This window comes from Roseobacter sp. TSBP12, assembly GCF_009129705.1.
Lineage (GTDB): Bacteria > Pseudomonadota > Alphaproteobacteria > Rhodobacterales > Rhodobacteraceae > Celeribacter > Celeribacter baekdonensis_A.
Genome location: NZ_PYIB01000004.1, coordinates 227,499 through 283,520, shown reverse-complemented (window position 1 = coordinate 283,520; position 56,022 = coordinate 227,499). Strand labels below are relative to the sequence as shown.

Below are 56,022 nucleotides of genomic sequence, written 5' to 3'. Positions count from 1 at the left end.
TGGAGGTGCCCTTTGCCGGGCATCCGACCATCGGCGCGGCTGTGGCGCTCTGCGAGTTGGGGCACGAGCCACGGATGCGGTTGGAATTGCCTGTTGGCGTAATCGCGGCTGAGGCCAGAGACGGCGCGGCCGCGTTCACCGCGTCGCAGCCGCTGGACATCCTCGCGGAGCCCGCCCCCGACTTGGTGGCCCGCGCTTTGGGCCTTATGGTGTCCGATCTCGCCACCGCCCCGGTGATGGCCAGCATGGGCTTGGCCTTTACCTTTGTCGAACTGACCTCACGGGAGGCGCTGTCACGCATCACCATCGACATTGCGGCCCTGCGCGACGGTCACGCCCGCCATCCGCAGGGGTTGGATTTTGCCCTGGCGCCCTATGTCCGCGATGGCGAGACGATCCACATGCGGATGTTTGCGCCACTGGACAATATTCCCGAAGATCCGGCGACCGGATCAGCGGCAGCGGCTTTAGGGCGTTTGCTCTGTGAGGTGGAGGGGCGCGATCTGGCTTTGATGATCCACCAGGGCGAAGACATGGGGCGACCGTCGCGCATCGCCGTGACTGCCACGCCAAAGGCCGTGACCATCGAAGGGCGCGCGGTCCGGATGATGCAAGGGCGGCTCTGCTTTTAGCTGCCTCGCACAGGCCGCGCGCCGCAACACGCCTTTTCAACCCGTGTGATCAAAAACTGGGCTGGACCATTCCGGCCCGTTTTCCTACCCTAGAGCCACATTGACCCGGAGGCCCGATGTCTAACACGATCCTATCTCGTTGCGAGGCCAAGGGGCTGCGCCTGACCGAACAGCGTCGGGTGATTGTCTCCGTGTTGGAGGAGGCTGAGGATCATCCCGATGTCGAGGAATTGCATCGGCGCGCTGCCGCCAAGGATCAGGGCATTTCGCTGGCCACGGTGTACCGCACGGTGAAATTGTTTGAAGAGCGCGGGATTTTGGAAAAACTGGCCTTCGGCGATGGCCGCGCCCGCTATGAGGCGGCAGATCGCGCCCATCACGATCACCTGATTGACATCGAAACCGGGCAAGTGATCGAATTTGTCGACCCTGAAATCGAAGCCCTGCAAAAACAGATCGCGGACCGGTTAGGCTATGATCTCAAGGGCCATCGCTTTGAATTATACGGCGTGCGCAAAAAGCCCTGACCCCTTTTTGCACCCCCCATCTGCGGCTTTGATCCGGGGTGCGGGCTTGCGAGACGCGCGAGAACACGGCAAGCGGGAGGGCAACACAAAGGTCCGCTCCGATGAACAATCTCAATGCCATCCTCCTCGTCGTCGCCGCCATGGCCAGTTTCACGGTCGAGGATATGTTTATCAAACGTCTCTCGGCGACCCTGCCGGTGGGCGAGATTTTGGCGTTGATCGCGATCGGGAGTTGTATCGTCTTTGGGATTATCGCCTGGATCAAGGGCAATGCGATCTTTGCCCGGCGCAATTGGCGCCCGGTGATTTTGGCCCGCGCCGGGACCGAAGCCTTTGCCGCGCTGTCTTTTGCCACGGCGCTGTCCTTGGTTGATATTTCCACCGTCGGCGCGGTGTTTCAATCCATGCCTTTGGTGGTGACCATGGGGGCGGCGTTGTTTTTGAATGAATCGGTCGGCTGGCGGCGCTGGGTGGCGATTGTCATCGGCTTCGTCGGGGTTTTGATGATCATTCGCCCCGGACTTTCCGGCTTTGAACCTGAGGCCTTGTGGGTGCTCGTGGCCGTCCTGTCCGTGGCGATCCGCGACCTGATGACCCGCGTCATGGACGCCGCCGTGCCCTCCAATGTCGTGTCGTTTCAGGCCTATCTGACGGTCGCAGCCGCATCTCTCGCAATGCTTGCGCTCACCCCCGGCACACCACCGCTGATGCCCGATGCCCCTGAGGCGCTGATGGTCCTCGCCGGGATCGTGTTTGGCACCATTGGCTATGCCTGTATCGTGGCAGGGATGCGGTTGGGCGATGCCTCCGCCGTCACCCCGTTTCGCTATACGCGCCTGGTGTTCACCATGTTGGTGGGGATCGTGGTGTTTGGCGAACGCCCCGATCTGATGACCTATCTCGGCTCCGCGCTGATCATCGCTTCCGGCCTCTACGCCTATCTGCGCGAACGCAAACTGGCGCGGCTTTCGGTGGCGACACTTGGCGAGGAAGTACAAACGCACGGGTTTTGAGCGGGGTCCTGATGAATTGAAGACATGGATGAAAGGCGTGATCTGCGACGGAAATATGCCGAGTTGATTGCGAGGATAGAAAAGACTTCGTCTATGAAATCTGCGTCAAATCCCCTGAGTATGCGCAGGACAAGCCAAAGTGAGGTCAGTCTGCATAGGGCTCAAATTCACCATTTGCCCAAACCATGACGATCTACTTACGCCAATCTCCCCACTTTGACCCAAATAAGTTACCGCTAACGCCACTTCTGTCATACAACCCTCAAAGAAGCGCACGATGTTAGCGCTCAATTGTTGACGCGCGCGTCTTGACTGGTATCAAAGCACCAACGTGACGCGCGAGGCTTGCGCCGAACACCCATGCTACCCAATCTCACAAAGGGACCTCCGCCATGAGCACCATCATCGACATCATCGGCCGCGAAATTCTTGACAGCCGTGGCAACCCCACCGTCGAAGTCGACGTCATTCTGGAAGACGGCACCATGGGCCGCGCCGCTGTGCCGTCAGGGGCCTCGACCGGCGCGCATGAAGCCAATGAAAAACGCGACGGCGACAAATCCCGTTACATGGGCAAAGGCGTTTTGGAAGCTGTGGCTGCGGTCAATGGCGAAATCCTTGAAGCGCTGGTCGGTATGGACGCGACCGAGCAGGAAGCCATCGACGCGGTGATGATGGAACTCGACGGCACGCCGAACAAATCCCGCCTTGGTGCCAACGCCATTTTGGGCGTCTCGCTGGCCTGTGCCAAAGCCGCCGCCGATTACTCCGCCCTGCCGCTCTACCGCTACATCGGCGGGTCCGCCGCGCGCATCCTGCCGGTGCCGATGATGAACATCATCAACGGCGGCGAACATGCCGACAACCCGATCGACATTCAGGAATTCATGATCATGCCGGTCTCCGCTGCGAACATCAAAGAGGCCATCCGCATGGGCTCCGAAGTGTTCCACACGCTGAAAAAAGAGCTCTCGGCGGCGGGCTACAACACCGGGATCGGCGACGAGGGTGGCTTTGCGCCCGCCATCAACTCCGCCCGCGAAGCGCTTGATTTCATCATGAAATCCATCGAGAAAGCCGGCTACAAACCCGGCGAGGACATCTACCTCGCACTGGACGCCGCCTCGACCGAATATTACGTCGATGGCAAATATGAAATGAAGGGCGAAGGCAAATCTTTGACCTCCGCCGAGAACGCCGATTACCTCGCAGCACTTTGTGCCGACTACCCGATCATCTCGATCGAAGACGGCATGGCCGAGGACGATTGGGCCGGTTGGAAACTGTTGACCGAGAAACTGGGCGACAGCGTGCAACTCGTCGGTGACGATCTGTTCGTGACCAACCCTGTGCGCTTGGCCGATGGGATTGCTCAGGGCGTGGCCAACTCGATGCTGGTCAAAGTCAACCAGATCGGCACCCTGTCTGAGACCCTCAAAGCCGTCGATATGGCCCACCGCGCCCGCTACACCAACGTGATGTCGCACCGCTCGGGCGAAACCGAGGACGCCACCATCGCCGATCTGGCCGTGGCGACCAATTGTGGCCAAATCAAAACCGGCTCGCTGTCGCGGTCTGACCGGATGGCCAAATACAACCAGTTGATCCGCATCGAAGAACAGTTGGGCGCGACGGCGGAATATGCAGGTAAGTCGATTTTGAAGAAGTAAGCCGTGAGCCACGGCTGGCATATGCCTGCCAAATTAAAGAAAGCCCCGCCATTTTGGGGGGGCTTTTTGTTGAGTACTGTATTCTAGCTTACGCCCAGCCAAAATGCCTGCGCACAGCAGCAATACTTACTAATATTGAACGCTGGCAGTCCTGCCAGTTCGCGAGAGCAAGAGTCGGAATTCCATATTCCAAAGCCTTGTCGACGTCGCAATCCTTTGCTCCCAAGGTCACAATAGACATCACCTCCACATCGCCTTGCCCAATAAAGTAATCTAGATACTCAAATCCAGCACCCTGCCCCTCACCATCATTAAGACGCAAAGCAAGTAAGCAATTTGAATGCTGTACTAACCCTTTTTTTTCAAATTTCTTCCTGATGTATGCCAGAGCCCCTACGGGGCACTCTTTTCCTCTTGGGTTCTCTTGCAAAGCACAACGCATTGAAAATAGCTTCAAAAGCCCACCACCTGACAGAGGTACATTACTAAAATCTGTACCATTACGCTTTAGTCCGTTGTCCGACTTCCCAAACTGCCCCGTTAAATGGCCAATAAGCGTAGATTTTCCAGCTTCGCTTTCCCCCATTATAACCCAAATTCTCAAAGACATATTCTTCCCTCCCCAAACACATTCCCCTAATTTAGGGTCCACACATTTGATTGCACATTTAGGCGAATTATACCACTTTCCCTCCATGACCCACACATCCCCTCTCCCCGCCTCGCCTCTTCCTGACGGTATCCACCCCCTCCCCTCCGGCAAGCTGGCGGCGGTGGTGACTTATCTTGAGATGACCAGGCGTCCCGCGCCACGCGATGTGGCGGTGCCTGAGGGCGTGGCATTGGTGGCGCATGAGGCGGCGGATTTGGCCTGGTATCGCGGGCTGTATCGCGCGGTCGGCGAGGATTGGCTGTGGTTCTCGCGGCTGTATATGGAGGATGCGGCGCTGGCGGCGATCCTGCATCACAAGGATGTCGAGGTCTCTGCGTTGACCAAAGATGGCCGGGACTTGGGGTTGTTGGAGTTGGATTTCCGCGACCCGGACAACACCGAGCTTGCGTTTTTTGGCCTCTCGAAAGAGTTGATCGGCACGGGTGCGGGGCGGTGGATGATGGAGCGGGCCTTGGATTTGGCCTTCGCGCGCCCGATTGCGCGGTTGTTCGTACACACCTGTACGCTCGACAGTCCGCAGGCGGTGGGATTTTACATCCGCTCGGGCTTTGTGCCCTATGGTCGAGCCATCGAGGTGATGGACGATCCACGCATGAATGGCCCGGTGCGGGGCGATGCGGCCGGACATATCCCCAAGATTTGAGAGGCTTTGCCATGCGTACCCCCACCGCCGAAGCGTTGATCCAGCGCCTGAAGTTGCAGCCCCATCCCGAGGGCGGATATTTTCGCCAGACATGGGTGGCAGAGGCCAAAGACGGTGCACGTCCGGCGGGAACCTGCATCTATTTCCTACTGAAAGCGGGCGAGAACAGCCATTGGCACCGCGTCGATGCGGTCGAAATCTGGCACTATTATGCCGGGGCGCCGCTGATCCTGTCACTGTCCGAAACGGACGGTGGCCCGGCGCGGGACGTGATCTTGGGGCCTGATTTTGCGCAGGACCAAGAGCCGCAACAGATTGTTCCCAAAGGGGTTTGGCAGGCCGCCCGCAGCACGGGCGACTATACGCTGGTGGGCTGCACCGTCTCACCCGGCTTCCGGTTTGAGGGGTTTGATCTGGCCCCTGTTGGGTTTGACATCGCCCGCGCGTGATCTGAGCGGATCACGCGTGGGAAACGCGCGCGACCACTCGTCAGGACAGGAGAAAACAGGCCAGACGTCCCGCAAGACCACAAACGCCAAGGCCAAACCAAAGCAAAATGCGCCATCCAGTCCCGTACCCTTCCCGGCCTACGCCCGCCTTGCCTCTTGACGGCGGAAGGCGGCCAAAGACGAAGGCTATGGGAAGCGCCATGGGACATGGAAACAAACACCAGCGGCAATGACAATGGCCTTACATGACGCCCTCCCGACAAAGCGGCGGGGAAATCCACAGCCTTTTTCCCCGCCTATTCCCCCCAAAGGTAAGGATTTCCACACTAGCCCCAAACTAACGCAAGGCTAACTTAGCGTCAGTTAAAGAGTGCGGGAACGTGTGGTGTGTTTACCTGTCCCGTTGGGTTGGTGGAGTAAGCGCTGGTCGGTCAGGAGGGGCTGGGGGGGAACCGCCACTCTGCCTGCCCGCCAGCCACGTTCCACATCTCAGCTGTCAAACTCTGATCTTTCCCAATAGCTTTCCAATAGAATCGGCCAGTTCATGCCGCAACTGCATTCGCGCCTTTGGTCGGGTCGGTCGCAAGACCCGACCCACCATGGTCCCGATAGCCGCGAAACATCCCGTCCCTCTAGGCTCACATCAAGAGGCGCGCTGAGAAGAACCTGTAGACCACAGGGCAAAGCGCCTCGAACAGACTGGGAGGAAAGTCACATGAATCTTATCAACGCTTTGGCGATTTCTATCGGCGTGCTGGCGTCGGTCGCCACATATCTTTGCCTTGGGACCGGATTGGGCCTACAGGTTTGGGCGCTCTTTATTGGCTGGGGCGCCTATTATCACACCGGGGGCACCGCCGCCTCCATCAGCAAATGCGCCATCAACCACGCCTGGGGCGCGGTTGTCGCCACGGCCGCCTTGTTTGTTGTGGCAACGGTTGGCGGTTCGGTCGCAGTCACCTCGATCATTGTTGGCCTGTCGGTTGTGGTGCTTGTACTGGGCGCGCATCTTCCGGCCTTGGCGACCATCCCGGCGGCGGTTTATGGCTATGCCGCAACCGCAGGGTTTGCGCTTTTGTCCGGCGTGGCGATTGGCGATCTGGTCGCATCCGCGCAGGCCACGGTGATGGTCCTGGTGTCGATGATCATCGGCACGCTGTTTGGCTTTGTCTCTGAAAAGGGCGCAGGCCTGTTGACCGCAAAATCGGACGCGGCCGAAGCCGCCTAAAGCGGTCCGAAAGCGGTCCGCCATAAACCTGAATCACGGGTTTATGGCGCAACGCCCACAACATCGACATGTCCGGCAGCGTCATGCCTTTCCCTTGTCTCCGGTTAAAGGCGTGACGCTTTAACGACAAAACACCCCCGTCCACCATGGATCGGGGGTGTTTTTGCCCAAACCTTACGGGTCAGCCTTACTGCCGGGTTTCGACACACGCCCACCGCCAATCGCCGCACGCACCCCGGTGGTCGCAGGGCATGAGGTCGGCAAGCCGCGTTTGACGCGCATGGCGAGAAAGGCAAAGGCCTGTGCCTCCAACATATCGCCATCCAAACCGACCTCTTCCACCGGGAGCACCGGGCACTCAAGATCACCAGCGACCCCGGCGGCGAGCATGGTCATCAAAGTGGCGTTGTGCCGCCCTCCGCCCGTGACATACAGCGCGCTCGGTGGGGCGGGACAATGCTCCATCGCGCGGGCAACGCAGGCGGCAGAGAAGGCGGTCAAGGTGGCGACAGCGTCGGGGTCTGAGAGCGCTGACACCGCCTCCATGACACCGTGAAAATCGTTCCGGTCCAGAGACTTGGGTGGCATTTTGTAAAAATACGGAAGCTCCAGCCCCATCGTTACGGCGGCCATATCAGGCATGCCACTAGCCGCCAAAGCACCATCGGCATCATAGGCCAATCCGCGGCGTTCGCGCATCAGATCATTGACCGGGGCGTTGGCAGGACCAGTGTCAAAGGCCAGCAAGGCGCCCGCCTCTGACGGATCGGCGACGCGCGGGTCGACCCAAGTCAGATTGCCAACCCCACCCATATTGAGAAAAGCCATCGGGGACGTCGCACCGATGTGACGGGCCAAAGCGTGATGGTAAAACGGCGCAAGCGGCGCGCCCTGCCCGCCCATTTCGACATCTGCGCTGCGAAAATCCCACACCACAGGCACGTCGAACAGCTCGGCCAAAACCGCGCCATCGCCAGCCTGATAGGTGCGGCCCATGTCGGGATCATGAGCCAGTGTTTGACCATGAAAGCCAATAAGATCAAACCCTTTGAAACTGGACAACGCTTCGGCATGGGCGGTTTCGATCAGCTCACACAGCTCTGTCGAGGCGGCCCAAAGCCCCAGCTCAGCACGAAACAGCGCTTGCTCCGGCTCAGAATAGGGTCGAAAATGGCTGTCGCCAAATTCAAAAATCTCCACCCCATCGGTCAGGACCATGGCCACATCGACCCCATCCAACGAGGTGCCGGACATACATCCGGCCACCCAGATTGGCTCTGCTCTACTGATACCGCGCATGACACTCTTTCCCTTTGGCCTTTGCCCGGATATATCAGGCCGCGCTGACCCTTTGAACGGAAAATGTGACCGATGACCTACCATCCCAAATCAGACTTTCTGCGTATCATCATTGAACGCGGGTTCCTGGCCGACTGCACAAACCTGCAAGAGCTGGACGATTATCTGAACAAAGGGATGGTCACTGCCTATATCGGCTATGACGCCACGGCGTCCTCCTTGCATGTCGGGCACCTGCTCAACATCATGTTGCTGCGCTGGTTCCAGAAAACCGGCAACCAGCCGATCACCCTGATGGGCGGCGGCACCACCAAAGTGGGCGATCCCTCGTTCCGTGCCGATGAGCGGCCTTTGCTGACCTCTGAGCAGATCGACGCCAATATCGACGGGATGCAAAAGGTGTTTGCGCGCTACCTCGACTACAAGGACGACGGCACGACGGCTGAAAATGGTGCCCTCATGCTCAACAATGCCGAATGGCTGGATCAGCTCAATTACCTTGAGTTCCTGCGCGACATCGGGCGGCATTTTTCGGTCAACCGGATGTTGTCGTTTGAGAGCGTGAAATCACGTCTGGACCGGGAACAAAGCCTGTCCTTCCTCGAATTCAACTACATGATCCTTCAGGCCTATGATTTCCTGGAACTGAACCGCCGCTATGGCTGTGTGTTGCAGATGGGCGGATCGGATCAGTGGGGCAATATCGTCAACGGCATCGACCTGACCCGCCGCGTGTTGGACAATGAAATCTTTGGCCTGACCACGCCGCTTTTGACCACCTCTGATGGCCGCAAGATGGGCAAATCCCAAGGCGGGGCCATCTGGCTCAATGGCAACATGTTGTCGCCCTATGAGTTCTGGCAGTTCTGGCGCAACACCACGGATGCGGACACTGGGCGGTTTTTGAAGCTCTTTACCGAAGTGCCGGTGGAGGAATGTGAGCGCCTTGGCGCGTTGGAAGGCTCTGACATCAACGCGGCGAAGATCATTTTGGCCAATGAGGTCACTACGCTTTTGCACGGGGCTGAGGCCGCAGCGGCGGCAGAAGCCACGGCACGCGAAGTGTTTGAAAAAGGCGGAATGGGCGACGACCTTCCGACGTTGGAACTTTCGGCCGAGGAGATTGGCGACGGGATTTCCATCGTGCAACTGTTTGTGCGCTCGGGGCTTGTGGGCACGGGTAAAGAGGCAAAGCGCTTGTTTGCCGACAACGGTGCCAAGGTGAACGATGCCGACCACAAAGACGCAGGTCTGTTGATCACCGCCGCCGATCTTGGCGCGCCGCTGAAACTCTCCGCAGGCAAAAAACGCCACGCTTTGGTGACGTTGAAAGCCTGAACGCAGGTCAGATTTGACCATGAAGTGAACAGCCTGCCGCGCCCCTGTGCATCTGGGCGCGGCTTTTTTATATTCACTCGAATGTGCATTTAGACCCCGCCCTGAAACTTGAATGCTGCGGCAGCACAAGTCATACTGGGCCTATGACCTGTTCTAAACCATCTCACCCCAAACAGATCGCACTGGTGTCGCTCTGTTTCGGCCTCGGTTTTGGCGCATCCTGTGCCGGGACGGCCAATGCGGACTCCTGGTTGCTTGGCGAGGGCTGGGTGATGTTGGGGGCCACAGATGGGCTTGACCACAGCTCAAAGGACGAAGCCTGACGTTCGGTGGCAATGGCACTTGGTCGACGCACGGGGATGGCCTAGGCCTGAGCTTTGGCGCATTTGGCAATCTTGGGCGGTTGCACGAGACCTATGCCGCCGTGACCTGGCAGACCGTGCAAGGGGACCGGTTTTCGGTTGGCAATCCGCGCCCGGCCTATGATCTCTTTGCCCGCCCTGCCCTCACCGATGTGTTTTTGTCGGCGGCCCTTGAGCGCAGTGAGGTGGGCCTTAGCCGCGCCACGGATGGCACGATCACCGAGCCGAAATACCTACCGCTTGGGGCCTCTTACACCCGCAATGGGGCGGCGATGTCGCTGCACTATGTTGAAAACTATGACACCTATATCCTGGGCGTCTCTGGGCGTATGGATCTCTCCGATATGAGCGTTGATGCTGCTCTTGAGCTGGTCGATGGCGACACGACCAAGGCCAATGCGAAACTGCAACTGAACCGCGACCTGGGGCCCGGCGCGGCCTCGGCCAGCCTGTTTTACAGCGGCGCCAATGCGGCGGGCACGGAATTGGAACTGGCCTATCGCCATCCGGTTGGGGGGCGTGTGACCCTGAGCGAGATCGTCTCTGTGCCGCTCTCGGAGCCGGATCAAGCGCTTGTGGCACTGGGGGCGCAGGTCGGGCTTGGCGGGGCGTGGTCATTGAATGCCGCAGCGTCTTATGCGGACACGCAAAGCGCCTTTATGGCGGGGTTGCGGCTGGAATTCTAATCAGCCACATCCAAAAGGGCGCCAGAAAGCGCCCTTTGATCTTTGCTTACGGTAGGGCTTAATCGGTGACTTTGACCGACGTCATCACATCCGGCGCGCCGATGACGGCCCCGTTCGGACCTGTGCCGCGTTTGATCGCGTTGACCACATCCATCCCCTGCGTCACCTTGCCAACCACCGTGTATTGTCCGTCAAGATGCGGCGCGGGAGCGAACATGATGAAGAACTGCGCATTGGCACTGTTCGGGTTTTGCGAGCGCGCCATGCCAACGACGCCGGTGTCAAAGGTCTTGTCAGAGAACTCGGCCTTGAGGTCGTCAAAATGCGACCCACCACGGCCAGCCATCTGCATGGAGAAGCCCTCCGCGCCCATTTTGCCGTACTCAACATCGCCGGTTTGCGCCATGAAACCGTCGATCACACGGTGGAACACCACGCCATCATAGGCACCCTCATTGGCAAGCGCGGTGATTTGGGCGACATGGCCGGGGGCCACATCCTCGAACAGGTCAATATGGACCACGCCATTGGCTGCGCCTTCAACCTCGATGTCGAGACCCGTCGCAAAGCTCGGCGCGGCCACGCAGATGACCAGAGCTGTCAGTGCGGATTTAAACATCTGCGGCCACCTTCATCGAGACCATGACATCGGGGTCGCGCGGCGGCTCGCCACGGGTGATTTTATCCACGGCATCCATGCCCGAAATCACCCGGCCATAGACCGTGTATTGGCGATTGAGGAAATGGTTGTCGGAAAAGTTGATGAAAAACTGCGAGTTGGCAGAGTTCGGGTTTTGCGCGCGGGCCGCACCGATGGTGCCGCGGTCATGCGGGATGCCGGAGAACTCGGCCTCAACATTGGGCAAATCGGACGCGCCTGTGCCAGCGCGGCGCGGCTCGTAGTCTTTGGTTTTGTTGCCAAACTGCACATCGCCGGTTTGGGCCATGAACCCGTCGATCACGCGGTGGAACACAACGCCATCATAGGCACCCGAGCGGGCCAGTTCTTTCATCCGGTCGCAATGTTTGGGCGCGATTTCGGGCATCAACTCGATGACCACTTCGCCATTTTCAAGCGTCAGGATAATCGTGTTTTCGGGATCTTTAATTTCGGCCATGGAAGCCTCCTCACCATCAGAAATTTCGCGCACTCTAAAGCGGCACGCGCGCGAGGGAAAGAGGCAAGCGCGCACAGAGGGGCAGCCCGGAGTTGACGAAAGCGTGTCTAAAGCGCAAACAAGGGCCAAAGATGCTGCAACCTCCCCGAAAGGACGCAAACATGGCATGGAAAACCCTCGACGACATGGATTTGGACGGCAAAGTGGTGCTCACACGGGTGGACATCAACGTCCCCTTTGAGGCGGGCCATGTCACCGACGCCACCCGGATTGAGCGGATCAAACCGACGATCGACGATATTTTGGCCCAAGGCGGCAAACCCGTCTTGATGGCGCATTTTGGTCGCCCGAAAGGTCAGGTTGTCCCCGAGATGAGCCTTGGGTTGATCACGGAAGCGGTGGCCAAGATCTTGGGCGTGCCGGTGAAATTTGCCAGCGACTGCATTGGCGCACCGGCGAAAACCGCCGTGGCCGAGCTTCAGGCTGGTGAGGTGCTGTTGCTTGAGAACACCCGATTCCATGAAGGTGAGACCCAAAACGACCCGAAATTCGCCGCCTCCTTGGCCGCTCTGGGCGATGTCTATGTCAATGACGCCTTCTCAGCGGCGCACCGCGCGCATGCTTCGACCGAAGCCTTGGCGAAACTGCTGCCCTGCTGCGCCGGTCGGTTGATGCAGGCGGAGCTTTCCGCGCTTGAGGCCGCTTTGGCGACACCGGAGCGCCCGGTCGTGGCGGTGGTCGGTGGGGCGAAAGTGTCGACCAAACTGGATCTTTTGGGAAATCTGGTGCGCAAGGTCGATTATCTGATCATCGGCGGCGGCATGGCCAACACATTCTTGGCCGCAGAGGGTGTCGATGTCGGCAAATCCCTGTGCGAACATGATCTGGCGGAAACCGCGCTTGAGATCGTGAAAAAGGCCGATGAGGCGGGCTGTGAGATCGTGTTGCCAATCGACGTGGTCGTGGCGCGCGAATTCAAAGCCAATGCGGCAAACGAAGTCGTCCCGGTGACCGAATGCCCGAGCGATGCGATGATTTTTGACGCCGGACCGGCCTCGGTCAAACGCATCATCGAGATCATTGATGAGGCGAAAACATTGATCATGAACGGCCCGTTGGGTGTGTTCGAATTGACGCCGTTCCACACCGGCACCTTTGCTATGCTGACGGAGATTGAGACACAAACCAAAGCCGGCAAGCTGATTTCAGTGGCGGGTGGTGGCGACACGGTGTCGGCGATCAACATGGCAGGCTCTGCCGATGGGTTCACCTATATTTCGACCGCAGGCGGTGCGTTCCTTGAGTGGATGGAAGGCAAAGCGCTTCCGGGGGTTGTGGCGCTCGGTTAAATGCGCTGCTTTCAACACATGGAAAGGCCCTCTCGGATGATCCCCGCGTGGGCCTTTTCTATTTTGGGTGCTATCGCGAAATCGAATGGCGGCTATGTGGCCGTCTGTTGCTCCAAATCAAATCCCGTGCCTGCAAAACCGCCTAGCGTGTCACGCGATGGGGCCGTGAGCGCAATCATCCAAAATGTTAGCGCCACCACGATTGCGGCAAATCGCTGGGCACGGTAACCCGGAGCAAGACGCGCAGCCTCCCCTTGATGAGGGGTCATGTGAGCAACGAGTGAGCCAAAAGAGGATACAGATGTCTATTGAACAAATGACCGCCAAGATGAGCGAAGGCCAAGGCTTTATTGCAGCACTGGATCAATCGGGTGGCTCGACACCCAAGGCGCTGAAACTCTATGGCGTTGAGGAAAGCGATTATAACGGCGAAGCGAAATGTTTGACGCGGTGCATGCGATGCGCTCGCGGATCATGCAATCTCCGGCCTTTACCGGCGACAAAGTGATCGGTGCGATCCTGTTTGAAATGACGATGGACCGCGATGTGGCGGGCAAACCGACCTCGCATTACCTTTGGGAAGAAAAGGGCGTTGTGCCGTTTTTGAAAATCGACAAAGGGCTTGAGGCCGAAGAAAACGGCGTTCAATTGATGAAGCCGATGCCGGGTTTGGACGATCTTTTGGCCCGCGCGTTCAAATTGGGCGTGTTTGGCACCAAAGAGCGCTCCGTGATCAATGCCGCCAACCCGGTGGGGATCAAAGCAGTCGTGGATCAGCAGTTTGAGATCGGCGAGCAAGTGATTGCGGCGGGCCTGATGCCGATCCTTGAGCCGGAAGTGACGATCACCATTGCGGACAAGGCCGAGGCCGAAGCGATCCTGCGCGACGAGATTTTGACCCATCTGGACGCTTTGGATGAACGCAAAAAAGTGATGTTGAAACTGTCACTGCCCAGTGTTGCGAATTTCTACAAACCGCTGGTCGATCACCCGCGCGTTTTGAAGGTTGTGGCATTGTCCGGCGGCTATTCCCGCGACGACGCCAACGCCATCCTGAGCCAAAACACCGGCATGATCGCGTCCTTCTCGCGCGCTCTGTCCGAAGGGTTGAACGCCAAACAAACCGACGCGGAATTTGACGCCATGTTACAGGCCGCCGTGGACAGCATCCACGCGGCCTCCATCGCAGGCTAAGCCAGCCCTATGACAAGACGGCAAAGCGCTCCATTCTGGGGCGCTTTGTTTTTGAGAGCTTTTTTCTGCCGATGATTCGTTTTTGGGATTCACAGAGCGAATCACTTGTGTCATAAGAGAGTTACGGAGCGACCCGACCAAAGAGGTGGCCCGTTTGAGGCAGTACAGGTGCCAAAAGCACCTATCATACAAAGGTAAGAAGCCTATCATGGCTCATCCGCGCAAACGTCCGTCGCTGGCCGTGCTTTTGTACACCGGCGTGATTGTCACCTTGGGTGGCTATTTCACTTTTGCCTCCGTGCAGGGTGAGTACGGACTTTTTCGCCGTCTGCAGATCGAGGCTGAATTGTCGAGTTTGCAGACGGTGAGCGGCCAACTTGACGAAGAGTTGGCGGTGATGCGCAACAAGGCGATGCGCCTGTCAGACAGCTATCTTGACCTTGACCTTCTGGACGAACAGGCGCGCGATATTTTGGGATACCTGCGTTCGGATGAGATCGTCATTCGCTAAGGCCGCACAAGGCCCAAGGCGGATCACCAAGGACACACGAGCAAAACGAGTCCCGATATGAAAGCCATTTTCCCGACCCGCCTGACGCGCCGTTCCAAATTAGGTTTTGCGGGTCTTTTGCTTGGCGCGCTCATGGCGTGCAGCGGCGGCGGAAACCCACCACGGGACCCCGAAAACGCTTGCTCCATTTTCAAAGAACGCCCGCATTACCAACAGGCGCTCAAAGCATCGGAACGCAAGTGGGGCGTCTCAATTCCGGTACAAATGGCGCTGATTTATCAAGAATCCACCTTCCGCGCGACGGCCCGCCCGCCGAAACGCTATGTGCTGCTCATCATCCCGAAAGGCCGGGCCAGCTCGGCGCGCGGCTATGCTCAGGCGCTCGACGGCACCTGGGACGACTACCGCAACGGGCCGGGGCGCGCCGGTGCCAGCCGCAGCAACATCCGCGACGCCACCGATTTCATCGGCTGGTATGTCTCGACCAACAATGCCGCCCTAGGGATCGCGAACACGGACGCCCGCAACAGCTATCTGGCCTATCACGAGGGCCGCACGGGCTATCGCCGCGGGTCGCATAATGGCAAGACGTGGTTGTTGAATGTGGCGGATGGGGTGGCCGCACGGGCCGCGCGCTATGAGGCACAGCTTATCAGCTGTCGTTAAGGGCGTCGGATCAAAGCTATTCCCCAAACGCATAGCTGCGTCCCAAATTGCAACTCAAAAAACCCGTGCATTCGTGACGTTGCGTCTGTATTATATAGTTTAATACTAAACTAAACCCTTTTACGCCTTTTCCTCATCGGGAAAAGCGGAAAAGGACCGCGCTTCTTTGAGGGGTGTGGGCGCCTTGCACAGCATTCGTCACGCGGATGTCACGCAGACCACTTTATATGTCGGACTTTGGAGGAGGAGGCCATATGGCAACCCGGAAATCAGCATCCACGCCGGCGAGCAAAGCGAACGTCTCGAAAGACGAATTGCTCGCCTATTACAAGGATATGCTTCTTATTCGCCGTTTTGAAGAAAAGGCCGGCCAATTGTATGGCATGGGCCTGATCGGCGGCTTTTGTCACCTCTACATCGGCCAAGAGGCGGTTGTGGTTGGGCTTGAGGCCGCCGCCAAAGAGGGTGACAAACGCATCACCTCGTATCGCGACCATGGGCATATGTTGGCTTGCGGCATGGACCCGAAAGGCGTGATGGCCGAATTGACCGGGCGTGAGGGTGGTTATTCCAAAGGCAAAGGCGGCTCCATGCATATGTTCTCGAAAGAGAAGCATTTTTATGGCGGCCACGGCATTGTCGGCGCACAGGTGCCGCTGGGTGCGGGTTTGGCCTTTTCCGACAAATACAAAGGCAATGACAATGTGACCTTTGCCTATTTCGGTGATGGCGCGGCGAACCAAGGTCAGGTTGCCGAGACCTATAACATGGCTGAAATTTGGGACTTGCCGGTGATTTTCGTCATCGAAAACAACCAATACGCCATGGGCACCTCGACCCAACGCTCGACCAAATCGCCGAGCTATTGGGGACGTGGCGCCGCCTATGGAATCGAAGGCGAAGAAGTCGACGGCATGGATGTTTTGGCAGTCAAAGAGGCCTCAGAGCGGGCCACGGCGCATTGTCGCGCGGGTAAAGGCCCCTACATCCTTGAGGTCAAAACCTATCGCTACCGCGGCCACTCGATGTCCGACCCGGCGAAATACCGGACCCGCGAAGAGGTCCAGAAGATGCGCGAAGAGCGCGATCCGATCGAGGCCGTGCGGTCCATTCTTTTGACCGGCAACCACGCCACGGAAGACGATCTCAAAGCCATCGACAAAGACATCAAAGCGGTGGTGAACGCCTCTGCTGAGTTCGCGAAAGAAAGCCCGGAACCGGCGCTGAGCGAGCTTTGGACTGACATTTATGCGGATGAAATTCCGCAGCACGACGCCTGATTTGGGAGGATAGACGACAATGGCTACCGAACTGCTGATGCCCGCGCTGTCTCCGACCATGGAGGAAGGCACGCTTGCGAAATGGCTCGTCAAAGAGGGGGACACCGTGTCCTCCGGTGACATTATCGCGGAAATTGAAACCGACAAGGCGACGATGGAATTCGAAGCCGTGGACGAAGGGATCATGGGGAAACTCCTGATCGCGGAAGGCACGGAGGGCGTGAAAGTGAACACCCCCATCGCGATTATCATTGAAGAGGGCGAAGACGCCTCCAACCTGTCCGCCTCGGCCCCGGCTGAAGAGGCGGCAGCGGTTGAGGCCGCGGCCCCTGCCCCGGCCAAAGCGGCCGCCAAAGCCGCCGCACCGATTGTGTCGAAAGCGGTCGAACCGGATTACCCGGCGGGCACCGAGATGAAACAACAAACGGTGCGCGAAGCATTGCGCGACGCCATGTCCGAAGAGATGCGCCGCGACGACAGCGTGTTCCTGATGGGCGAAGAGGTGGCCGAATATCAAGGCGCCTATAAAATCTCCCAAGGCATGTTGGACGAATTTGGTCCGAAACGCATCATCGACACACCGATCACCGAGCATGGCTTTGCCGGAATCGCGACCGGGGCGGCCTTTGGTGGTTTGCGTCCGATCGTTGAATTCATGACCTTTAACTTTGCCATGCAGGCGATCGACCACCTGATCAACTCTGCCGCCAAGACGCTTTATATGTCTGGCGGCCAGATGGGCGCACCGATGGTGTTCCGGGGGCCGAACGGCGCGGCGGCCCGTGTGGGCGCGCAGCACTCGCAATGTTATGCCGCATGGTATGCGCATATTCCGGGTCTGAAAGTGGTCATGCCTTACTCGGCAGCCGACTACAAAGGCTTGATGAAAACCGCGATCCGCGATCCGAACCCGGTGATCTTCCTCGAAAACGAAATCCTGTATGGGAAGTCGTTTGAAGTGCCCGTGATGGACGATTTCACCATCCCGTTCGGCAAGGCGCGGATTTGGCGCGAGGGCACGGATGTGACCATCGTCTCCTTCGGCATCGGCATGACCTATGCCTTGGAAGCGGCGGACAAACTGGCCGAAGAGGGCATTTCCGCGGAGGTCATCGACCTGCGCACCCTGCGCCCGATCGACTATGACACGGTGATTGCCTCTGTGATGAAAACCAACCGCTGTGTGACCGTTGAAGAAGGCTTCCCGGTCGGCTCCATCGGCAACCACATCTCCTCGGTGATCATGCAAAAGGCGTTTGATTATCTCGACGCACCGGTGATCACCTGTGCGGGCAAAGATGTGCCCATGCCCTACGCCGCCAATTTGGAAAAACTCGCGCTTGTGACCACGGCTGACGTGATCCAGGCCGTCAAAGACGTCACCTACCGTTAAGGAGAAAAGACAATGGCAATTGAACTACTTATGCCCGCGCTGTCTCCGACGATGGAGGAAGGCACTTTGGCGAAATGGTTGGTCAAAGAGGGTGACACGATCTCTTCTGGCGATGTGATCGCGGAGATCGAAACCGACAAGGCGACGATGGAATTCGAGGCGGTGGACGAAGGTGTCATCGGCAAGATCCTTGTGGCGGAAGGCACCGAGGGTGTGAAGGTCAACGCGGCCATCGCGATCCTGTTGGAAGAGGGCGAAGACGCCTCTGCGATGGACAACATGGGGGCGGCTCCCGCCCCTGCGACAGCTGAAGCGGCTCCGGCTGAGGCTTCGAAGGCAGAGGCCAGCGCTGCGACCCCAGCCCCGGCAGCTCCGGTTGCGGCGTCTGGCGAGCGCATCTTTGCCTCACCTTTGGCGCGTCGGATTGCGGCGCAAAAGGGTCTCGACCTGGCCACCATGAGCGGCTCTGGCCCGAAAGGCCGGATCGTGAAAGCCGATGTCGAAAACGCCACGGCCGCACCGAAAGCGGAGGCTCCGAAAGCCGCCGCGACCTCCGAGGCCGCCCCTGCGAAAGCGGCCCCAACGGGTCCGACCGCAGATATGGTTGCGAAAATGTACGCGGATCGCGCGTATGAGGAAATCAAACTCGATGGCATGCGCAAAACCATTGCCGCGCGTTTGACCGAAGCGAAACAAACCATCCCGCATTTCTACCTGCGCCGCGACATCAAACTCGACGCGCTGTTGAAATTCCGTGCTGAGTTGAACCATCAGCTCACCGGCAAGGGTGTGAAACTTTCGGTCAATGATTTCATCATCAAAGCCGTCGCCAATGCGCTGCAAGAGGTCCCAGAGGCCAACGCAGTGTGGGCCGGTGACCGTGTGTTGCAGATGAAATCATCCGATGTGGCCGTGGCTGTGGCGATTGAGGGCGGGCTGTTCACGCCGGTGCTCAGGGACTCGGACATGAAGTCACTCTCAACGCTCTCGAAAGAGATGAAAGACCTCGCCCACCGCGCACGCGACCGCAAGCTCGCACCCCATGAGTACCAAGGGGGATCGTTCGCAATCTCCAACCTCGGTATGTTCGGCATCGACAATTTCGACGCCATCGTGAACCCGCCGCACGCGGGCATCTTGGCCGTCGGCGCGGGTGTGAAAAAGCCGGTTGTAGGGGATGATGGCGAGTTGACGGTTGCAACGGTGATGAGCGTGACGATGTCCGTGGATCACCGGGTGATTGACGGCGCTTTGGGAGCGAACTTGCTCAAAGCCATCGTTGATAATCTGGAGAATCCGGTGGCGATGCTGGCGTAAGAGAACGCGCGGCGAAGGTATTTCGCCGCGCATTTACGACACCTTAATGGCATACAAAAACGCCCCGCCGGACATGTCCAGTGGGGCATTTTTATTATGGATTGAATAAAATTTATTTATCGCGCGCGCCGATGAGTTGGTTCATCGACACCGAGGGTTGCGAACAGCCCGCCTCGCCCACAACTTTGGCCGGAACGCCCGCAACCGTGGTGGCGGGTGGCACGTTGGCCAAGACAACGGAACCGGCAGCGATGCGCGAGCAGCAGCCGATTTTGATATTGCCAAGCACCTTGGCCCCAGCCCCGATCAGGACGCCATCACCAATTTTCGGATGACGGTCTTCGTCCTCTTTGCCAGTGCCACCCAAGGTCACGTCATGCAGGATCGAGACATTGTCACCAATGACGGCAGTTTCGCCAAAGACCAGAGAATGGGCGTGATCAAGGAACAGACCCTTGCCGATCCGGCAAGCGGGGTGGATGTCGACGGAGAATTGCTCCGACATGCGCATTTGGAAGAAATAGGCCAGATCACGACGACCTTCGCGCCAGAGCCAATTGGCGACGCGGTGAGCCTGAATGGCTTGGAACCCTTTGAAATAAAGCAAAGGTTGGATGTAGCGGTGACACGCCGGGTCGCGCTCATAAACGGCGGAAATATCGGCACGTGCGGATTCGGCCAAGGACGGGTCTGCGGCATAGGCGGCATCAGCGATTTCGCGAATAAGCTGTTCTGACATTTCCGCAGAGGCCATTTTTTGCGCGATACGATAGGCCAAAGCGGCCTCAAGCGTTTCATGGTGAAGGATACAGGCATGCACCATCCCGCCCAACAGGGGCTCAGCATCCACGGCCTGACGGGCCTCGGAAACGATTTGGGTCCAAACCGGGTCGAGTTTGGACAGGTGAGTGCGTGTTTTGGCCATGCGCTTTTCCTCTTTTGAGAGAGCTTACTATAGATAGGCCTGATTTCAAAAGAGCAAGAGTGCGATCGGGGGAAACAATGTGAATTTAAGGTGCGCAAACACAAAAAGCCCCGCGCCGGGAACGGCACGGGGTATAGAATGTGTTGAGAGATAAATTATTCAGAGGGCAGCGTGAACTGCAAACAGTGGATGGCCAGACGGAGCGTTCCAGACGTGAAATCCCCGCCTTCAGCCGTGAGGATAAGATCTTCACTGGAATAATAGGTCAAAGGTGTCCCAGTGAGGCCACGCAACCAACTGCCTTGAGCGGGCGACAGGCCGGAACCATAGCGGTTGGTGGACCCGGAAACACCCAAAGAGAACCCAGAGAGGCCCGACCCCGTAATATCGGCCAGTACACGGCCGGTGACGCCGTACACAACGGATTGCCCCGGAATAGCGTAGGCGGCATTGGACGTCGGCCCGGCAGAGAGCACATGATCTACCTCAATCACCTTTGAGATCATCCCCGCCCCATGCGCGGAAAGAGTCTGCATCCCGAGCACCCAACCGGCCCCATCGTGCCCCGCCCAACCGTTTTGATCGGCAACATAGGCCCGCATCCCCAAGCTGGCGGGTACAAAAGCCCAGCCGCCGTTAACGTAAAGCGCAATCGCGCCCTCCTGCCCAGCCCACTCATTCACAGCAGCCGCCCCCACCCCGTAGGCCTCCCCTTCTTGCGGGGTCAGCGGTGGTGTGTTGAGGGTGACCGATTGGAGCGTGAGTTGCAGCAACCCGTCGATCCGGGTCAGCGCCTCGTTTACGGTTACATGTTTTTGCGCTTGTGACGCTTGCAGCAGCGGCAATTCAAAGCGGGATGTGTCACTCATTGATCTCAATCCTTTGGAAGAGGCCCGGTCCGAAACTCTCAGACATCTGGGCAACATGGATTTCATACGCGCCGGTCACGCCGTCGCTGGTTTTCTGGCTAACGGAGTAGCTCCAATTTGGGGCCGCCACGACGCTTGCGCGCAGAATGGACCCGCCCTGAACGACCCGCACAACATAAAGCTCGGAGGCCTCGCCAAGCGGCACGTCGACCGATTGCCAACTGTCCCCGTCGATCCGTGTGCGCCGCACCCAAGTCAGTTCTGTGTCGCCCGAGAGGGCCATCTGGGCTTTGAGATGCGCCGGAGCGTAGGGGCGCAGGCCGATCCCATCGAAGGCTTCGACCAAATGCTGATAGCTTGGATCGTCATAGCCGCGTTGTGACGGGCCTATGCGGTAATGACGCGCGAGGCCACGAGCCGATTGGGCAATGTCGATTTGTCGAAGCGCCGAGTTCAACAGGACAAAGCGAGATCCTGCAGGCCAGCTTGCCATCAATCCATCGGTCCCCACCTGTCCACGCAAGCGCAACGACAGATCGTAGGTTTGCGGCGCAACCAATTCTGCAGTGGCAAACTGGAACACTTCCCAATTGCCAGACGATCCATCGCCAATCGCGGCGACATTGGCACCATTCAGAACATCAATGAGGCCGACCGAGGCCAGCTCTCCTTTGGTCAGCTTGACCCGCAAAGCCGCCCCCCGATCCCAAACCGCAGGCTCCGCACTCTCAAGCGCCGTTTGCGTCACACCAATGGTGGCCCAAGTTGGCAATAACGTGTTCAACTCATAGCCACTGTCTGATGCAGAGCCATAGACCGCTGCAGACCCCGGCCAGGGGTTTGCCGTGACCGCAACATGCGGCGCATGAGGCGTTTCATCCCCGGTCAAAAGCGGAAGATCCAAGAACAACGGATAGACCGGCACAGGGGCCGCAAACGGCTTGGCCTCAATGATGTCTTCAACCGCATCAGAGGGCACATAGATTTCTTGCTCGACCCGCACCGCTTCGATCTGTTGTAGATCACCAAATGTGGCATGATCGACCCGATACCGCAACGCGCCGTCCTCCGTGGTCACGGTGATCACATCACCAGCCCCATAAGAAAACAGCGATGGAGGGAGCGAAAATCGGGCCGTATCTCGCGCCACCCGCGATTCTGCCAACCATCGTTCCACAACCTGCCGCCCCTCTGAGCGCGTGAGAGCCAAAGGCAATTCAGATTGGGACACAAGCCGGCTTTGCTCATCCGGAAACATAGCCTCTTCGGCGCGGGCAGCATAATCCCCGTCCGCATCGACAAAGGTCAGCTTAACCCGTCCCGCCACTTCCGCTTCTGGGGCACGGGTCCGTTCCAGAACCCCGTCCAACTCATCGGAGACCGCCATTTGATCTTCGCTCAGCGCGACCTTTGCTTTGCCATCGCGAGATCGGAAAATCAGCCGACCTTCGCGTTCGATGGCCTCAAAGCCAAAGGCCAACATAAGCGGCTGCAACGCAGAGCGGGCCCCCGAGATGTCGCTGACGCTATAGCCACGCAAAACGCCCCATAGCTCACTCACGTCAAGTTCATAAACACCTGAACGCGCACAGATTTCTGTAACAACATCAGCCAAAGATCGCGACGTGCTGCGACCGTTCAACCAATGTCCTCTGGCGTAATTGTCACCATCACTCCAAACGGAGGCGACAGCCGGAAAAGCCGGATATGGTCGTCCGTCCCAAGCCCAAACATGGGCCCGGCTCATGTCGATCATTGGGCCACCATAAATGTCTGACATCGGGTTATGGCTCTCATCTTTCCAGTATTCCGTCATCGCCCGGACATACTGAAGCTGAATGAAATCATCTCGCCCCCCGGAAGAGTACTTTGGGAGTGCGCTTTCCGACGATTTAGCATCCAAAAACTTGTTGGGTTGATTGGTCGCCTTATCAATCGCGGCACAGCCCATTTCAGTAAACCAAATCGGCTTGGACCCAGGCACCCAGGCCGTGGATGTCTCATTGCGCACACCGCCGACCCGTTCGTGATGATCGTTCTGCCACCAGCCCCGAATGTCTTTGTAGCGCCAGACCCAATCTTCACCGTAAGTGCCATCTACAATCGGGGTGCGGATCTGTGCCTTGTCGTGCTCGTCAAACGCATAATACCAATCATACCCCTCACCGCCTTCAATGTTGGCTTTGAGATACTCGAGGTTATAGATCGCTCCATAACCCGCGTCAGCATGATCGTCGCCATCGCGCCAATCCGACAGCGGCATATAATTGTCGATCCCGATAAAGTCGATGTTTGCATCGGCCCAAAGAGGATCAAGATTGTAATAAAGATTACCCTCCGCTTGATGACCGAAATATTCAGACCAATCCGCCGCATAGCCAATCTTACATTGTGTTCCAAGGATACCGCGCACGTCTGCGGCAAGCTGGACCAAGGCGTCAACGGCAGGGAAACCAGCCGCACCACGAATACGCGTCAGAGACCGCATCTCTGAGCCGATACAAAATGCCTCAACCCCACCTGCCAGCGCACACAGATGAGCGTAATGCAGGATCATCCGACGATACGAAAACTCGGCTGGCCCCGTGTAAGACACGGTTGATCCGGAGGCTGTAAAATCCGTTGCCTGTGCGGTCCCCAAAAAGGCGGCAACCTCGGCATCTGCGGAGGCAGTGCCATCTGTGGTCCCCAAAATGCCGGGAGCCAAAGACGTGGTAATGCGCCCCCGCCAAGGCAGTGTCGGCTGTTCAAGCTCTCCCGTCCACGGATCAACCAAGCCATTGCCTGAAAGCTGATCCATCAGAATAAATGGATAAAACACAACCTCCTGCCCCGCATCATGCAGCGCATGAATGGCCTGAACCACGGACTGGTCTGTCGGCGTCCCGCCATATACAGACCGATCATCAGCATCACGCGGCACGAGGCTTGCAGAGCCACGCGACACCCCAGACACAGACCATGGCATGTTCGACGCATCCGCCTCCGCTTGCTCTACCTTCGGCTGTAGTTGACAGAATCCGCAGCGCAAATCATCCCCGAACCAAGACACCACAAGCGACGTCGATCGACAGGATTTCAACTCCTGCGACATTGCCGTCAAAGAGGTTGTGAAATCGGGTTGACCTGAGGCGGAATTGACGTTGGACGCTGAGACATCCCCCGCGCCGCCTTGCAAATACACAGGCGTCGTCGCCAACGCGTATTCCCCCGTCCCAGGGATCATCGCGACGGCTTCGATCAAATGGGTCAAATCGCTCTTTTGCCCCTCGGCCTGATCTGGACGCATCACCTCAAACGTAAACTGCGGCACCCGGTTGCCAAATGGCGTCAAATCAACGTCTTCAAGCACAACATAAGCAATGCCGCGATATGCGGGCACGTCGCCCGTCCCTTCCACCGCTTCCATCTTGGGATCTGGCAACTGATTTTCCGTACCTGCGTAAACGCGCATATTCAACGTGCTGACATCAATCTCAGTGCCATCGGCCCAGACCCGGCCCACACGAGAAATTTCACCTTCACATAGGGCAACCGCCAAAGACACCGAATAGCTATACTGCTTGACTGTCGGAGCGCTTGGAGTCCCTTTGCCCCCACCGCCCGATGTGGCAACATTCTCCTGAAATTCGGTCGCCCAAATCACCTGTCCACCTACGCGCATTCGCCCGTAAATCTGCGCAACAGGCGCTCCCTCGGAGGCACCCGTCAGACGGAACCGTTCCACCCGACCGGTTTCCACGGTCTGGCTTCCCGCGCCCATAAGTCGCTGGTCAATCGCACGCCCAAGTGTGGCCCCGATCGCACGACCAATGACCACAGAAGACAAGCCCAATACACCTCCGCCAACGGAGGCCCCAATCGCCGCGCCTGCGGCTGAAAGTACAATAGTTGCCATTACTTATCTCCCTTAAGTGGGAATGCAAAACAGGCCACAACACGCCTGCGCCATGGTGTGCTCAGAGCATTCTCAACGACGCCGTGACCGGAATAGGCATGAATGAATGAGGGGCTTTCGCCCACCCTTCCGACGATGCCAAGATGCTTGGCCACCGCTCCATCGCGCATTCGAAACAAAAGCACATCACCTGCGGCCATCTCGCTCACCGGCTTGGCAATGAGGTGCTGTTGAGCTGCATCCAAAAGCCGCTCTTCGTTCTGCGGCTCACTCCAATCTTTCGTGTAGGGCGGGATCATTTCAGGCTCTTCGCCATAGACCTCGCGCCAAATTCCACGCAATAGCCCAAGACAATCCGTCCCCGCCCCTTTGCAAGAGGCCTGATGCCGATAGGGCGTTCCAAGCCAGCTACGGGCACGATCTGCAATCGTCATATCCATCATTCTAGCCCCCAAAAACCGGAGTGCTTGGGTCACCAAAAATCGACCTGCGGCTGCCACCATCGTTGGTTTTGCCTTGGATCGGATAGCTGGCCAGCCAGTCTTCGCCCGGAATATGCGGAAACCCGCGAAAGTTTAGAAAGTTGTCAAACTTCAACCGACATGTCGCCGCGCGCCGATCACATCCTGCCTCAATCCGAATGAGGTCTCCGGGCGCGACCTCGGCTCTGAGCTCTTCCCAGAGTTCGATTGTCCGCCCATCCGCCGACAGGCGATCATTTTTGATCACCCCCACAAGGTTCGCGGCAGCACCCGTTTGAACACTCAACGCCCGCGTTCAAACCAACGGTCATCAAATCCCTCGAACGTAGAAAACGAAAATAACTTCCCTTTTTCAACGCGTTCTACCGCAACTTCGGCAAAATACCCCGGCTGATTGAGGTTAAACCCACAGCCTTCTGCGCCCAAAACCGCCGAACAACCGGGTTGATAGACCCGCCCTTGTGGCTGGTTGAGCTCTTCGGTCAAACCCCGTAGTTCCGCACGAAAACCGCCGGACACCCGTGTAATCTCGCCAAATGTCCCTTTAAACAACAGCACACGCTGATCCACGTCGGCCCAGTTCACAAGCCAAGAGCGCACCAGAGCGCCATCAAAGCGCCCAGCCCGAATGTCACTTTCTTGTACCGAGGCCGAACTCAACGCGCCCAGCGCCTCAGTGTTGTCAACCGACAGACCCGTGGATTGCTCAAGCGCATTGGCCGTAAGACCCGTATCCGCTTTAAAAACAAACCCGTCGAAACTCAGATCATTGTCATGATCGGTAAATCCATAGGTCTCACCATCGCGACGCACCAGCACCCAAGCGCGACACAGCGTCGTCGTCCCACTGGCCAAATGTGTTTGCAAATTTTCTGGAAAAGCCATCAGACTCGCACCTCCACAATCGGCACATTGGGCACTTCTCCGGCCTGAAATGACGCCACAGAGGTCGCGATCCGGTTGGTGTCGAACCGTACAGGCACGTCAAACTCATACCCGGCACTCACGACCGCGTTCTCCGCTGGCGGAGTGGTAAAGGTAATGATCCCCGTCAAGGTATCTACCTCCCAATCAATCGCTTCAAAAAGCTCCTGACCTTGCACACCCGCTTTAACCGTTCCCAACACCGGCTTCTTCAGCGGACGGACATAAACCGCGTCCCCTGACTGATAGCTCTTGGTGAGTTGGAATTGCGTGGTTTCGCCATCGCCATAGGCGACAATCTGATCCTCAAATCCGACGGCCGCAGAGGCCCGACATGTCTTGTAATCCGACCAGTCTTTCCATCGAAACCCGTAGAGTTGCCCTTGCCGCGCCTCAAAAAACGCGATGAGCAATTCGATATCATCCAAGGACCGCATCCCAAGCCCCGCGTCGTACCGCCGACGGGAGTGTGCCCATGGGGTGTTGCGTTCTTCAAAGCCGTTTGCCAACGTCACAACATCGGTGCGCCGTTCTGGTCCCCCAACGGACCCAAAGCTCAGGTTCGCCGGAAATCTCACATCATGAAAACCCATAGGTGTTCCCCTCCATTCGAATGGCGGTTGAGGCCGGTCCCGGCCCGTATTGCGTTATTGATTGCGTTGACCACGGCCCAGCGCACGGCTGAGCTGCGCCGCCACTTGGCTTTGACTGCGCCGAAAACCTTCGACATCCGGCGTGGTGATATTCATCGTGACATTGACTGGGCTGCTTGACCCTGATGCCTGAACGCCCAATTTACCATTGGCCCCGCGCGTCAGTGGCATGATCGCCTCCGCTCCCGCTTCGCCCATAAGACCCGTGCCGCCGCGCATCGGGAAATAAGTCGGGCTGGACACAACGCCGCCCTTGGCAAAGGGCATCACATTGCCCTGTGCAAAAGCCTCGCCCTTTTCAAACGGCATTAGGCCCCGAATGATACTCTCAAGCCCGGAGCCCAGCACCGAACCCACATGGCTCGTCACCGGCTTCAATGCCGCATTGTAAGCCGCATCCAACATCGACGTGCCAACGCCCTTGAGCGCCTGTGCCAGCGTGTCGCCATCAAACACCAAGCCATCAATCGCCTTTTTCAAGCCTCGGGAAATCCCGCGCTCAAGTGCGGACACCTCACGCTGAGTCTCGGCCACCGTTGCCTGAAGCCGAACCATCTCTTGGTTGAATGCCGCCGCCATCGCCTCGGCACCGCCAATGGCGCTTTCCATCTGCGTGACCTTGTCTTCAAAGGCGTCAAGGCCATTTACATCTGTGCCGTTGATCTCAGCCATCGTCTTGCCCTTTCATTGCGCCTTCGTCGGGGAAGGCTTTGGCCAATTCATCGAGCCGGGTGCGGCCCATCGGTGCGGTGCTGCTTCCTGTGCCCAACATCAGCAACAGTTCGGCAGGCGTCAGCCGCCAGAACTCATCGGGTTTCAACCCAAGCCCCCGGATGCCGATCCGCATCAGCGCGGGCCAATCGACCCCCCCCTTATCTGTCATCAGGCTCATTTGCCCCCCCTCATCCAGGCACCATAAAGGCCCGCGTGATCAGCTCTGCGCCAACCCGCGCCGCCTCAAGCGGCCCACCTTCGATCTCTGCCGTCAGAATGTCGTCATAGCGCCCCTTCCAGCCGCCGCCGCGCAGGCCCGCCACAACAACACGCAGCACATCCGCGGACGAAAACCGACCCGCCTCATAGCGCTCGACCAACTCCACCAACGTGTCCGTCTGCAGACCCGCCTCGAGTTCCGCCAACGCCCCAAGCGTGAGCTTCAGAACATGACGTTCACCATCGAGCGTCAGCGCCACTTCACCTTGAAAGGGGTTCGCCATGACTTACACCGCCGTAAAGGTCAGTTGACCCGCCGATGACATCGCCAGCTCATAGGTGGCCTCGCCATTGTAAGAGCCGGCGTATTCGATAGAGGTCAGTTGAAACGCCCCTTCGACAACGCCAAAATTCGGGATGATCACCTGAAAATTGGGCACTTCACCGTCAAAGAAAATCTGGCGTGCGCGTTCATCCGTGCTTTGGTCCTTAAACACACCAGAACCCGAAATCGTGGCACTCTTCACCCCGGCACCACCGAGGAGTTCTCGCCAACCGCCGGAACTTTCCAGCGAGGTCACATCCACGCTTTCTGCGTTGAATGAAATCCGCGTCGCCCGCAGCCCCGCAATGGTTTCGAAAGAGCCGGAGCCAGTCATATCCAGCTTAATGAGAAGGTCTTTGCCGTTTTGAGCAGCCATGGTCGTGTACTCCGTCTTGGAATAATCAGTTGTCTTCAACACGCGCGCGGAATTTCAAATCAATCCTGCGCACATCACTGTCCTGAACGCGCCGGGCCTTGGCCGACACGAAATAGAGCCCAACGAGCACACCGCGGCTCAACGCAAGATCCGCATCGACAAGCACGTCGGAAATGGCCGTGGCCACCTGTTTTGCCGTCAAAAAACCCGCCGTATCCGCCACCACGGACACCGTGAACTCGTGGCGCGCCCCCGCTCCGGTTTTGTCAGACGCATCTGTCACGTCCTCCGGGCCAAGGCTCACATACAAAGAGGGCAAGGTGCCGGTCGGGGCCGCATCGTAAATCGCGCTGCCCACCATCCCCGTCAGCGTCGCATCGGCTACAAGCGCCTGATACACCGCTGTCTGCAAAGCTGCCGCAACACCGTAACTCATGACGCCACCTCCTCACGCGCATTGCAGGTCAGGTAATGCCCCTGCGGATCAAGCTCCGTCACGGACAGGATGCGAAACATCCGCCCGCCTTCGACAAAGCGTTGATCGGGTTTCGGACGTCGGGGCGATCCAACCGGGGCGCCCCGTACGATGATCTTCATCGGCACTCGGCTCACGGTTAGAAAATCCTCTGAGGTCTCAGACCCTGTTCCCGACTGAATGGACGCCCAGAGCGTGCCAACCTGTGCCCAGGTCTCAACATAACCACCCGCCCCGTCGGAGACCCGGTTGGCCTCCTCCAAAACGAGTTTGCGATTAAGGTGAACGACGTCTGCCATCACAAACGCCCTCCAAACAGACGCAGGTTGCGATAGCGCTCAAGCAGGGCATTCACGCCAAAAGGCATCGTTGCCTCACCCACCGCCGTCTCATGGCGGTGTTCGTAATAATGCGACGCCAAAAGCATCACGGCCTGCGCAATATCTGCGGGCAAATCGCCCCAAGCATTTGCAAACCCGGCCGTAAATTCAATCCGCGCTTGTCCGGCGACCGGGATTTGCGGCAACACGAACCCTGTCGAGACAAGCCGGGGGCGGTGCATATCCTGCTCCAGCACATATTTGGCTGGGTCAATCGTAGTTTCCGCGCCCAAACGATCCGTAATCACAAAAGCAGTGATCGCACGGACCGGAGCGACAGGAAGCCCCTGCGCGCCAAGATCACGCCACGCCGACAGCGTATAGGTGTAGTCGCGAATGATCAGAACCTTGTTGGTCCGCGCCTCGACAGCCGCCATCGCCGCCCGTAGGAACGTCTCAAGGACCCCGTCCTGAACCCCATCATCGCCGAACCCGGTGCCCAGTCTCAAATGATCTTTGAATTCAGCGACCGGCAATGCCGCGCTTGGCACCTGGGTCTGCTCCATTAACATCATGGTACATCTCCGTTTCCGGGTCCCCCTGGTTGCAGTGAGTATGGATGCGCGTCCCCCCTTGTTGCTCGGACGGAGGGGGAGCAGCTAGACAACACGGGCTTTATGGGGCGCGCATCCATTGCCCATGACCTCACCGATGCGGTGCGGCCATGGGCACGTCTTCAAACGATCTTAGGAGACCGAGAACTTCAGCAGTTTGATCGCTGCAAAGTCAGACACGTCACCGCCCACGCGCTTGGTGGCATAGAACAGCACATGCGGCTTGGCCGAGAACGGATCGCGCAGGATGCGCACGTCCGGGCGTTCGGCAACGGTGTAGCCCGAGGCAAAATCACCAAAGGCAATTGCAGCCGCATCAGAGGCGATGTCCGACATATCTTCCGCGATCAAAACCGGGTAGCCCATCAAACGCGCCGGTTCGCCAGCGGCAAGGCTGTCAGACCACAAGAAACGGCCATCCGCATCTTTGAGCTTGCGCACTTGGCCCGCGGTTTTCGAATTCATCACAAAGGTGCCATTGGCGCGGTACTGTGCGCCCAACGCATAGACCAGCTCCACAATCGCATCCGCCGGATTGGCCGCATCAAACGCGCCATCGGTGCCGGTGGCGACATAGCCAAGGCTGCCCCAAGCCCAGCTGTCATTGGCCACTTGTGCGTGCGCCAAAAAGCCGGTCGGTTTATCAACGCCATCACCGTTGATAAAGGCAGACGCCTCAGCACTGGCGAATTTGTCGGCAATGCGACCGGCAAGCCACGCGTCAATGTCAAACGCAGAGTCGTCCAACAGACGTTGAGAGGCCTTCGGCAAAGCCGACAGCTCAAACAGTGGGATCGAAATACGGTCGATGGTCGGCGTGGAAGTTTCACCCACGGCGCCAGTTTCCGTGATCCAACCCGAGCCAATATCCGTGGTGTCGATCAGCACGTCATAAGAGGTCGCTTCGACATTCACCACAGTCGCGATGGACCGGATAGACGCGGTGGATTTCAGCACCGATTTGATCACGTCAGAGGTCTGCGGGTCCACAAGATAGCCACCGTCGCCATTGATGGCGGTGGACATGGATTTGCCTTCGAGTTCGACGCCACGCAACGCGTCATCGTCGCCGTTGCGCACATAGGTCACAAAAGCCGATTTGTGGGACATGTCCACATCACGCGCTGCGGACAGGGCCGGACGGCCAAAGGTGTGGGATTTACGATCAAGCATGGTCAGTCGCTCTTCCTGTTCTTGAAGTTTAGATTTGATTTCGATTTGAAAGTCTTTGAGATCACTTACGAATTCGGCCAACGCGGTCTTCACCTCGGTGGCCGGTCCGGTCCCAATATGGGCCCCGGTTTGGGCACCAAACTGGCCCCCCTTATAGGCCGAGGTCTCGGACATACCGGTCCCGGCCTGAAAGCCGCCTTGGGCCTTCATCTCGGTTTTGCTCATCCAAACAATCCTTCGTTGTTGTGTTGGGTATCGCGGGTGACTGCGCTGGCGTTAGCTCTCGCTGGCCAGCTGCTTGCGGGCTCTGGTAAAAGCGTCCGCAAGGTCACGCAGCATCGTCTCGGTCGCATACGGGTCATCCCCCTTTGCCTCCGTGCTCAACCGCGCTTCGGGAAGCATCGGAAATGTCACCAAAGACACCTCCCAAAGTTCCAGTTCGGACAAAAGGCGCGCGCCTTTCGCGTCCTTTTGCGCCTTCACGGTGCGGTATCCGATCGACAACCCGTCAATCGCCCCCGCCTCGATCAGCGCCACCGCTTCGCGACCTCTTGCAACGTCGGTCAGCAGGCGTCCCTTGACATAGAGCCCGCGCGCGTCTTCACGCACCTCGTCCCAAATGCCGATGGGCTGGCTCGGATCATGCTGCCACAGCATCTTCACCGAACGACCCTTCGATTTCAGCGTTTTGAGAGACGTGGCATAGGCCCCTTTCAAAACGACATCGCCGCCTTGATCTGTCAGCCCAAAGAACGAGGCATAGCCTTCGATCTCGACCCCATCCGTCACCACAATATCTTCGCCCAACCGGCTAAACTTGTGCTCAAGACCGCCTTGAAACTCCTTGTTCATCTCAGTTCCCCTCATCTTCTTGGGCCTGATCCTCAGCCTTTGGTGAAGCGGATTCCGCAGCCAAGGGCGGCAGACCCAACATCGCGCGCTTCTCTTCGGGTGTGAGGAAATCGGCACTCGCCACCCGGTTCCATTGCGCGTCGCGTTCACTCGACAGCGCGGAGACCTGATCAAGGTCGGGTTTCAGCTCAATCGCCTCCCCCGTGCGCTCAGACAACCAATGCCCGATCGCCGCCGTCACCTTGCTCACCATCGGCAGCACCGTCAGACGATAAAACGCCCGGTTCGCCTCTTGGTAATTCGAATAGGTCATGTCACCGGGGATGCCCAAAAGCATCGGCGGCACCCCAAAGGCCAGGGCGATCTCGCGTCCCGCGGCCTCTTTGGTCTTTTGAAATTCCATGTCGGAGGGGCTGAACCCCATCGGTTTCCAATCAAGCCCCCCTTCCAACAACATTGGCCGACCCGCATTGCGCGCGCCTGATGATGGCTCTCCATCTCGCTGAGCAACCGATCATATTGATCCGCCCCCATCGACGCCTGACCGTCCACGCCTTTGTAGACAATCGCGCCCGAAGGCCGGGCCGCATTGTCCAAAAGGCTTTTCGACCAACGCGAGGCCGAATTATGCACATCAATCGCCGTCGCCGCCGCCTGGATCGGGGACAGCCCGTAATGATCATCCGTCGGGTGAAAGGTCTTGATGTGACAAATCGAGGAATGCCCGTCGATCACGTCAAACCGGTGCTTGCGCCCGCCCACCGCATATTCATAGGCAACCGGCCAACCATCCGCACCGGGCACAAGGTTCATCCGGTCCGAGCGCAACACATGCAACTCCTGCGGTGCCGTGCCCCAGTCGCCAACCGCCTCAAGGTAAGCGTTGCCCGACAGCAAAAGCTGGGCATAGAGCGCCTCAAACAATTCCGCCCGGCCCTGTGCCGGATTGGGACGCGAAATCACCGACAAAAGCGGATGCACGTCATACCGCGCCTCTGCATCCTGCATCACCAAAGGCAATGCCGCCGCCGCTTCCGCAATCAATTTGACCGAGCGAAACCCAACCGGATTGCCGATAAACCCCACCCGCGTCAACGTCACCGTATCGCGCGGGCTCCAGGCCACGCGGCCCACGCCGGAAACCGACGCCACAACCGGCCCGGTCGCCGAGGCCTTCATCTCGGGCATCTCGGGTGCGCCCCGCTTCAGAAAGTCAAACACCATATCCGTGTCTCTCCTCATCTCTTGTCCGGCGATGCCGCTGTGGCATCCATGCCTCCACTGTGCGCGGCCCGCAAAGAACCCCGCCAAGCCTTGGCTGTTACTCTCGATTGTTTCGGCCTCGTGGCATCACGCATCCGGGCACTTGCCCCGTTCGCCTGACGCACACGAGGCCCGGAAAGGGAGCATGATGGGATCTTTCAACCTCACCAAACCTGTCGTGGCGCCCGCGCCTCCCCGAGACCTCTTGCGGGCTCTCCCGCCCCTCAGGACCCTTGATGTGTCCATCACTGCGCCTTCGGTAAAAACGTTCTAAACGACAGGGTAAAAGAAGTTCTAAGCAGGCCGCGCGCTGCTCCGCGTGACACGCAACACCTAACCAAGCGTCCGTATCCGTGGCCGCAAATGCCCCGCCGCAGGCACAATCATCAACTCATGCACCGCCCAGACCAGCGCATCCAAACGGTCCGGGCTTCCGGGCGCTTGAAACCCTTGTGCCGTCATCTTGATCATCTGGTCTTCCAGCGCGTCCAACCCGCCCCAAACATGCCTGACCCGGCCCTGATCATAGAGCGCGGCCACAGGCTCCGCCCGCGCGGCCTTGCCCCGCGTCGCGCGCACCGATTTATACGGCACCATCGGATCAATCTGCCGCAACACGGTCTCGACCAAATCGCCGCCTTGGTTTACCTCCGCCACGATCTTGTCACCCTCCCAGCGCGCCAACGCATCAATCGCCGCCTTGGCCCACACGGTCGGGGACGACGCCGACACCGTCGCGTCCTCCAACACATAGGCCCGCCAATTCTGTGGCGCGCCTTGGGTCACGGCACCCACCACGACGATCCCGCATTCGTCCGATCCCGCATGGCCGGTCACCGGCGGGTCCACCGCCACGACGATCCGGTCAAACTCCGGCAAATCGCCCGCGCGCATCTCTTCAAGCCGGGCCAAAGACCACAGCGCGCCCTCTTCCTCGTCGATCAATACGCCGTCCAGTTCCTGCCGCCCCAATCGTGTCCCCGCATAGCGTGTTTTCACCTCTTCGAGGAACGACGCCGCCAAATTCGCTGCATTCGCCTCTGTCGTCGCATGGGTCGAGACTGTCGAGGACCGTTGCAACAGCGTTTTCAAAATCGCGATGTTGCGCGGCGTCGTTGTCACCACCGCGCGCGGATCATCGCCCAAGCGCAGGCCGAACTGCAGCATGTCCCACGCCTCTTGCGGCTTTTTCCATTTCGCCAATTCGTCGATCCAGGCCGCATCAAACTGCGGCCCCCGCAATGCCTCCGGGTCATTGCCTGAAAACACCGTCGCCTCCGCCCCATTGGGCCACACCAGCGTGCGCCGCGTTGCCACCCATTTCGGACGCCGATCCGGCGGGCTACAGGCCAAAATTCCGCTATCGCCAAACACCATCACCTCGCGCGCCTGATCATAGGTCTCGCCGACCAAGGCCACGCGTTTGGCCCGCCCCGGATCACAGGCCCGCGATCCTTCCACCATCGCGCGCACCCATTCGGACCCGGCCCGTGTCTTGCCCGCACCGCGTCCGCCCAAAATCACCCAGGTGCGCCAATCGCCCTCGGGCGGCAATTGGTGATCCAATGCCCAAGCCTCAAACAAAAAAGGGAGCGCCAAAAGCGCCCCCTCATCGAGATCATTGAGAAATTGGTCCTGAACCTCTCGCGGCTCTGAGGCGACCCAGGCCATCAAGGACCTGAGATCGGGCTGCGTCAAGATCAAGTTCTCCGCCCCCAAGCTCTCCGGTTTTGCGTTTGTGGTCATCGAGACGCTTCCTTTCCTCAAACGAAATATTCAGCGCTTTGTTCAGATCCGCCATATGTTTGGCGATCTCGCTCGCCGATTTCGGATCGCCGGCACGCACGCCGTCAATGGCATCGTGAATGGCCCGGATCGCCCGGATCACGCTCTCATTTGCAATCTCGACCAGACTGTCGAGATTGCGGTCATCCCCCACAGATGAAGTCTCTACTTTCATAGGATCTGCCTCTCATGCATTGAATCTCCGCACGAGAGAGGCGAGCGCTTTGATATGGACGGTCCCGCGGGATCGCCCCAAAGAAAAAGCAGCCCATCGCGCGCGCCCCCTCAGGCACCCACTCTGGCCGCTTCACCCACGTCTTCTAGCATGCCATAAGGCTGCCATAAAATCGTTCTCACGTCAAGTTATTTAATACTTTCAATAAGTTAACCAACAGAACTCTCGAATTTCCGCACCATTAACCTTTTGCGTTCCCACGCCTTTCCCTCTGAAAACAAACGCGTAATCAAACATCACCGCGCGCATAGGAGCGAAGATGAAAGATCCTTACGACGTCCGGCTTACCGCCAATGTTTTTACACTCGGTCCCTCAAAACGAAAAAAGGCGCAATGAACGCGCCCTTCTCTAAATTATATTAAAGCGCCACGCCATAAACCCGTGTTTCAGGTTTGTGGCATGGCGCTTTAATGACTTACTGACTCGCTCTTTGTGCCTCGATCTCGCGCCATTTCACAACATTGGCGTTGTGTTCGGCCAAGGTCTCGGCAAAGGCATGCCCGCCCGTGCCATCCGCCACAAAGAACAGGTAAGGCGTCGTATCCGGGTTCACCGCCGCCTCCAAGGAGGCAAGCCCCGGATTGGCAATCGGTCCCGGCGGCAAGCCCTCGACCACATAGGTGTTATAGGGCTGTCAGATTGCAACTCAGATTGCCGCAAACCACGCCCCAAAACACCCACACCATTGGTCACGCCGTAAATCACCGTCGGATCGGTCTGCAACCGCATGCCACGTTTCAAGCGGTTCTCAAACACCGACGCAACCTGACGCCGCTCTTCCGCCACGCCGGTCTCTTTCTCGATGATCGACGCCAGGGTCAGCATTTCTTCCGGCGTCTCAAACGGCAGACCCTCGGTGCGCTGCGCCCAGATCGTATCAATCCGCATCTGCTGCGACTCTTGCATCCGCGCGATCAACTCATCCACGTCAGAGTCCGCACGCACCTCATAGCTGTCAGGAGCCAACATGCCCTCTTTCGGCATCTCCTCACCCTCAACGCTGCCGCTGAGGAAATCCGCCTGTTTCAGGCTCTCCACCACGCGCCACACCGTCGTCCCCTCGGCCACCAACACGCGATACCGTGTGTCCGCCTCACCACGCACCTTGGTATAGGCCTCAGGCGTCGCAACGCCCTCTTCGCCCGGCTGAAACTCAACCGTTTCAACATAGGCCGAGGTCGCCGGATCCAACTGTCGCACCTGCATCTGGGCGCGGTTCACCCCAATCCGGTACACCACTTCGGTGCCACAGGTGGAAGCCCCGCCACGGGTAATCAAATCGGTGATCTGCGCCATCGACGCCCCTTCCGGCACCAAAAACGACCCGGCTTTCAACTGCTGCGCTTTGTCGGAATAATCCGCGCCAATGCGGAAAATCGACGGATATGAAATCGCGCCTTTTGAGGCCAGATCATCCGACACCCGGCGCATCGTTGACCCGGAGGGCACGCGCAAACACACCGCCTGCTCCAACGGACCCGCCGCTGTATATTCCCGCTTGCCCCATGCAATCACACCCGCAAACGCGATTAGCACCACAATCAAAAGTGTCAGCGCATTCGAGGCGATAGACCTCCACATCAATCTGTCACCTTCTTCAACACCAGCGAGGCATTGGTGCCGCCAAAGCCAAAGGAGTTGGACAGCGCCACATTGATCTCACGCTCGCGTTTCGCGTTCGGCGCCAAATCCAACACCGGCTCCACCGCCGGGTTTTCAAGGTTGATCGTTGGCGGTGCCACCTGATCACGGATCGCCAGGACACAGAAAATCGCCTCAACAGCCCCCGCAGCCCCCAAAAGGTGGCCGATGGAGGATTTTGTCGAGGACATGGTGGTTTTCGCCGCCGCATCCCCCAAAAGCCGCTCCACAGCCGCCAATTCAATCGTATCCGCCATGGTCGATGTGCCGTGGGCGTTGATGTAATCCACGTCTTTGGGTTCAAGCCCGGCGCGGTTCAGCGCCGCTTGCATCGCCCGGAACCCGCCGTCCCCATCGGAGGCCGGTGCAGTGATGTGATAGGCATCGCCCGACAGGCCATAGCCGACGATCTCCGCATAAATCTTCGCGCCGCGCGCTTTGGCGTGCTCATATTCTTCCAACACCACAATGCCCGCGCCCTCGCCCATGACAAAGCCGTCACGGTCATCGTCATAGGGCCGCGACGCCTTTGCCGGATCATCGGAGCGTTTGGTCGAAAGCGCCTTACAGGCGTTAAAGCCCGCGATGCCCAATTCGCAAATTGCTGCTTCCGCACCGCCCGCAACCATCACCTCCGCGTCGCCCCACTGAATGAGACGCGCCGCATCGCCAATCGCATGTGCGCCCGTCGAACAGGCGGTCACGACCGAATGGTTCGGGCCTTTAAACCCGTAGCGGATCGACACTTGGCCCGAGATCAGGTTGATCAAAGAGCCCGGAATAAAGAACGGCGAAATCCGCCGCGGGCCTTTTTCTTTCAGCAAAACCGCCGCATCTGCAATCGACGACAGACCGCCAATGCCCGAGCCAATCAACACACCGGTGCGCAGACGATCTTCCTCGTCTTCCGGCTTCCATCCTGCATCGGTCAGCGCCTGTTCAGCCGCCGCAATGCCAAAAAGGATGAAATCGTCGACCTTTTTGCGCTCTTTGTTCGACATCCAATCTTCGGGGTTGAACGTCCCGTTGGTGCCATCGCCGATTTTCACCTCACAGGCGTAATCGGTGGCCAAATGGCTCGCGTCAAACCGCTGAATCGTGCCCCCGGCCGATTCCCCCGCCAACAGGCGCGTCCATGTTTCCTCAACACCGCACGCCAGCGGCGAAACCATCCCAAGTCCTGTGACAACTACTCGGCGCATTCTGGCCCCCTCATTTTGATCAGCCCTTCAATACACGGCCTTTTCCGCTGATGGAAGTCCGAGACAGTGCTCGGGCGCATTTCCGCAGCCGGAAAATCGCCCCATACCCCTTTGACCTGTGCTGCGCTCCTGTTGCGTAAACCAGATTTTGACGCTTTTTCAGTTATCACAGACCAAAACGCGTGGCCCTTCCCATGACCTTTGATCTGAGACGCACTTTTTGGATTTTCCGCTCTGGCCTCGCCCGGATCGCAGTCTTTGGCCTTGCCTCGCTGTTTTTTGCCGCCACATCCGCCTTTTCCGCACCATCCTGCCGGCTGGAAAGTTGGTTGAATACGCTCAATGACAGCGCCAACACCTATATCAAATCCCTCGGGACCGCCGACGAACTCCAAGCTGCCCGCATCTTCCGAACTGAAATGGACCGTTACGAGCGCGACAAATTGCTCAAACAAATCAACGCGGCGGACTTAGGCGCCAACGAACAAGCTCTTTTTGATTTCATCACCTCACGCCACCACTTGCTGGATCTACAGCGTGACAATTGGGGCGAAATGGCCAAGCGCTACGGCACGGACCCGCGCTTTTCGTCACAATCTCAAAGCTTGTCACATTTCCTCTCCGCAACCGAATGCGACCCCGATGCTCCGGATTTTCTCGAAGCCGATGGCAAGCAAAAATCAACATTCCTGCGTCGTGTTCGCGAGGGCATCAAAGAAATCGTCGATGTCGTGGCCTCTGAAGACCATGCCTCCTCCGCCCCTACAGCCCTGACCTTCGACCCCGAAAATTTCGATGAATTCCGCCCTGCGGTTGCCCCGCCCTCCGTCGCCGCGCCTGTGACCCTAAGCCCCTCGGGAAACGCCGCTTTTGCCCTTGGGATTTTCACTTTCATCTCCGCCATCACCTCTTGGGCGTGGATGCGCTATGGCATCGTGCAACGCCGCGCCACCCGCTATCCCTGCACCCTGCCTGTGGTGATTTTCGATGGAATCCTGCCGGTTTTCGGTGAGGTGCTCGATCTGAGCCAAATCGGCGCGAAACTCGAAACCACGCTGGAACTGCGCGACCGCCAGAAAATCAAACTCACCATCGGCCCTGTTGTGTGCAAAGCCCGCGTGATGTGGCGCAGCAATTATTTTATCGGTGTGAAATTTGACAAACTGCTCACCGAGGCTGAGATGAAATACCTTTTGGAGGAGTTTGCCCAAAAAATCAGTTCTGAGCGCGCCAAGACGCAGGCCCTTGGCCAGAATTTTATCCCGCCCGCCTATGACGCGGCAGCGTTGAAACAGGCGCTCCTGTCCTCGGATTGGGGCGAGGACGCACTGGATGACACCCCCTCACCAGATCCTGATCTGGCCGCCTGATCCATCGCTCTCCCCTCAAAGAGGCTCATGCAAAATAAAAACGGCGCTGTAAAACAGCGCCGTTTTAAAACTTTACGATCCTGATTTAGGATCAAAGCCGACTTAAGAGGCTTCCGTGATGAACTTCACTGCGTCGCCAAAAGTCTGGATGGTCTCGGCTGCATCGTCCGGAATCTCAATGCCAAACTCTTCTTCAAAAGCCATAACCAGCTCAACTGTGTCGAGGCTGTCAGCGCCAAGATCGTCGATGAAGGACGCCGTTTCCGTCACTTTGTCCTCTTCAACGTCGAGATGCTCGACAACGATCTTTTTCACGCGATCTGCGATGTCGCTCATGTTCTTTCCTCATAGTTTGGGGCGAAGTGCCCACATTAGCTTTGGCCCTTGGGCCGCTCTTCTTACATGTCCATTGCGAAACGATACTCAAGTCTTCGCTACGGCATACACCATGTCGCTTTCGCTCCCAAGGCCCAATCTTCGCTGCTCATAGCACAATCCTCCCCCGTGGCAAATGGTTTGTGACCCCACGTTGGACCCAACATGCCAAAAGGCTTTTTTACGCTCAAAGCATCGCCATCCCGCCGTTGACATGCAACGTGGTCCCGGTGGTGTACCCGGATTCTTGCGACGCCAAATACACCACGGCCGCCGCAATCTCTTCCGGCGTGCCCATCCGTGCCGCCGGAATTTGTGCGTTGATCTTGCCTTTTTGATCGTCGCTCAATTTGTCCGTCATCGCCGTGGCAATAAATCCGGGCGCCACACAGTTCACCGTGATCCCGCGCGATGCGACCTCATAGGCCAGCGACTTCGACATGCCGACCATGCCCGCTTTCGAGGCCGCATAATTGGCCTGACCGGGGTTGCCCGTCGCGCCTACGATCGAAGAAATATTCACAATCCGGCCCCAACGCGCCTTCATCATGCCACGCATCACGCCTTTGCACAGCTTCATCGTCGACGTCAGGTTCACGTTCAACACGCTGTCCCATTCGTCATCCGACATCCGCATGAACAGGTTGTCACGGGTGATGCCGGCGTTGTTGACCAAAATATCAACCGAGCCCATCGCCTCAGCCGCCTGTTTCGGCAGCGCCTCAACCGCCTCTTTGTCGGACAGGTTGCAGGGCAACACATGGCGCGCGCGCCCAATTCTGCGGCCAGTGCCTCCAGCGGCTCAACCCGTGTGCCAGACAGCGCAACTGTGGCCCCCGCCTCATAAAGCGCCTTGGCAATCGCGCCGCCAATGCCACCCGATGCCCCCGTGACCAGCGCATTTTTTCCTGTCAGATCAAACATGTGACTCTCTCCCGAAGCGTCCTGCTTCTTTTGTCTTTCAATATTCCGGGCAATATCCCGTGGTGAGCCGATCCTTGCAAAAGGTCCGGCGAGGGGCCGCGCCCCTCCCCTTTAACTTTTCAGTTTCGCGATGTCTTCGGGCGTGCCGATGGCTGTGCAGACGATGCTCTTGTCAATCCGCCGCACCATGCCGGACAGCGCCTTGCCCGCGCCGATTTCCCACATCTCGGTGACGCCCTGCGCCGCCATATAGCCCACGCTCTCACGCCAGCGCACGGACCCCGTCACCTGTTCAACCAAAAGCGATCGGATCGTCGCCGGGTCCGTCACGGCAGCGGCACGCACATTGGCCACCAGCGGCACGACAGGCACATGAATATCAACATTATCAAGGGCCTCGGCCATCACATTCGCCGCAGGCCTCATCAAAGCACAATGGAACGGTGCGGACACTGGCAGCAAAACGGCCCGTTTCGCGCCCTTGCCCTTGGCGATCTCGACCGCGCGTTCCACCGCCTCTTTGTGGCCAGAAACCACAACTTGACCCGGATCATTGTCATTGGCCGCCTGACAGACCTGTCCTTGGGCGGCCTCTTCGGCGATCTCTTTGACCGCCTCAAAATCCAGCCCCAAAAGCGCCGCCATGGCGCCCACTCCGACGGGCACAGCCTTTTGCATCGCTTCTCCGCGAATGCGCAAAAGCCGTGCGGTATCGCCAATGCTCAAAGATCCAGCCGCGGCCAATGCGGAATATTCGCCCAGAGAATGCCCGGCGACAAAGGCGGCATCCGTTACCGCATAGCCTTCGGCCTCAAGCGCACGTAGCGCCGCCAAAGAGGTCGCCATCAGCGCCGGTTGGGCGTTTTGCGTCAGGGTCAACGCCTCGATCTCACCATCCCAAATCAGCACTGAGAGCTTTTCGCCAAGCGCCTCATCCACCTCATCAAAAATCGCTTTTGCTGCGGGATAAGCCTCGGCCAAAGCCTTGCCCATCCCAATCGTCTGAGCCCCTTGCCCCGGAAACACGAATGCGCGCGTCATCTTCGCCCCCTCCATATGCCGCTCTGAAGGCGGCCATGTTTTCATTTGGATTTAAGTTGGGCATTGGTCTACCCGCCCAACAGGCGCGCGGCAAGCCCGAGCAGGCGCATTTCGAACCGGCACCGGCCCGCGATCGTAAGACTAGATTGGATACGGATCAAATGCAGGTCAAATGTTCAGGCACACCATGACTCGACCGCCGCGGTTCAACTCGGATTTCTGATATATTTTGGCCCCTCCAGGGTATGCACCATGCCATCATGGATCGGGCACGGGATGCGTCCCGCCTCAATCGCGTCGATATGGTCTTCAAGCGCGCCAGAAAAATCGAAATTCGCCCCCGCAGCCATGCCCAAAAAGCCAGCCAACACAACGGCAAAGACCGCAGCAAAGAAAACGCCCTGCCCCCAGGCCCAATAGGGTACGGCAGATACGGCATCGGGTTTTCCGGCCACGCGGTTCAGTTTCATCCGTGTAAAATACATGGTCATCACCTTTATCTCTGCCCGCAGAGTAACGCCTGACGTAGGGGCAATATCCAGCAAAAGATCAGGCATTGGTTAATGACCCTAAAATCAACTTTAGTGTTTAAAATTAATATATTAATATGAACAATCCCCCCAAACACAGTGCCTTAACGACGGATTATTTACCGTTTTTATCATCGCATATTTTCATAAAATTTTAAAAGACATGGCATCAACGCGGCCCCGTCACATCGTGACGACCGGATGTGGCCATCGCCATCTTCTCAAGCCATCTTCTCAAGACTTCCACATCACGCTTCACTGCCCCTTAAGTAATGGTTAAGAAAGGCATGCATCCCCCATGGGTTCGGCGCCGCTCTGCGTAATTTGGACCTTGAACCAAACCCCAAGATGCGTATAAGGGCACATCCTTTTCACACGACATGTGAACCGCGCAGCCTCTCGTGGACGGGCCGTGAAAAGGCCAAAATGCCCGCCCTATGAAATGCGCTTGATTTATGAACTGGAGTCTCCATGCCGCTATACGAGCATGTCTTCATTGCGCGTCAGGATCTGTCCAACGCGCAGGCCGAAGGTCTCATCGAACATTTTGGCACCGTCCTCGCCGACAACGGCGGTAAACTCGTCGAGCACGAGTACTGGGGCGTCAAAACGATGGCTTACAAGATCAACAAAAACCGCAAGGGCCACTACGCCTTCCTGCGCACCGACGCCCCGTCGGAAGCCGTGCAGGAAATGGAACGCCTGATGCGTCTGCATGATGATGTGATGCGTATTCTCACCATCAAAGTCGACGAGCACAAAGAAGGCCCGTCCGTCCAAATGCAGAAACGTGACGAGCGCGAAGAGCGCCGCCCGCGTCGCCCTTGATCTTAGGAAAGGACCTAACCTATGGCCGCTAAACCATTTTTCCGCCGTCGCAAAGTCTGCCCGTTCTCCGGCGACAACGCGCCCGCGATTGACTACAAAGACACCCGCCTTCTTCAGCGCTACATCTCTGAGCGTGGCAAGATCGTGCCAAGTCGTATCACCGCAGTCTCTGCGAAGAAACAGCGTGAGCTGGCTCGCGCCATCAAACGCGCCCGTTTCCTCGCCCTGCTGCCCTACGCCGTGAAGTAAGGAGAAAGCACATGCAAGTTATCCTTCTCGAACGCGTGGCCAAACTCGGTCAAATGGGCGATGTCGTTTCCGTCAAAGACGGTTACGCGCGCAACTTCCTTTTGCCGCAAGAGAAAGCGCTCCGCGCCTCCGACGCCAACATCAAGGCGTTTGAAGCTCAGAAAGTGCAACTCGAAGCCCGCAACCTGGAAACCAAAAAAGAAGCCGAAGCCGCGGCCGCCAAACTCGACGGTCAGATCTTTGTTGTGATTCGGTCCGCTTCCGATTCTGGTTCGCTCTATGGTTCTGTCACCCCGCGTGACGCTGCAGACGCTGCCGAAGCCGCTGGTTTCACCGTCGATCGCAAACAGATCGCTCTCAAAGCTCCGATCAAGGACCTTGGCCTGCACGAGTTGCACGTCCTGCTCCACCCGGAAGTTGACGCCACCATCGTTCTCAACGTGGCGCGCTCTGTCGAAGAAGCAACGCTTCAGGCCGAAGGCAAATCCATTCAGGAACTCGCCGCTGAAGCCGAAGCTCAGGCTGAATTCGAAATCTCCGAACTCTTCGACGACATGGGTTCGGCTGCGAATGACGACGACGATTACGATTCTGCTCCGGCATCCGACGAAGCCTAATCTTCTCGTCTCTCTGATCAGAAAGCCCCGCCAAATTGGCGGGGCTTTTTTGTGGCGATTGGCAACGCCAGTCCCGCCTCTATCTTGGTCCCATAGCTTCACGCCTCAGCGTATCCTTGCCGATGCCCCTGCCCTCGACGCTTCGGGTCTTGGCGAAACACAGCGCCCGTGGTTTTGTCCCCAAGAGCTTTCGGAGATCTTACATGCCTCACCCGACCCGCCGCGCCTTTATGCTGTCCACTCTCGCCTTCTCGACCCTTGCGCTCACCGCCTGCGGCCAGCGAGAACCAGAGGTCAGCCGCAGCGGCTATAACCCGCCGCTTTTCCCCAACGAAACGCCGGAACTGCGACAGCTCATCAACAAATGGGCTGACACCTACCAAATCCCGCGTGAATTGGTCCATCGTCAGGCCATCCGCGAGTCCACCCATCGCCCAGAGGCGCGCAACGGGCCCTATTACGGCCTGCTGCAAATCTTGCCGCAAACGGCGCGCACCATGGGTCACTCAGGCCCTGCAAGCGAGCTTTTGGACCCGAATGTAAACCTGAAATACGCCGGAAAATACCTGCGCGGGGCCTATATCGTGGCCGATGGCGATGTTGACACCGCGATGAAATGGTATGCGAAAGGCTATTACTACGAGGCCAAGAAAAAGGGCCTGCTTTATGAAACGGGCCTCAGAAGTTAGTCTGCAACGCAGCGAAATGGCAGAAACGACCCCGTCGCTCCCTCAGCCACAGCCATAAGCGACAGCATATCTGCAAGCTCTCGCTCTTCCGCCGTTCGGGGGCACACCGCCCCTCGAATGGCACAGCCCGCCTCAAGAAATACACGGTTGGCTGCGATGAACTCCGGGCTTAGCCCGTCAATCGTCTCACCATCTGTCGCCATATCCCAAGCCCGTTCAAACCGGACGCATTTCTCAGCCGTCCATTCCGGCGAAATCGCCTGTGCCGTCCCTGGCATCATCAGCATGCATAAAAGCCAAAAGCGCATTCTCTGACATCCTTCGCCCTGTGTCCTGTCAGGCCTTATCCAACAAAAAACCGCCCGTCAAACGGGCGGTCTTCTCATGCGCGGGTCTTAGCCTCAATCCTCGGTGGACATGATCTTCCAGATCACAGCCCCGATCACGGCCCCCACAAGGGGCGCGACCCAGAACAGCCAAAGCTGGCCCAAAGCATCGGTCTGGGCAAAAAGCGCAACTGCGGTCGAGCGCGCCGGGTTCACCGATGTGTTGGTCACCGGGATCGAGATCAGGTGGATCAACGTCAGGCCAAGCCCGATGGCAATCGGCGCAAACCCTGCCGGAGCACGCGCCGAGGTTGCCCCCAAAATGATGATCAAAAACACCGCCGTCAGCAGGGTTTCAATGATCAAAGCCGCCGTCATGCCATAGCCGTTTGGCGACAAGACCCCATAGCCGTTGGAGGCAAAGCCGCCCACGCCCTCAAACCCGGACTGGCCGGAGGCAATGGCATAGAGGGCGGCGGCAGCAAGGATGCCCCCCATCAGTTGCGCGCCCCAATAGGCCGGCAATTCGCCCGCCGGGTGACGCCCTGCCACCACCAGACCCAGCGTGACGGCCGGGTTAAAATGGCCGCCGGAAATCGACCCGACCGCATAGGCCATGGTCAAAACCGTCAATCCGAAGGCCAGTGCCACGCCCAGCCAACCGATCCCAACGTCCGGCGCCCCGGCAGCATAAATCGCGCTGCCACAGCCGCCAAAGACCAACCAAAACGTGCCGACACCTTCGGCCATAAGTTTCTTCAACATCGTCTTTCTCCAAATGTGATGCTCACGCATATGTGAGGATCACAGGATCGCGCATGGGGAAAATTTCCAATGTTGCAGCCATTCCCTTAGGGCACCCTAAAGCGCATCCATGCCGCGGAAAGAGGCGCGCATAAAAAAGCCGCCCCATTTCTGGAGCGGCTTGATCTGTCCCTCGTTCATTCAAACGAGTGGCCTGTCTTACTCTTCGTCGAGAGCTTCAACAGCCTTTTCGAGCTCTTCTTTCGAGATCTCTTTTTCGGTCACGTCAGCTTGCTCAGCGATCCAATCCACCACTTTGTCCTCGAACAAAGGCGCTTGGATTTGCTGACGCATCTGCGGGTTTTGCTGAACGAATTCAAAGAACTGGCGTTCCTGTCCCGGATATTGACGGGCCTGCGTCATCACCGCTTGGGTGAATTCCGCATCAGAGACTTGCAGCTCTTGTTTCTGACCGATGTCAGCCAGCAAAAGACCCAAACGCACGCGGCGCACGGCCAATGTGTTGTGCTCTTCGGTCACCTCGACTTCCGGGTGATCGTGGCCATGCACGTCCGGGTTTTCTTCGTGCCACAGTTGATGCGCGATCTGTTTGGCTTCGGCCTCAACCAAGGACGGCGGCAAGTCAAAGGACACGAGGCTGTCGAGCTGGTCCAAAAGACCGCGTTTCATCACAGCGCGCGCCGCACCGGCATATTCGGCTTCAAGACGCTCAGCGATTTGACCTTTGAGGGTCGCCAGATCTTCCACACCAAATTTTTTCGCCAGCTCATCATCAATCTCAGCATCCGCAGGTGCTTTGACCTCTTTGATTTTGCATTCAAACACAGCGGCTTTGCCAGCCAGGTTCTCGGCGCCATATTCCTCGGGGAAATTGACTTCGACGTTCTTTTCCTCGCCGGCTTTGGTGCCGACAAGCTGCTCTTCAAAACCTGGAATAAACGACCCGGAGCCCAGCGTGAGCGGGTAATCTTCGGCTGCGCCGCCTTCAAAAGGCTCGCCGTCGACTTTACCCAAGAAGTCGATCACTACCTGATCGCCATCTTCGGCCGCGCCGTCTTTGGCGGCAAAGTTCTGCGCGGTTTTGGCAAGGTTGGCCAAAGCATCGTCAACTTCTTTATCGGAGGCTTTCACCACCAGTTTCTCAAGTTTCACACCGGACAGGTCGGTCTCGGCGATCTCAGGCAGAGCTTCGTAGGTCATGGTGACAACAACGTCGTCGCCCTCTTTCCACTCTTCGCCCGCATCCATTTTGACATCGGGCTGAAGCGCCGGACGGTCGCCGGAGGCTTCAAAATGCTCGTTCATCGCGCCATCAACAGCGTCTTGCATGGCTTCGCCCAGCACACGCGGGCCGAACTGCTTTTTCAAAAGCGCCATCGGGACTTTGCCCTTACGGAAGCCCTTCATTTCGATCTCAGGCTGAGATTCTTTAAGCTTTGCATTGACTTTGGCGTCAAGCTCAGCGGCAGTGATCGTGATCTGATAGCCGCGCTTCAGACCTTCATTCAGGGTCTCGGTGACCTGCATCTTGGGCGTCCTTCTTACGTCTCTCTCAGGCCGCAACAAGGCGACCACTAAATCAGACGCCCTTCTAGGGGGTCAATGCCAATCGTGCAAGGCGATTCCAACCATCCGGTACAACCAGCCTTCGCTGCCCAAGGCGCCAAGCCGGTTCCGCTCCTGTGATGTGGAACAAAGGTCACAGTGAGGATCAAGATGATCCTTGGCATGCACTCAGGCACAAGTTTTCATCGACCCCCGGCCTGTCATCGGTTAACCCTCTGACATTGGATGCTTTCACCCTCCGGGACATCGACCATCCCGGACCACAAGTTCGACCCCGAAAGGTCGACCAGACCACTATAAAACCCGTATCCTCTGGGGGACTTTATGAATATTTCGACGTTTACCGGCCTGTCTTTGATTGTTTTTAGCCTTGCTGCCTGCGGCACCGCCGGAGGAGACGCGGACTCCAACAGTTCCGGGACGTCGCAAAGTGATTATGAAACCTACAACGCCGCCCATGACGCCATCGTGGACAACGATTTGGTCGCCACCGCCAGTGCTTTGGGCACTGCCGCCGCAAATGCGCGCAGTGACACGGTCGAAATGAGCGGCATTTATGGCATCCAATCCGATGACCTGCTCGGCACCGACGCGATCCTTGGTGAAATGTCGATGACCGCGAATTTCGGCAATGACACGGTGTCTGGTTCCATGACCAACAACTTCATTGCCTTTGATGATGCAAGCGGCGCGCATTCCGAGGCTCCGCCGAACCCCTCAGCGGCTCAATGACCTATGTGGGCACCGTGAGTGGGGACGGTATCGCAAGCCATTTTGATGGAATTTTGACCCGCACTGATGGCACCCAATATGATCTCTACGTCGATATGACGGGCACGTTCTATACGGTCACGGATGGGGCGCTCACCGAATTGGGCGCCATTGGCAATTTTGGTGGCAACATCACCGTGGTCGGGGACGCCACGGGCACAATCTATGACCTCACCGATGGGTACGACTTTGTTTCCCCAAACGGAAACGAAACCGGCTTTGTCGTTTGTGAAAGCCTGTGCAGCGGCGAATAAGCGCGATGCGCCTGATGCCATATCACGCAAGGCTTGCGCGCAGACCGAGACTGTTTGCCGCTTGCGTGATGGCGTTTGCCCTTCCCCTTTTGCCTCTCCCCGCGCACGCACTTGAACCGCAAGAGGTGATCGCAAACCTCGCCCGCGCGCAAGCCGATGCACGGACGGGCAAAAAAGAGAACGCCTACGACCGCCTGCGTTGGTTGTTGTTCACCGACACGGATCATCCGTCCCATAGCCTGACCTATCAAAAAGCCTTGGCCAAACTACGGGACGGCAAGCCCCTCACCTTTGGCACCTCGGCCGCCCTTGCCCCCTCAACCAACCTCAAACGCGCCAGCTCGAAGAGTTATTTTTACACTGACGGTGACACCTATTATCTCGGTGACAGTGGCAAAGATCACAGTGGCCTTGGCCTCAACCTCACCCTCTCCACCAGCGCCGCCCGCGCCTATCAGCCGGGGCGGGAAGTCTCGATTGGTGTGGATCTTGGCGGCAACCTCTACAGTGACCGCGACCTGTCTTCGGCCTTTCTACGCCTGAGGGTGGGCCACGAGTGGTACGACACCGGGGCCACTTACGCGCTCAGCCTGTTCCACGACATGGCGCAATATTCTGAACATGATGGAGACCCGTCGCTCGATTGGACCGCCTTCGGTCTCTCCCTGTCTGCGGCGCGAAAACTCGCCTCCGGTGACACACTGCGTGGCTCTTTCACCGCCAGTGACCGCAGTTCAGATGAGGCTTATTACGCCTATCGCGATGGCCTCACCACCGCGCTGTCCGTCGGCTACACGCACCCTCTGTCCCGCAAATCCCAGATCACTGTTCAAGGCACTCTGGAACAGGCCGATCTCACCCGTGAAAGCCTGTCCTATCGGTCGATCAAATTGGGCGCACGCTATGGCCGCACCACCGCCTCTGGCCTGTCTTGGGAATTGGGTGCTGCCGCCACGTTGCGGTCCTATGATGACACGTTCACCGCGCTGTCCTATGCCCGTGAGGATCAAGTCAATGAGGTGAGTTTGGGCCTGTCTCATGCCAAGCTCAAACTCGGCGACACCTCCCCCATGCTCTCTTGTACCCTACGCGATCACGGCTCAAACGTGGCGCTTTATGATTATAACGCGGTCGATTGTGCCCTCTCGTTTAGGCGCGATTTCTAGGCCTGGAACAAAGCCCCGGCGACGCCGCATTGCAGCGCAAATATCGACCATATTTCCTCCAAAAATCGGCATATCCTCCCATATTTCACCCAGCACCCTTTCATTTCGGCACGATATCTCCCCAAAATCGGGTGAAACTCTCGGCAACCACATCGCAATCCAACAGGAGATATTTATGCGCATCGGGTGCCCGAAAGAGATTAAACCCCAAGAATTCCGTGTCGGCCTCACCCCCGACGCTACGGCCGAAGCCGTAGCACATGGCCATACCGTCTTGATCGAAACCGGCGCGGGGGTTGGCGCGGGGTTCACCGATGACGATTATATCGCAGCCGGAGCAGAGATTGCCCCCGACGCCACCTCTGTCTTTGAGCGCGCCGACATGATCGTCAAAGTCAAAGAGCCGCAGCCGGTCGAATGTGCTCTGCTGCGCGCCGGTCAAATCCTCTTCACCTATCTGCACCTCGCCCCCGACCCCGTCCAAACCAAGGCGCTTTTGGCCTCTGGCGCGACCTGCATCGCCTATGAAACCGTGACCGACGCCCGCGGCGGCTTGCCGCTTTTGGCACCGATGTCCGAAGTGGCGGGTCGTTTGGCGCCGCAAGTTGGCGCATGGACCCTGCAAAAGGCCAATGGCGGGCGCGGCGTTTTGATGGGCGGTGTGCCGGGCGTGGCGCCTGCGCGTGTGCTGGTCATCGGCGGCGGGGTTGTTGGCACCCACGCGGCGCGGATTGCGGCGGGCATGGGCGCGGATGTCACCGTGTTGGATCGCTCCCTGCCCCGGTTGCGGCAACTGGACGATCAATTCGGCGGCATGTTCAAAACCGGCTACGCCTCCAAAGCCGCAACCATGGAATTGGCCCGCGCGGCCGATATGATCGTCGGCGCGGTCCTCATCCCCGGTGCTGCCGCCCCCAAACTGATCTCCCGCGATGAGTTGAAAGAGCTCAAACCCGGTGCGGTTCTGGTCGATGTGGCGATTGACCAAGGTGGCTGTTTTGAAACCTCGCGTGCCACCACCCACCAAGACCCGATCTATGAGGTCGATGGGGTGATGCATTACTGCGTCGCCAATATGCCCGGCGCGGTCGCGCGCAGCTCGACGCTGGCGCTTGGCAATGCCACGATGCCCTTTGTGTTGGCCTTGGCCGACAAGGGCTGGAAAGAGGCCTGCCGCACTGATCCCCACCTTTTGAACGGGCTCAATGTCCATGCCGGCCAACTGACCTACGCCGCCGTTGGCACAGCTCTGGGCCTCAGCGCGGTGCCTGCCGAAAGCGTGCTGTAAGCCGTTCAAACCACCAAGGCCCGCCTGTCTTTGGACGGGTGGGCCGATCCCGGCGAACGTAAGGGGCTGCGATGGGCAAATGGGAGGCCATGGACACAGAAATCCTCTGGCGTGATCGTCGTCCGGGTTTGGCTGCGTTGCGTCTTCTGTCCAGATTTTGCCGACCTAACTGTTCATAGGTCTTACCGTCCATCAGTCTCGACGCTCCCTTGTGCCACTCAAGGAAAGCGCATGGGACACGTCGCAAAAGACCGCAAAAGGCAATCTATTCAAACCGGATCATACCTGTTCATTGGCGAGGGCGAACCGAAGCTGGCGAAACAGAAAACCACGCCAACATCATCGCCCTCCAATCAGTACGAGCCCCGCCCCGTTAGGCGCTCCGCCCGCTTGACTGGCCGGACGGCGCTGCACTTAGTTTACCCAAAAGGGTGAATTATGCGAGACAAAGGACCATCGGCGGACTAGGACAGAACGCTCATGGCGCTCGCCGATCCTATTCGGCGGCGCATATTGCACTTTCGCCCCGAACCGCTGTCTGAGGTTCAACAATGGATCACGTCTCAGCAAGCCTTCTGGGCGAACCGGCTTCAAGCCATTGACGATCTTTTGACGGCCGAAGATGCGGCAACCGAAATTCCACTTCCAAGGAGAAAACGCATGTCCAGAAAGATTGAATCGAAGACGGCCCATGAATTCAAGGCGTCGGCCGATCCGGTCAAGCGACAGCACAGTCTCGCCGCGCCAGAATCAGGTGGCATAGGCTGCATTTCAGCGCGCGTTGAACGCCGCGGCGCCTAGCGCCTGCGCGATCAGATAGGTCTTCCCGTTCATCTTCCGTCTCCTTGTCCGGGGTGTCAGGCTTGGGTAAGGTGGGCATCGCCTACCGTCGGGCCAGACAACCCATGTCGGACAACGCCGCCGCAATGGCTTGGTCAAGCGGCGTATGCGGCTCGACACCGAGCAGGTCCACGAGACGGTGATTGTCGAAGTGCATGGGATGTTTCCACACCGGCTCGATCTCAAGGGCTTCCTTTGGAAACCCGCCAAAGGGGGCGGCGAGACGCATCATCCACCAAGGGAAGGCGCGTTCCGGCACATCGCTGCCCACGGTCCGGCGAACCGCATCGCGCATCTGCGTGCCGGTCGCATCCCAATGACCCGCGAACTGCACTGTTTCAAAGGCACGCAATTGTTCGGGGATTGCCATAAGGCCGGCGAAGGTCGCCGCGAGATCGGGCAGATAAGCATAGGCATGGGGAACGCCCAACGCCAGGCTCGTGAATTTGCGCACCGGCTGTCCCGGCTGCACCATCGCCTGCGTGAACCAACTCGCCCGCGTTCCCGGGCCGAAGAAGTCGCCTGCGCGCACGATGAGCGAAGGGACCTCCGGGGCCGCGTCCGCCAGTTTCCGCTCTAGCGCGACACGGATTTTGCCCTTCGTGGTGCGCGCATTCTGCGGGCTGTTCTCATCAATCACGGTGGTGCGTGCCGGGTCGTAATTATAGACCGTGCCGGGCAGCACGATGCGGGCGCCGCCAGTCGCCCGGGCGGCTGAAAGCGTGTTGTCGATCATCGGCAGCACCAGCGACGACCAGTTGCGATAGCCCGGCGGATTGACGGCATGGACGATAGCCGCAACACCCTCTCCCAGCGTGGCCGCGCGAATGACGGAGGCCACGTCCATCGCATCACCAGCGATGAACTGCGGTGTCGGGCAAATATGCCGCCAGCCGAATGTGGCCGCTTCGGTGTTCCGACACAAGGCGCGGACCTGCCATCCCTCGCAGATGAGCCTGGCGGCGATAGCCCCGCCAACGCCGCCAGTGGCGCCAAGAACGAGAGCGGTCCGATCGGTCGCCCCGCGGCCTGCATTTGTAGAAACAGTCTGAACCATAAGTGATCTCCTTTGGATGAGGAGAGCTTCGGTTAAATTTGATTGTAAGAAAATTGCCAATTCTTTGCTAACTGCTTATAAGAAATTTATGAGCAAGACCGTAGATTGGAACGATCAGTGTGCCTTTCTGGCCGTGATGGAAACCGGTAGCCTGTCGGCTGCTGCACGTCGCTTGGGGCTGTCCCAACCGACAATGCGCGCGCGCATCGAGGGGCTTGAGGCTCTGCTTGGCACGGCACTGTTCACCCGGTCGGTGCATGGGCTGATACCCACGCCAACCGCCAAGGCAATGGCCGCGCCCGCCCGCGCAATGGCACATGCCTCGGAGGCCATGCTGCGCGCAGCTTCGGCGGATTCGACAATGGCGGCAGGCCGGGTTCGGCTCAGTGTCTCCGAATTCGTGGGGATCGAGGTTCTGCCGCCCATGCTCCGCAGTCTGCGCAACAAGTATCCACAACTCACCGTCGAATTCGAACTGAGTAATGCCAGCGCGGACCTGCTCGACCAGCAGGTCGATGTCGCGGTGCGGATGCATCCCCCGGAGCAATCCGCCCTTGTGACGAAAAAGGTGCCTTCGATCCCTCTCGGCTTCTTCGCGCATCGTGATTATCTGGAGACCTATGGCCGTCCCGGCTCAAAGGCCGAGATCGGCAACCATCTGTTCATCGGACCGGATCGCAATCGCGGGGACTTGGCCGTTGCCGCGCTGATTGATGACCCGGCCCGCATTCGCTGGATTGCGCGGACGGACAGCCATCCAGCACAGCTCGCACTCGCTCGCGCCGGCCTTGGCATTGCCGTCACGCAGATTCCCACGGCGGCGCGTTACCCTGAACTGGAACGCCTGTTGCCGGACATAGATCTTCCACAACTCCCGACATGGATCGTGGCGCACGAGAATCTGCGTCATCTACCGCGCGTCGCAGCACTCTTCGATCATCTGGTCGAGGCGTTTGAGGCCTATGGCAACCGCCCGCACATTCAGCAGTGACCTCCAATGCAGAGCGGCGAAAACTTCACCATTTTCCCGATGTCGCCGATATTATCCACGGTTTCGCCGCCTGATTCAGCGTAAAGCCCGATCTTAGGAACTTATAACAGCATCATGATGCTCATTTTGTTGAGATCTCGCCCGATATTCGGTCACGCTTGATCTCGCGACGGTCGCGAGGCGGATGACGAAACGCACGCGCGTCGTGAGGGTCGGAGCACCAGACATGAGCTACGCCACGCCTTACGCGCGCCAAACCCCGCCTTGCCATACCCGAAAAACTTGACCGTTTTATAGACCCTGAATTTCATCCCAAGGTTTGCTTCCTTAGCGAGGCTAGGATGAACAGCAGAGTTGAATTTATTGCAAAGTGGGGAACGACCGGGAAAACGCGAACATAAATCCACATAAACCCCTTTAAAAACAAGATGTTAACATAAATAAGTGGCGGAGGAGGTGGGATTCGAACCCACGGTACGCTTTCACGCACGCCGGTTTTCAAGACCGGTGCATTCGACCACTCTGCCACTCCTCCTAGAGCCGTAAAGCGGGTTCGGACAGGATTAGCCTCCCTGTTTTGATTCTAAAACCCATGACATTCACTTCTTTACCTTTCCTCCGCCGATTTTCGCCCAACACCGCACGCGGGGCTTTCCAGTTTGGGGCTCTGAGGTTAGACTGCACACAATCTATGTGCGCCCTGCCGTGTCAGGCCGGAAGAGTACATTGAAACTGAGCAGAACTGATCAGAGCAAATAAGACCCGTGCCGCAACAGGCACGCATAAGGGATCACGGGGCAACAACATGGGCAATATCATGGGCAATTCCATGCGCGCAGGGCACGCAGAGGCCGGGCAAACCGCACAGGCCGACCGCTACATCACATCCAAAGGCAGTTTCTCACGCAAAATGCGTCTGGCTTTGTTGGTCTCCTCCGCCCTTGCCCTTGCGGCCTGTCAAGACGGGCAAAGCTTTTTCGAAAGCTTGAAAGCGCCGGCAAACCGCCCCGCGCCCGCCTCGACGTCGACCAAATTGGTTGAGCGCGACGTCGAAGCGCCCGATGTGTTTCAGGTCACAGACAAGGGCCTTTGGGACGGGCGCCCGTCGCTCGGCGGGGTTTGGGTGGCCCATGCCAAGGTCACAGACCCCGAACGCGTGATCATTCGCAACACCGAAAATGGCAAATTCGTCATCGGCGCGCTGTTCAAACGCGAAGTCACCTCCCCCGGCCCCGGCGTTCAGGTCTCGTCTGATGCGGCCGACGCGCTTGGCATGTTGGCGGGGTCTCCGGCCGAGTTGAACATCACCGCGTTGCGGCGCGAAGAAGTGGCCCCAGAGCCGGAAACCGTGGCGACCATCGCCGAAGCGGAAGCCATCGCGGCGGCCCCCTTGGATGACCCCATCGCCGACGTCGCCGCCACTTTGGACGCGATCGACGCGCCCGTCCCAGCTCCCGTTGCCACCGCAAAACCACCTGCGCCCAAAGCTGCGGCATCGACAATGGACAAACCCTATTTGCAGATCGGAATTTTCTCGGTCGAGGCCAATGCCGAACGCACCGTTCAAATGCTCGCCTCGCAAGGGCTTGTCGCGACCGTCAAACCCGGCGATTCCAACGGCAAATCCTTCTGGCGCGTTGTGGTCGGCCCGGCGTCTTCCGCCTCCGAACGCGACGCTCTTCTCGAAAAAGTGAAAAAAGCGGGCTTCACGGACGCCTATTCTGTGACCCATTAAGGGCCTGTTCCAAGCCCGAACCCTGAGAGGCCGATGGGGGCCGCCGCACCGATGGCCCTTGTTCGTCCCCTCTGGCCATAAGACCAAGGATTGATACCTCTCCATGTTCCGCACGCTACCTCAAACCACGTTTCGCCGCATCTTTCGTCGCTTTACCCAAAGCCTCGTTGTCTGCCTCACCCTGACGGGTGCCGCTACGCCCGCCGCCGCCTTTGAAACGCGGGCGGGGGCGGCCTGGGTCTATGATTTGACCAGCGAAACGCTGTTGATGGACAAAAACTCCCAAACCCCGCTGCCGCCGGCGTCGATGTCAAAACTGATGACGCTTAACATGTTATTTGAGGCC

Annotated in this window: 57 protein-coding genes, 1 tRNA gene and 5 pseudogenes (2 of these 63 running past the window's edge); 30 read left to right on the top strand and 33 right to left on the bottom strand. The window is 58.3% G+C overall.

Annotation, left to right across the window (positions count from 1 at the left end; all coding sequences use genetic code 11):
- The 4 genes from C8029_RS02435 to eno all read left to right on the top strand — a co-directional run.
- Positions 1-632: the 3' portion of a PhzF family phenazine biosynthesis protein gene (locus C8029_RS02435; RefSeq protein WP_152002152.1), read on the top strand. Its footprint begins 202 nt before the window's first position; 632 of the gene's 834 nt are visible here — the last part of the coding sequence; the start codon falls outside the window, past its left edge; the stop codon is at positions 630-632.
- A 116-nt stretch (positions 633-748) separates the two neighbouring features.
- Positions 749-1,159 (top strand): Fur family transcriptional regulator, encoded by a 411-nt coding sequence (locus tag C8029_RS02430; protein WP_152002151.1) that lies wholly within the window; start codon positions 749-751, stop codon positions 1,157-1,159.
- Between the two features lie 101 nt (positions 1,160-1,260).
- Positions 1,261-2,172: a DMT family transporter gene (locus C8029_RS02425; protein WP_152002150.1), complete on the top strand. Its 912-nt coding sequence runs from the start codon at positions 1,261-1,263 to the stop codon at positions 2,170-2,172.
- Between the two features lie 392 nt (positions 2,173-2,564).
- Positions 2,565-3,842, top strand: coding sequence for a phosphopyruvate hydratase (gene eno / locus C8029_RS02420; protein WP_152002149.1), 1,278 nt, complete (start codon positions 2,565-2,567; stop codon positions 3,840-3,842).
- An 88-nt stretch (positions 3,843-3,930) separates the two neighbouring features.
- Here eno and C8029_RS02415 read toward each other — a convergent pair whose 3' ends face one another.
- Positions 3,931-4,452: a P-loop NTPase family protein gene (locus tag C8029_RS02415; RefSeq protein WP_152002148.1), complete on the bottom strand. Its 522-nt coding sequence runs from the start codon at positions 4,450-4,452 to the stop codon at positions 3,931-3,933.
- 85 nt (positions 4,453-4,537) lie between these two features.
- Here C8029_RS02415 and C8029_RS02410 point away from each other — a divergent pair, with 85 nt between their 5' ends.
- The 3 genes from C8029_RS02410 to C8029_RS02400 all read left to right on the top strand — a co-directional run bounded on the left by C8029_RS02410 (position 4,538) and on the right by C8029_RS02400 (position 6,835).
- Positions 4,538-5,158: a GNAT family N-acetyltransferase gene (locus C8029_RS02410; RefSeq protein WP_193217574.1), complete on the top strand. Its 621-nt coding sequence runs from the start codon at positions 4,538-4,540 to the stop codon at positions 5,156-5,158.
- A gap of 11 nt (positions 5,159-5,169) precedes the next feature.
- On the top strand, positions 5,170-5,607 hold the full coding sequence (locus tag C8029_RS02405; RefSeq protein ID WP_152002147.1) for a cupin domain-containing protein: 438 nt from the start codon (positions 5,170-5,172) through the stop codon (positions 5,605-5,607).
- A gap of 715 nt (positions 5,608-6,322) precedes the next feature.
- Positions 6,323-6,835 carry a DUF1097 domain-containing protein gene (locus C8029_RS02400; RefSeq protein ID WP_009571355.1) on the top strand — a complete coding sequence of 171 codons (513 nt, stop codon included), beginning with the start codon at positions 6,323-6,325 and terminating at the stop codon, positions 6,833-6,835.
- A gap of 174 nt (positions 6,836-7,009) precedes the next feature.
- Here C8029_RS02400 and C8029_RS02395 read toward each other — a convergent pair whose 3' ends face one another.
- Positions 7,010-8,134: an anhydro-N-acetylmuramic acid kinase gene (locus C8029_RS02395; RefSeq protein ID WP_152002146.1), complete on the bottom strand. Its 1,125-nt coding sequence runs from the start codon at positions 8,132-8,134 to the stop codon at positions 7,010-7,012.
- Between the two features lie 72 nt (positions 8,135-8,206).
- Between C8029_RS02395 and tyrS the strand changes: the two genes are divergently transcribed.
- The 3 genes from tyrS to C8029_RS02380 all read left to right on the top strand — a co-directional run bounded on the left by tyrS (position 8,207) and on the right by C8029_RS02380 (position 10,520).
- Positions 8,207-9,472, top strand: coding sequence for a tyrosine--tRNA ligase (gene tyrS / locus C8029_RS02390; RefSeq protein WP_152002145.1), 1,266 nt, complete (start codon positions 8,207-8,209; stop codon positions 9,470-9,472).
- 143 nt (positions 9,473-9,615) lie between these two features.
- The gene (locus C8029_RS02385; RefSeq protein WP_152002144.1) at positions 9,616-9,795 is read left to right on the top strand and encodes a hypothetical protein; all 180 of its coding nucleotides are present in this window, start codon (positions 9,616-9,618) and stop codon (positions 9,793-9,795) included.
- Between the two features lie 101 nt (positions 9,796-9,896).
- Entirely contained in the window at positions 9,897-10,520 is a 624-nt protein-coding gene (locus C8029_RS02380) for a hypothetical protein (RefSeq protein WP_152002143.1), read from the top strand.
- A gap of 58 nt (positions 10,521-10,578) precedes the next feature.
- Here the strand turns inward: C8029_RS02380 and C8029_RS02375 are convergent, their stop codons facing one another.
- Positions 10,579-11,139 carry a peptidylprolyl isomerase gene (locus tag C8029_RS02375; RefSeq protein WP_152002142.1) on the bottom strand — a complete coding sequence of 187 codons (561 nt, stop codon included), beginning with the start codon at positions 11,137-11,139 and terminating at the stop codon, positions 10,579-10,581.
- Positions 11,132-11,638 carry a peptidylprolyl isomerase gene (locus C8029_RS02370; RefSeq protein ID WP_009571360.1) on the bottom strand — a complete coding sequence of 169 codons (507 nt, stop codon included), beginning with the start codon at positions 11,636-11,638 and terminating at the stop codon, positions 11,132-11,134. The genes C8029_RS02375 and C8029_RS02370 overlap by 8 nt, the downstream gene beginning before the upstream one ends.
- A gap of 161 nt (positions 11,639-11,799) precedes the next feature.
- Here C8029_RS02370 and C8029_RS02365 point away from each other — a divergent pair, with 161 nt between their 5' ends.
- From C8029_RS02365 to C8029_RS02335, 7 genes and pseudogenes are all read left to right on the top strand, one after another.
- Positions 11,800-12,987 carry a phosphoglycerate kinase gene (locus tag C8029_RS02365; protein ID WP_152002141.1) on the top strand — a complete coding sequence of 396 codons (1,188 nt, stop codon included), beginning with the start codon at positions 11,800-11,802 and terminating at the stop codon, positions 12,985-12,987.
- A gap of 301 nt (positions 12,988-13,288) precedes the next feature.
- Positions 13,289-14,181: pseudogene (locus C8029_RS02360) on the top strand (fructose bisphosphate aldolase).
- Between the two features lie 208 nt (positions 14,182-14,389).
- The gene (locus tag C8029_RS02355) at positions 14,390-14,692 is read left to right on the top strand and encodes an FtsB family cell division protein (protein ID WP_152002140.1); all 303 of its coding nucleotides are present in this window, start codon (positions 14,390-14,392) and stop codon (positions 14,690-14,692) included.
- Between the two features lie 57 nt (positions 14,693-14,749).
- Positions 14,750-15,358 carry a transglycosylase SLT domain-containing protein gene (locus C8029_RS02350; RefSeq protein WP_152002139.1) on the top strand — a complete coding sequence of 203 codons (609 nt, stop codon included), beginning with the start codon at positions 14,750-14,752 and terminating at the stop codon, positions 15,356-15,358.
- Positions 15,359-15,612: 254 nt separating this feature from the next.
- Entirely contained in the window at positions 15,613-16,638 is a 1,026-nt protein-coding gene (gene pdhA, locus C8029_RS02345; RefSeq protein ID WP_009571366.1) for a pyruvate dehydrogenase (acetyl-transferring) E1 component subunit alpha, read from the top strand.
- A 19-nt stretch (positions 16,639-16,657) separates the two neighbouring features.
- Complete coding sequence (locus tag C8029_RS02340) at positions 16,658-18,031, top strand: pyruvate dehydrogenase complex E1 component subunit beta (RefSeq protein WP_152002138.1); 1,374 nt, start codon at positions 16,658-16,660, stop codon at positions 18,029-18,031.
- Positions 18,032-18,043: 12 nt separating this feature from the next.
- Positions 18,044-19,348 (top strand): pyruvate dehydrogenase complex dihydrolipoamide acetyltransferase, encoded by a 1,305-nt coding sequence (locus C8029_RS02335; RefSeq protein WP_009571368.1) that lies wholly within the window; start codon positions 18,044-18,046, stop codon positions 19,346-19,348.
- 112 nt (positions 19,349-19,460) lie between these two features.
- Here the strand turns inward: C8029_RS02335 and cysE are convergent, their stop codons facing one another.
- The 20 genes and pseudogenes from cysE to fabF all read right to left on the bottom strand — a co-directional run bounded on the left by cysE (position 19,461) and on the right by fabF (position 38,294).
- On the bottom strand, positions 19,461-20,273 hold the full coding sequence (gene cysE / locus C8029_RS02330; RefSeq protein ID WP_009571369.1) for a serine O-acetyltransferase: 813 nt from the start codon (positions 20,271-20,273) through the stop codon (positions 19,461-19,463).
- Positions 20,274-20,428: 155 nt separating this feature from the next.
- A complete protein-coding gene (locus tag C8029_RS02325) occupies positions 20,429-21,142 on the bottom strand; it encodes a DUF2793 domain-containing protein (RefSeq protein ID WP_009571370.1) in 714 nt (237 codons plus the stop codon).
- A complete protein-coding gene (locus tag C8029_RS02320) occupies positions 21,135-25,040 on the bottom strand; it encodes a baseplate multidomain protein megatron (RefSeq protein ID WP_009571371.1) in 3,906 nt (1,301 codons plus the stop codon). Before C8029_RS02320 ends, C8029_RS02325 begins: the two co-directional genes overlap by 8 nt.
- Positions 25,040-25,480 carry an NlpC/P60 family protein gene (locus C8029_RS02315; RefSeq protein WP_009571372.1) on the bottom strand — a complete coding sequence of 147 codons (441 nt, stop codon included), beginning with the start codon at positions 25,478-25,480 and terminating at the stop codon, positions 25,040-25,042. Before C8029_RS02315 ends, C8029_RS02320 begins: the two co-directional genes overlap by 1 nt.
- A 4-nt stretch (positions 25,481-25,484) precedes the next feature.
- Positions 25,485-26,407 (bottom strand): annotated as a pseudogene (locus C8029_RS02310) (phage/gene transfer agent baseplate hub protein).
- Positions 26,407-27,039 carry a DUF2460 domain-containing protein gene (locus C8029_RS02305; protein WP_009571374.1) on the bottom strand — a complete coding sequence of 211 codons (633 nt, stop codon included), beginning with the start codon at positions 27,037-27,039 and terminating at the stop codon, positions 26,407-26,409. Before C8029_RS02305 ends, C8029_RS02310 begins: the two are co-directional and overlap by 1 nt.
- Positions 27,040-27,093: 54 nt before the next feature.
- The gene (locus tag C8029_RS02300; protein ID WP_009571375.1) at positions 27,094-27,771 is read right to left on the bottom strand and encodes an RcGTA-type gene transfer agent tail tape measure protein; all 678 of its coding nucleotides are present in this window, start codon (positions 27,769-27,771) and stop codon (positions 27,094-27,096) included.
- Entirely contained in the window at positions 27,764-27,991 is a 228-nt protein-coding gene (locus tag C8029_RS02295) for a rcc01693 family protein (protein WP_009571376.1), read from the bottom strand. Before C8029_RS02295 ends, C8029_RS02300 begins: the two co-directional genes overlap by 8 nt.
- A gap of 10 nt (positions 27,992-28,001) precedes the next feature.
- Positions 28,002-28,316, bottom strand: a complete 315-nt coding sequence (locus C8029_RS02290; protein ID WP_009571377.1) for a gene transfer agent family protein — start codon at positions 28,314-28,316, stop codon at positions 28,002-28,004.
- Positions 28,317-28,319: 3 nt separating this feature from the next.
- Positions 28,320-28,733, bottom strand: a complete 414-nt coding sequence (locus C8029_RS02285; protein WP_009571378.1) for a phage major tail protein, TP901-1 family — start codon at positions 28,731-28,733, stop codon at positions 28,320-28,322.
- 25 nt (positions 28,734-28,758) lie between these two features.
- Positions 28,759-29,169, bottom strand: a complete 411-nt coding sequence (locus C8029_RS02280; RefSeq protein WP_009571379.1) for a DUF3168 domain-containing protein — start codon at positions 29,167-29,169, stop codon at positions 28,759-28,761.
- Positions 29,166-29,507, bottom strand: a complete 342-nt coding sequence (locus C8029_RS02275) for a head-tail adaptor protein (protein ID WP_009571380.1) — start codon at positions 29,505-29,507, stop codon at positions 29,166-29,168. Before C8029_RS02275 ends, C8029_RS02280 begins: the two co-directional genes overlap by 4 nt.
- Positions 29,507-30,103, bottom strand: coding sequence for a head-tail connector protein (locus tag C8029_RS02270; RefSeq protein WP_009571381.1), 597 nt, complete (start codon positions 30,101-30,103; stop codon positions 29,507-29,509). The genes C8029_RS02275 and C8029_RS02270 overlap by 1 nt, the downstream gene beginning before the upstream one ends.
- Positions 30,104-30,274: 171 nt before the next feature.
- Positions 30,275-31,489, bottom strand: coding sequence for a phage major capsid protein (locus tag C8029_RS02265; protein WP_081583683.1), 1,215 nt, complete (start codon positions 31,487-31,489; stop codon positions 30,275-30,277).
- Positions 31,490-31,591: 102 nt separating this feature from the next.
- Positions 31,592-32,167, bottom strand: coding sequence for an HK97 family phage prohead protease (locus tag C8029_RS02260; RefSeq protein WP_009571383.1), 576 nt, complete (start codon positions 32,165-32,167; stop codon positions 31,592-31,594).
- Position 32,168: 1 nt separating this feature from the next.
- Positions 32,169-33,391, bottom strand: a pseudogene (locus C8029_RS02255) (phage portal protein).
- A gap of 372 nt (positions 33,392-33,763) precedes the next feature.
- On the bottom strand, positions 33,764-35,101 hold the full coding sequence (locus C8029_RS02250) for a DNA-packaging protein (protein WP_152002137.1): 1,338 nt from the start codon (positions 35,099-35,101) through the stop codon (positions 33,764-33,766).
- The gene (locus C8029_RS22230) at positions 35,049-35,390 is read right to left on the bottom strand and encodes a hypothetical protein (RefSeq protein ID WP_152002136.1); all 342 of its coding nucleotides are present in this window, start codon (positions 35,388-35,390) and stop codon (positions 35,049-35,051) included. The genes C8029_RS02250 and C8029_RS22230 overlap by 53 nt, the downstream gene beginning before the upstream one ends.
- Before the next feature lie 476 nt (positions 35,391-35,866).
- Positions 35,867-37,032 (bottom strand): annotated as a pseudogene (gene mltG, locus C8029_RS02240) (endolytic transglycosylase MltG).
- Positions 37,032-38,294, bottom strand: coding sequence for a beta-ketoacyl-ACP synthase II (gene fabF, locus C8029_RS02235; RefSeq protein ID WP_107719097.1), 1,263 nt, complete (start codon positions 38,292-38,294; stop codon positions 37,032-37,034). Before fabF ends, mltG begins: the two are co-directional and overlap by 1 nt.
- A 194-nt stretch (positions 38,295-38,488) precedes the next feature.
- Here fabF and C8029_RS02230 point away from each other — a divergent pair, with 194 nt between their 5' ends.
- A complete protein-coding gene (locus tag C8029_RS02230) occupies positions 38,489-39,664 on the top strand; it encodes a PilZ domain-containing protein (protein ID WP_009571389.1) in 1,176 nt (391 codons plus the stop codon).
- 102 nt (positions 39,665-39,766) lie between these two features.
- Here the strand turns inward: C8029_RS02230 and C8029_RS02225 are convergent, their stop codons facing one another.
- From C8029_RS02225 to C8029_RS02210, 4 genes and pseudogenes are all read right to left on the bottom strand, one after another.
- The gene (locus C8029_RS02225; protein ID WP_009571390.1) at positions 39,767-40,000 is read right to left on the bottom strand and encodes an acyl carrier protein; all 234 of its coding nucleotides are present in this window, start codon (positions 39,998-40,000) and stop codon (positions 39,767-39,769) included.
- A gap of 226 nt (positions 40,001-40,226) precedes the next feature.
- Positions 40,227-40,963, bottom strand: a pseudogene (gene fabG, locus C8029_RS02220) (3-oxoacyl-[acyl-carrier-protein] reductase).
- A 111-nt stretch (positions 40,964-41,074) separates the two neighbouring features.
- On the bottom strand, positions 41,075-42,004 hold the full coding sequence (fabD, locus tag C8029_RS02215; RefSeq protein WP_009571392.1) for an ACP S-malonyltransferase: 930 nt from the start codon (positions 42,002-42,004) through the stop codon (positions 41,075-41,077).
- Positions 42,005-42,210: 206 nt separating this feature from the next.
- The gene (locus tag C8029_RS02210; RefSeq protein ID WP_152002135.1) at positions 42,211-42,495 is read right to left on the bottom strand and encodes a hypothetical protein; all 285 of its coding nucleotides are present in this window, start codon (positions 42,493-42,495) and stop codon (positions 42,211-42,213) included.
- Positions 42,496-43,005: 510 nt separating this feature from the next.
- On the opposite strand from C8029_RS02210, the gene rpsF reads away from it, so the two are divergent.
- From rpsF to C8029_RS02190, 4 genes are all read left to right on the top strand, one after another.
- On the top strand, positions 43,006-43,362 hold the full coding sequence (gene rpsF, locus C8029_RS02205) for a 30S ribosomal protein S6 (RefSeq protein WP_009571394.1): 357 nt from the start codon (positions 43,006-43,008) through the stop codon (positions 43,360-43,362).
- A 21-nt stretch (positions 43,363-43,383) separates the two neighbouring features.
- A complete protein-coding gene (gene rpsR, locus C8029_RS02200) occupies positions 43,384-43,611 on the top strand; it encodes a 30S ribosomal protein S18 (protein WP_005852865.1) in 228 nt (75 codons plus the stop codon).
- 11 nt (positions 43,612-43,622) lie between these two features.
- Positions 43,623-44,228 carry a 50S ribosomal protein L9 gene (rplI, locus tag C8029_RS02195; RefSeq protein ID WP_009571395.1) on the top strand — a complete coding sequence of 202 codons (606 nt, stop codon included), beginning with the start codon at positions 43,623-43,625 and terminating at the stop codon, positions 44,226-44,228.
- Between the two features lie 203 nt (positions 44,229-44,431).
- On the top strand, positions 44,432-44,917 hold the full coding sequence (locus tag C8029_RS02190; RefSeq protein ID WP_193217572.1) for a lytic transglycosylase domain-containing protein: 486 nt from the start codon (positions 44,432-44,434) through the stop codon (positions 44,915-44,917).
- Here C8029_RS02190 and C8029_RS02185 read toward each other — a convergent pair.
- The 3 genes from C8029_RS02185 to tig form a co-directional block, all read right to left on the bottom strand.
- Positions 44,914-45,225, bottom strand: coding sequence for a hypothetical protein (locus tag C8029_RS02185; protein ID WP_152002133.1), 312 nt, complete (start codon positions 45,223-45,225; stop codon positions 44,914-44,916). The two genes, C8029_RS02190 and C8029_RS02185, sit on opposite strands and share 4 nt — an antisense overlap.
- Before the next feature lie 93 nt (positions 45,226-45,318).
- Complete coding sequence (gene aqpZ, locus C8029_RS02180) at positions 45,319-46,008, bottom strand: aquaporin Z (protein ID WP_009571398.1); 690 nt, start codon at positions 46,006-46,008, stop codon at positions 45,319-45,321.
- 198 nt (positions 46,009-46,206) lie between these two features.
- Positions 46,207-47,535 (bottom strand): trigger factor, encoded by a 1,329-nt coding sequence (tig, locus tag C8029_RS02175; protein WP_152002132.1) that lies wholly within the window; start codon positions 47,533-47,535, stop codon positions 46,207-46,209.
- Between the two features lie 363 nt (positions 47,536-47,898).
- Here tig and C8029_RS02170 point away from each other — a divergent pair, with 363 nt between their 5' ends.
- The 5 genes from C8029_RS02170 to C8029_RS21945 all read left to right on the top strand — a co-directional run bounded on the left by C8029_RS02170 (position 47,899) and on the right by C8029_RS21945 (position 51,854).
- Positions 47,899-48,306, top strand: a complete 408-nt coding sequence (locus tag C8029_RS02170; protein WP_152002131.1) for a hypothetical protein — start codon at positions 47,899-47,901, stop codon at positions 48,304-48,306.
- On the top strand, positions 48,303-48,599 hold the full coding sequence (locus C8029_RS02165; protein WP_152002130.1) for a hypothetical protein: 297 nt from the start codon (positions 48,303-48,305) through the stop codon (positions 48,597-48,599). The genes C8029_RS02170 and C8029_RS02165 overlap by 4 nt, the downstream gene beginning before the upstream one ends.
- Before the next feature lie 68 nt (positions 48,600-48,667).
- On the top strand, positions 48,668-49,765 hold the full coding sequence (locus C8029_RS02160; protein ID WP_193217571.1) for a surface lipoprotein assembly modifier: 1,098 nt from the start codon (positions 48,668-48,670) through the stop codon (positions 49,763-49,765).
- Between the two features lie 175 nt (positions 49,766-49,940).
- Positions 49,941-51,053, top strand: a complete 1,113-nt coding sequence (gene ald, locus C8029_RS02155) for an alanine dehydrogenase (RefSeq protein ID WP_009571402.1) — start codon at positions 49,941-49,943, stop codon at positions 51,051-51,053.
- Between the two features lie 480 nt (positions 51,054-51,533).
- On the top strand, positions 51,534-51,854 hold the full coding sequence (locus C8029_RS21945) for a hypothetical protein (protein ID WP_009571403.1): 321 nt from the start codon (positions 51,534-51,536) through the stop codon (positions 51,852-51,854).
- A gap of 82 nt (positions 51,855-51,936) precedes the next feature.
- On the opposite strand, the gene C8029_RS02145 is transcribed toward C8029_RS21945, so the two are convergent.
- Entirely contained in the window at positions 51,937-52,950 is a 1,014-nt protein-coding gene (locus C8029_RS02145) for an NAD-dependent epimerase/dehydratase family protein (RefSeq protein ID WP_152002128.1), read from the bottom strand.
- Positions 52,951-53,038: 88 nt separating this feature from the next.
- Here C8029_RS02145 and C8029_RS02140 point away from each other — a divergent pair, with 88 nt between their 5' ends.
- A complete protein-coding gene (locus C8029_RS02140) occupies positions 53,039-53,941 on the top strand; it encodes a LysR family transcriptional regulator (protein ID WP_193217570.1) in 903 nt (300 codons plus the stop codon).
- Between the two features lie 445 nt (positions 53,942-54,386).
- On the opposite strand, the gene C8029_RS02135 is transcribed toward C8029_RS02140, so the two are convergent.
- A tRNA-Ser gene (locus C8029_RS02135) sits at positions 54,387-54,476 on the bottom strand.
- Positions 54,477-54,746: 270 nt separating this feature from the next.
- On the opposite strand from C8029_RS02135, the gene C8029_RS02130 reads away from it, so the two are divergent.
- Together C8029_RS02130 and C8029_RS02125 are read left to right on the top strand one after the other, a co-directional pair.
- Entirely contained in the window at positions 54,747-55,676 is a 930-nt protein-coding gene (locus C8029_RS02130) for an SPOR domain-containing protein (protein WP_152002127.1), read from the top strand.
- Positions 55,677-55,779: 103 nt separating this feature from the next.
- Positions 55,780-56,022 carry the 5' end (the start) of a D-alanyl-D-alanine carboxypeptidase family protein gene (locus C8029_RS02125; protein ID WP_009571415.1) on the top strand. The gene runs 963 nt beyond the window's last position, so only the first 243 of its 1,206 coding nucleotides appear in the window; its start codon is at positions 55,780-55,782; the stop codon falls past the right edge of the window.

Coding starts and splice junctions, on each gene's coding strand:
- C8029_RS02305 (WP_009571374.1), bottom strand. CDS start 27,039: ATGGGTTTTCATGATGTGAGATTTCCGGCGAACCTGAGCTTTGGGTCC.
- fabD (WP_009571392.1), bottom strand. CDS start 42,004: ATGACGCGCGCATTCGTGTTTCCGGGGCAAGGGGCTCAGACGATTGGG.
- C8029_RS02140 (WP_193217570.1), top strand. CDS start 53,039: ATGAGCAAGACCGTAGATTGGAACGATCAGTGTGCCTTTCTGGCCGTG.
- rpsF (WP_009571394.1), top strand. CDS start 43,006: ATGCCGCTATACGAGCATGTCTTCATTGCGCGTCAGGATCTGTCCAAC.
- rplI (WP_009571395.1), top strand. CDS start 43,623: ATGCAAGTTATCCTTCTCGAACGCGTGGCCAAACTCGGTCAAATGGGC.
- C8029_RS02335 (WP_009571368.1), top strand. CDS start 18,044: ATGGCAATTGAACTACTTATGCCCGCGCTGTCTCCGACGATGGAGGAA.
- C8029_RS02145 (WP_152002128.1), bottom strand. CDS start 52,950: ATGGTTCAGACTGTTTCTACAAATGCAGGCCGCGGGGCGACCGATCGG.
- C8029_RS02355 (WP_152002140.1), top strand. CDS start 14,390: ATGGCTCATCCGCGCAAACGTCCGTCGCTGGCCGTGCTTTTGTACACC.
- C8029_RS02365 (WP_152002141.1), top strand. CDS start 11,800: ATGGCATGGAAAACCCTCGACGACATGGATTTGGACGGCAAAGTGGTG.
- C8029_RS02315 (WP_009571372.1), bottom strand. CDS start 25,480: ATGGATATGACGATTGCAGATCGTGCCCGTAGCTGGCTTGGAACGCCC.
- C8029_RS02190 (WP_193217572.1), top strand. CDS start 44,432: ATGCCTCACCCGACCCGCCGCGCCTTTATGCTGTCCACTCTCGCCTTC.
- C8029_RS02425 (WP_152002150.1), top strand. CDS start 1,261: ATGAACAATCTCAATGCCATCCTCCTCGTCGTCGCCGCCATGGCCAGT.
- C8029_RS02260 (WP_009571383.1), bottom strand. CDS start 32,167: ATGAACAAGGAGTTTCAAGGCGGTCTTGAGCACAAGTTTAGCCGGTTG.
- eno (WP_152002149.1), top strand. CDS start 2,565: ATGAGCACCATCATCGACATCATCGGCCGCGAAATTCTTGACAGCCGT.
- C8029_RS02400 (WP_009571355.1), top strand. CDS start 6,323: ATGAATCTTATCAACGCTTTGGCGATTTCTATCGGCGTGCTGGCGTCG.
- C8029_RS02230 (WP_009571389.1), top strand. CDS start 38,489: ATGACCTTTGATCTGAGACGCACTTTTTGGATTTTCCGCTCTGGCCTC.
- C8029_RS02160 (WP_193217571.1), top strand. CDS start 48,668: ATGGCGTTTGCCCTTCCCCTTTTGCCTCTCCCCGCGCACGCACTTGAA.
- rpsR (WP_005852865.1), top strand. CDS start 43,384: ATGGCCGCTAAACCATTTTTCCGCCGTCGCAAAGTCTGCCCGTTCTCC.
- cysE (WP_009571369.1), bottom strand. CDS start 20,273: ATGGCCAAAACACGCACTCACCTGTCCAAACTCGACCCGGTTTGGACC.
- C8029_RS02320 (WP_009571371.1), bottom strand. CDS start 25,040: ATGGCAACTATTGTACTTTCAGCCGCAGGCGCGGCGATTGGGGCCTCC.
- C8029_RS02385 (WP_152002144.1), top strand. CDS start 9,616: ATGACCTGTTCTAAACCATCTCACCCCAAACAGATCGCACTGGTGTCG.
- C8029_RS02375 (WP_152002142.1), bottom strand. CDS start 11,139: ATGTTTAAATCCGCACTGACAGCTCTGGTCATCTGCGTGGCCGCGCCG.
- tyrS (WP_152002145.1), top strand. CDS start 8,207: ATGACCTACCATCCCAAATCAGACTTTCTGCGTATCATCATTGAACGC.
- C8029_RS02325 (WP_009571370.1), bottom strand. CDS start 21,142: ATGAGTGACACATCCCGCTTTGAATTGCCGCTGCTGCAAGCGTCACAA.
- ald (WP_009571402.1), top strand. CDS start 49,941: ATGCGCATCGGGTGCCCGAAAGAGATTAAACCCCAAGAATTCCGTGTC.
- C8029_RS02210 (WP_152002135.1), bottom strand. CDS start 42,495: ATGACCATGTATTTTACACGGATGAAACTGAACCGCGTGGCCGGAAAA.
- C8029_RS02340 (WP_152002138.1), top strand. CDS start 16,658: ATGGCTACCGAACTGCTGATGCCCGCGCTGTCTCCGACCATGGAGGAA.
- C8029_RS02165 (WP_152002130.1), top strand. CDS start 48,303: ATGACCTATGTGGGCACCGTGAGTGGGGACGGTATCGCAAGCCATTTT.
- C8029_RS02405 (WP_152002147.1), top strand. CDS start 5,170: ATGCGTACCCCCACCGCCGAAGCGTTGATCCAGCGCCTGAAGTTGCAG.
- tig (WP_152002132.1), bottom strand. CDS start 47,535: ATGCAGGTCACCGAGACCCTGAATGAAGGTCTGAAGCGCGGCTATCAG.
- C8029_RS02415 (WP_152002148.1), bottom strand. CDS start 4,452: ATGTCTTTGAGAATTTGGGTTATAATGGGGGAAAGCGAAGCTGGAAAA.
- C8029_RS02370 (WP_009571360.1), bottom strand. CDS start 11,638: ATGGCCGAAATTAAAGATCCCGAAAACACGATTATCCTGACGCTTGAA.
- pdhA (WP_009571366.1), top strand. CDS start 15,613: ATGGCAACCCGGAAATCAGCATCCACGCCGGCGAGCAAAGCGAACGTC.
- C8029_RS02295 (WP_009571376.1), bottom strand. CDS start 27,991: ATGAGCCTGATGACAGATAAGGGGGGGGTCGATTGGCCCGCGCTGATG.
- C8029_RS02300 (WP_009571375.1), bottom strand. CDS start 27,771: ATGGCTGAGATCAACGGCACAGATGTAAATGGCCTTGACGCCTTTGAA.
- C8029_RS22230 (WP_152002136.1), bottom strand. CDS start 35,390: ATGAAAGTAGAGACTTCATCTGTGGGGGATGACCGCAATCTCGACAGT.
- C8029_RS02395 (WP_152002146.1), bottom strand. CDS start 8,134: ATGCGCGGTATCAGTAGAGCAGAGCCAATCTGGGTGGCCGGATGTATG.
- aqpZ (WP_009571398.1), bottom strand. CDS start 46,008: ATGTTGAAGAAACTTATGGCCGAAGGTGTCGGCACGTTTTGGTTGGTC.
- C8029_RS02430 (WP_152002151.1), top strand. CDS start 749: ATGTCTAACACGATCCTATCTCGTTGCGAGGCCAAGGGGCTGCGCCTG.
- C8029_RS02290 (WP_009571377.1), bottom strand. CDS start 28,316: ATGGCGAACCCCTTTCAAGGTGAAGTGGCGCTGACGCTCGATGGTGAA.
- C8029_RS02130 (WP_152002127.1), top strand. CDS start 54,747: ATGGGCAATATCATGGGCAATTCCATGCGCGCAGGGCACGCAGAGGCC.
- C8029_RS02270 (WP_009571381.1), bottom strand. CDS start 30,103: ATGATGTTAATGGAGCAGACCCAGGTGCCAAGCGCGGCATTGCCGGTC.
- C8029_RS02275 (WP_009571380.1), bottom strand. CDS start 29,507: ATGGCAGACGTCGTTCACCTTAATCGCAAACTCGTTTTGGAGGAGGCC.
- C8029_RS02285 (WP_009571378.1), bottom strand. CDS start 28,733: ATGGCTGCTCAAAACGGCAAAGACCTTCTCATTAAGCTGGATATGACT.
- C8029_RS02265 (WP_081583683.1), bottom strand. CDS start 31,489: ATGTCCGAGACCTCGGCCTATAAGGGGGGCCAGTTTGGTGCCCAAACC.
- C8029_RS21945 (WP_009571403.1), top strand. CDS start 51,534: ATGGCGCTCGCCGATCCTATTCGGCGGCGCATATTGCACTTTCGCCCC.
- C8029_RS02170 (WP_152002131.1), top strand. CDS start 47,899: ATGAATATTTCGACGTTTACCGGCCTGTCTTTGATTGTTTTTAGCCTT.
- C8029_RS02280 (WP_009571379.1), bottom strand. CDS start 29,169: ATGAGTTACGGTGTTGCGGCAGCTTTGCAGACAGCGGTGTATCAGGCG.
- fabF (WP_107719097.1), bottom strand. CDS start 38,294: ATGCGCCGAGTAGTTGTCACAGGACTTGGGATGGTTTCGCCGCTGGCG.
- C8029_RS02225 (WP_009571390.1), bottom strand. CDS start 40,000: ATGAGCGACATCGCAGATCGCGTGAAAAAGATCGTTGTCGAGCATCTC.
- C8029_RS02185 (WP_152002133.1), bottom strand. CDS start 45,225: ATGCGCTTTTGGCTTTTATGCATGCTGATGATGCCAGGGACGGCACAG.
- C8029_RS02350 (WP_152002139.1), top strand. CDS start 14,750: ATGAAAGCCATTTTCCCGACCCGCCTGACGCGCCGTTCCAAATTAGGT.
- C8029_RS02250 (WP_152002137.1), bottom strand. CDS start 35,101: ATGGCCTGGGTCGCCTCAGAGCCGCGAGAGGTTCAGGACCAATTTCTC.
- C8029_RS02410 (WP_193217574.1), top strand. CDS start 4,538: ATGACCCACACATCCCCTCTCCCCGCCTCGCCTCTTCCTGACGGTATC.